The sequence below is a fragment of the Flavobacterium sp. RSB2_4_14 genome (assembly GCF_051547085.1).
Taxonomy (GTDB): Bacteria; Bacteroidota; Bacteroidia; order Flavobacteriales; family Flavobacteriaceae; genus Flavobacterium.
In genome coordinates this window covers 115,344-173,014 of sequence record NZ_JBPTTL010000004.1, presented here as the reverse complement: position 1 = coordinate 173,014, position 57,671 = coordinate 115,344, and the positions used below count along the sequence as shown (strand labels likewise).

The 57,671-nt window shown below is 31.5% G+C and carries 54 protein-coding genes (2 of these 54 cut by a window edge); 46 read left to right on the top strand and 8 right to left on the bottom strand.

Annotated elements, in window-relative coordinates:
* The 9 genes from ACSVH2_RS09850 to ACSVH2_RS09810 form a co-directional block, all read left to right on the top strand.
* Window positions 1-466: the 3' portion of an SDR family NAD(P)-dependent oxidoreductase gene (locus tag ACSVH2_RS09850; protein WP_438093000.1), read on the top strand. Its footprint begins 278 nt before the window's first position; only the last 466 of its 744 coding nucleotides appear in the window; its start codon lies off the left edge, out of view; it ends in the stop codon at window positions 464-466.
* Between the two features lie 4 nt (window positions 467-470).
* Window positions 471-1,103 (top strand): NeuD/PglB/VioB family sugar acetyltransferase, encoded by a 633-nt coding sequence (locus ACSVH2_RS09845; protein ID WP_438092999.1) that lies wholly within the window; start codon window positions 471-473, stop codon window positions 1,101-1,103.
* Window positions 1,104-1,345: 242 nt separating this feature from the next.
* Window positions 1,346-2,425, top strand: coding sequence for a 3-oxoacyl-[acyl-carrier-protein] synthase III C-terminal domain-containing protein (locus tag ACSVH2_RS09840; RefSeq protein WP_438092998.1), 1,080 nt, complete (start codon window positions 1,346-1,348; stop codon window positions 2,423-2,425).
* Between the two features lie 12 nt (window positions 2,426-2,437).
* Window positions 2,438-3,511 (top strand): 3-oxoacyl-ACP synthase III family protein, encoded by a 1,074-nt coding sequence (locus ACSVH2_RS09835; RefSeq protein WP_438092997.1) that lies wholly within the window; start codon window positions 2,438-2,440, stop codon window positions 3,509-3,511.
* A gap of 76 nt (window positions 3,512-3,587) precedes the next feature.
* Window positions 3,588-3,827 carry an acyl carrier protein gene (locus ACSVH2_RS09830; RefSeq protein WP_438092996.1) on the top strand — a complete coding sequence of 80 codons (240 nt, stop codon included), beginning with the start codon at window positions 3,588-3,590 and terminating at the stop codon, window positions 3,825-3,827.
* Between the two features lie 10 nt (window positions 3,828-3,837).
* A complete protein-coding gene (locus tag ACSVH2_RS09825; RefSeq protein WP_438092995.1) occupies window positions 3,838-4,590 on the top strand; it encodes an SDR family NAD(P)-dependent oxidoreductase in 753 nt (250 codons plus the stop codon).
* A gap of 11 nt (window positions 4,591-4,601) precedes the next feature.
* Window positions 4,602-5,993, top strand: coding sequence for an AMP-binding protein (locus tag ACSVH2_RS09820; RefSeq protein WP_438092994.1), 1,392 nt, complete (start codon window positions 4,602-4,604; stop codon window positions 5,991-5,993).
* A 35-nt stretch (window positions 5,994-6,028) separates the two neighbouring features.
* Window positions 6,029-6,649 carry an MBL fold metallo-hydrolase gene (locus ACSVH2_RS09815; RefSeq protein ID WP_438092993.1) on the top strand — a complete coding sequence of 207 codons (621 nt, stop codon included), beginning with the start codon at window positions 6,029-6,031 and terminating at the stop codon, window positions 6,647-6,649.
* A gap of 40 nt (window positions 6,650-6,689) precedes the next feature.
* Window positions 6,690-7,292 (top strand): sugar transferase, encoded by a 603-nt coding sequence (locus ACSVH2_RS09810; protein ID WP_438092992.1) that lies wholly within the window; start codon window positions 6,690-6,692, stop codon window positions 7,290-7,292.
* A 208-nt stretch (window positions 7,293-7,500) separates the two neighbouring features.
* Here the strand turns inward: ACSVH2_RS09810 and ACSVH2_RS09805 are convergent, their stop codons facing one another.
* Window positions 7,501-8,250, bottom strand: coding sequence for a hypothetical protein (locus tag ACSVH2_RS09805; RefSeq protein WP_438092991.1), 750 nt, complete (start codon window positions 8,248-8,250; stop codon window positions 7,501-7,503).
* Window positions 8,251-8,797: 547 nt separating this feature from the next.
* Here ACSVH2_RS09805 and ACSVH2_RS09800 point away from each other — a divergent pair.
* From ACSVH2_RS09800 to ACSVH2_RS09775, 6 genes are all read left to right on the top strand, one after another.
* Window positions 8,798-9,952 carry a hypothetical protein gene (locus tag ACSVH2_RS09800; RefSeq protein WP_438092990.1) on the top strand — a complete coding sequence of 385 codons (1,155 nt, stop codon included), beginning with the start codon at window positions 8,798-8,800 and terminating at the stop codon, window positions 9,950-9,952.
* Between the two features lie 83 nt (window positions 9,953-10,035).
* On the top strand, window positions 10,036-10,425 hold the full coding sequence (locus tag ACSVH2_RS09795) for a hypothetical protein (RefSeq protein WP_438092989.1): 390 nt from the start codon (window positions 10,036-10,038) through the stop codon (window positions 10,423-10,425).
* A gap of 114 nt (window positions 10,426-10,539) precedes the next feature.
* Window positions 10,540-11,682 (top strand): DegT/DnrJ/EryC1/StrS family aminotransferase, encoded by a 1,143-nt coding sequence (locus ACSVH2_RS09790; RefSeq protein WP_438092988.1) that lies wholly within the window; start codon window positions 10,540-10,542, stop codon window positions 11,680-11,682.
* Window positions 11,683-12,156: 474 nt separating this feature from the next.
* Window positions 12,157-14,112: a polysaccharide biosynthesis protein gene (locus tag ACSVH2_RS09785; RefSeq protein WP_438092987.1), complete on the top strand. Its 1,956-nt coding sequence runs from the start codon at window positions 12,157-12,159 to the stop codon at window positions 14,110-14,112.
* Window positions 14,113-14,319: 207 nt separating this feature from the next.
* Window positions 14,320-15,090 carry a polysaccharide biosynthesis/export family protein gene (locus ACSVH2_RS09780; RefSeq protein ID WP_438092986.1) on the top strand — a complete coding sequence of 257 codons (771 nt, stop codon included), beginning with the start codon at window positions 14,320-14,322 and terminating at the stop codon, window positions 15,088-15,090.
* A gap of 1 nt (window position 15,091) precedes the next feature.
* Complete coding sequence (locus ACSVH2_RS09775; RefSeq protein WP_438092985.1) at window positions 15,092-17,482, top strand: GumC family protein; 2,391 nt, start codon at window positions 15,092-15,094, stop codon at window positions 17,480-17,482.
* Here the strand turns inward: ACSVH2_RS09775 and ACSVH2_RS09770 are convergent.
* Entirely contained in the window at window positions 17,468-18,202 is a 735-nt protein-coding gene (locus ACSVH2_RS09770) for a tyrosine-protein phosphatase (protein ID WP_438092984.1), read from the bottom strand. The two genes, ACSVH2_RS09775 and ACSVH2_RS09770, sit on opposite strands and share 15 nt — an antisense overlap.
* A 271-nt stretch (window positions 18,203-18,473) precedes the next feature.
* Here ACSVH2_RS09770 and ACSVH2_RS09765 point away from each other — a divergent pair, with 271 nt between their 5' ends.
* The 29 genes from ACSVH2_RS09765 to ACSVH2_RS09625 all read left to right on the top strand — a co-directional run bounded on the left by ACSVH2_RS09765 (window position 18,474) and on the right by ACSVH2_RS09625 (window position 51,110).
* Window positions 18,474-19,343, top strand: coding sequence for an ABC transporter permease (locus ACSVH2_RS09765; RefSeq protein ID WP_438092983.1), 870 nt, complete (start codon window positions 18,474-18,476; stop codon window positions 19,341-19,343).
* A gap of 86 nt (window positions 19,344-19,429) precedes the next feature.
* The gene (locus ACSVH2_RS09760) at window positions 19,430-20,695 is read left to right on the top strand and encodes an ABC transporter ATP-binding protein (protein ID WP_438092982.1); all 1,266 of its coding nucleotides are present in this window, start codon (window positions 19,430-19,432) and stop codon (window positions 20,693-20,695) included.
* Window positions 20,692-21,765 carry a DegT/DnrJ/EryC1/StrS family aminotransferase gene (locus tag ACSVH2_RS09755; RefSeq protein WP_438092981.1) on the top strand — a complete coding sequence of 358 codons (1,074 nt, stop codon included), beginning with the start codon at window positions 20,692-20,694 and terminating at the stop codon, window positions 21,763-21,765. The genes ACSVH2_RS09760 and ACSVH2_RS09755 overlap by 4 nt, the downstream gene beginning before the upstream one ends.
* A complete protein-coding gene (locus tag ACSVH2_RS09750) occupies window positions 21,762-22,475 on the top strand; it encodes a WbqC family protein (protein ID WP_438092980.1) in 714 nt (237 codons plus the stop codon). The genes ACSVH2_RS09755 and ACSVH2_RS09750 overlap by 4 nt, the downstream gene beginning before the upstream one ends.
* Window positions 22,462-23,433, top strand: coding sequence for a hypothetical protein (locus ACSVH2_RS09745; RefSeq protein ID WP_438092979.1), 972 nt, complete (start codon window positions 22,462-22,464; stop codon window positions 23,431-23,433). Before ACSVH2_RS09750 ends, ACSVH2_RS09745 begins: the two co-directional genes overlap by 14 nt.
* On the top strand, window positions 23,426-25,912 hold the full coding sequence (locus ACSVH2_RS09740) for a GNAT family N-acetyltransferase (RefSeq protein ID WP_438092978.1): 2,487 nt from the start codon (window positions 23,426-23,428) through the stop codon (window positions 25,910-25,912). The genes ACSVH2_RS09745 and ACSVH2_RS09740 overlap by 8 nt, the downstream gene beginning before the upstream one ends.
* A 168-nt stretch (window positions 25,913-26,080) precedes the next feature.
* Complete coding sequence (locus ACSVH2_RS09735; protein WP_438092977.1) at window positions 26,081-26,929, top strand: glycosyltransferase family 2 protein; 849 nt, start codon at window positions 26,081-26,083, stop codon at window positions 26,927-26,929.
* The gene (locus ACSVH2_RS09730) at window positions 26,929-27,816 is read left to right on the top strand and encodes a glycosyltransferase (RefSeq protein WP_438092976.1); all 888 of its coding nucleotides are present in this window, start codon (window positions 26,929-26,931) and stop codon (window positions 27,814-27,816) included. Before ACSVH2_RS09735 ends, ACSVH2_RS09730 begins: the two co-directional genes overlap by 1 nt.
* Before the next feature lie 15 nt (window positions 27,817-27,831).
* The gene (locus ACSVH2_RS09725) at window positions 27,832-28,776 is read left to right on the top strand and encodes a glycosyltransferase family 2 protein (RefSeq protein ID WP_438092975.1); all 945 of its coding nucleotides are present in this window, start codon (window positions 27,832-27,834) and stop codon (window positions 28,774-28,776) included.
* Window positions 28,773-29,978 (top strand): hypothetical protein, encoded by a 1,206-nt coding sequence (locus ACSVH2_RS09720; protein ID WP_438092974.1) that lies wholly within the window; start codon window positions 28,773-28,775, stop codon window positions 29,976-29,978. The genes ACSVH2_RS09725 and ACSVH2_RS09720 overlap by 4 nt, the downstream gene beginning before the upstream one ends.
* 64 nt (window positions 29,979-30,042) lie before the next feature.
* On the top strand, window positions 30,043-31,050 hold the full coding sequence (locus tag ACSVH2_RS09715; protein WP_438092973.1) for an N-acetylneuraminate synthase family protein: 1,008 nt from the start codon (window positions 30,043-30,045) through the stop codon (window positions 31,048-31,050).
* A complete protein-coding gene (gene neuC, locus ACSVH2_RS09710; RefSeq protein WP_438092972.1) occupies window positions 31,047-32,207 on the top strand; it encodes a UDP-N-acetylglucosamine 2-epimerase in 1,161 nt (386 codons plus the stop codon). Before ACSVH2_RS09715 ends, neuC begins: the two co-directional genes overlap by 4 nt.
* Before the next feature lie 12 nt (window positions 32,208-32,219).
* Entirely contained in the window at window positions 32,220-33,026 is an 807-nt protein-coding gene (locus ACSVH2_RS09705; protein ID WP_438092971.1) for a glycosyltransferase family 2 protein, read from the top strand.
* A 5-nt stretch (window positions 33,027-33,031) separates the two neighbouring features.
* The gene (locus ACSVH2_RS09700) at window positions 33,032-33,730 is read left to right on the top strand and encodes a cytidylyltransferase domain-containing protein (protein ID WP_438092970.1); all 699 of its coding nucleotides are present in this window, start codon (window positions 33,032-33,034) and stop codon (window positions 33,728-33,730) included.
* Window position 33,731: 1 nt separating this feature from the next.
* On the top strand, window positions 33,732-35,426 hold the full coding sequence (gene asnB / locus ACSVH2_RS09695; RefSeq protein ID WP_438092969.1) for an asparagine synthase (glutamine-hydrolyzing): 1,695 nt from the start codon (window positions 33,732-33,734) through the stop codon (window positions 35,424-35,426).
* Window positions 35,426-36,835 (top strand): UDP-glycosyltransferase, encoded by a 1,410-nt coding sequence (locus ACSVH2_RS09690; protein ID WP_438092968.1) that lies wholly within the window; start codon window positions 35,426-35,428, stop codon window positions 36,833-36,835. Before asnB ends, ACSVH2_RS09690 begins: the two co-directional genes overlap by 1 nt.
* Window position 36,836: 1 nt before the next feature.
* A complete protein-coding gene (locus ACSVH2_RS09685) occupies window positions 36,837-37,400 on the top strand; it encodes a serine acetyltransferase (RefSeq protein WP_438092967.1) in 564 nt (187 codons plus the stop codon).
* A 1-nt stretch (window position 37,401) separates the two neighbouring features.
* Window positions 37,402-38,550 carry a glycosyltransferase family 4 protein gene (locus ACSVH2_RS09680; RefSeq protein ID WP_438092966.1) on the top strand — a complete coding sequence of 383 codons (1,149 nt, stop codon included), beginning with the start codon at window positions 37,402-37,404 and terminating at the stop codon, window positions 38,548-38,550.
* 11 nt (window positions 38,551-38,561) lie between these two features.
* Window positions 38,562-40,106 (top strand): glycosyltransferase family 2 protein, encoded by a 1,545-nt coding sequence (locus ACSVH2_RS09675; RefSeq protein WP_438092965.1) that lies wholly within the window; start codon window positions 38,562-38,564, stop codon window positions 40,104-40,106.
* The gene (locus tag ACSVH2_RS09670) at window positions 40,096-41,106 is read left to right on the top strand and encodes a glycosyltransferase family 2 protein (RefSeq protein ID WP_438092964.1); all 1,011 of its coding nucleotides are present in this window, start codon (window positions 40,096-40,098) and stop codon (window positions 41,104-41,106) included. The genes ACSVH2_RS09675 and ACSVH2_RS09670 overlap by 11 nt, the downstream gene beginning before the upstream one ends.
* 12 nt (window positions 41,107-41,118) lie before the next feature.
* On the top strand, window positions 41,119-42,033 hold the full coding sequence (locus tag ACSVH2_RS09665; RefSeq protein ID WP_438092963.1) for a glycosyltransferase family 2 protein: 915 nt from the start codon (window positions 41,119-41,121) through the stop codon (window positions 42,031-42,033).
* Window positions 42,030-42,719, top strand: a complete 690-nt coding sequence (locus ACSVH2_RS09660) for a GNAT family N-acetyltransferase (protein WP_438092962.1) — start codon at window positions 42,030-42,032, stop codon at window positions 42,717-42,719. Before ACSVH2_RS09665 ends, ACSVH2_RS09660 begins: the two co-directional genes overlap by 4 nt.
* Window positions 42,706-43,842 carry a dTDP-4-amino-4,6-dideoxygalactose transaminase gene (gene rffA, locus ACSVH2_RS09655; RefSeq protein WP_438092961.1) on the top strand — a complete coding sequence of 379 codons (1,137 nt, stop codon included), beginning with the start codon at window positions 42,706-42,708 and terminating at the stop codon, window positions 43,840-43,842. The genes ACSVH2_RS09660 and rffA overlap by 14 nt, the downstream gene beginning before the upstream one ends.
* A complete protein-coding gene (locus ACSVH2_RS09650) occupies window positions 43,826-45,154 on the top strand; it encodes a hypothetical protein (protein ID WP_438092960.1) in 1,329 nt (442 codons plus the stop codon). Before rffA ends, ACSVH2_RS09650 begins: the two co-directional genes overlap by 17 nt.
* A complete protein-coding gene (locus ACSVH2_RS09645; RefSeq protein WP_438092959.1) occupies window positions 45,141-46,277 on the top strand; it encodes a glycosyltransferase in 1,137 nt (378 codons plus the stop codon). Before ACSVH2_RS09650 ends, ACSVH2_RS09645 begins: the two co-directional genes overlap by 14 nt.
* A complete protein-coding gene (locus tag ACSVH2_RS09640) occupies window positions 46,274-47,347 on the top strand; it encodes a glycosyltransferase (protein ID WP_438092958.1) in 1,074 nt (357 codons plus the stop codon). Before ACSVH2_RS09645 ends, ACSVH2_RS09640 begins: the two co-directional genes overlap by 4 nt.
* Window positions 47,347-48,690: an O-antigen ligase family protein gene (locus ACSVH2_RS09635; RefSeq protein WP_438092957.1), complete on the top strand. Its 1,344-nt coding sequence runs from the start codon at window positions 47,347-47,349 to the stop codon at window positions 48,688-48,690. Before ACSVH2_RS09640 ends, ACSVH2_RS09635 begins: the two co-directional genes overlap by 1 nt.
* A complete protein-coding gene (locus ACSVH2_RS09630) occupies window positions 48,662-49,672 on the top strand; it encodes a glycosyltransferase family 4 protein (RefSeq protein ID WP_438092956.1) in 1,011 nt (336 codons plus the stop codon). Before ACSVH2_RS09635 ends, ACSVH2_RS09630 begins: the two co-directional genes overlap by 29 nt.
* Window positions 49,673-49,721: 49 nt before the next feature.
* A complete protein-coding gene (locus tag ACSVH2_RS09625) occupies window positions 49,722-51,110 on the top strand; it encodes an exopolysaccharide biosynthesis polyprenyl glycosylphosphotransferase (RefSeq protein ID WP_438092955.1) in 1,389 nt (462 codons plus the stop codon).
* Here the strand turns inward: ACSVH2_RS09625 and ACSVH2_RS09620 are convergent.
* Together ACSVH2_RS09620 and ACSVH2_RS09615 are read right to left on the bottom strand one after the other, a co-directional pair.
* Window positions 51,090-52,205 carry a lipoprotein N-acyltransferase Lnb domain-containing protein gene (locus tag ACSVH2_RS09620; RefSeq protein WP_438092954.1) on the bottom strand — a complete coding sequence of 372 codons (1,116 nt, stop codon included), beginning with the start codon at window positions 52,203-52,205 and terminating at the stop codon, window positions 51,090-51,092. The two genes, ACSVH2_RS09625 and ACSVH2_RS09620, sit on opposite strands and share 21 nt — an antisense overlap.
* Window positions 52,206-52,213: 8 nt before the next feature.
* Complete coding sequence (locus ACSVH2_RS09615; protein WP_438093027.1) at window positions 52,214-53,206, bottom strand: PorV/PorQ family protein; 993 nt, start codon at window positions 53,204-53,206, stop codon at window positions 52,214-52,216.
* A 191-nt stretch (window positions 53,207-53,397) separates the two neighbouring features.
* Here ACSVH2_RS09615 and ACSVH2_RS09610 point away from each other — a divergent pair, with 191 nt between their 5' ends.
* A complete protein-coding gene (locus tag ACSVH2_RS09610; RefSeq protein WP_438092953.1) occupies window positions 53,398-54,111 on the top strand; it encodes a CDP-alcohol phosphatidyltransferase family protein in 714 nt (237 codons plus the stop codon).
* 50 nt (window positions 54,112-54,161) lie between these two features.
* The gene (locus ACSVH2_RS09605; RefSeq protein ID WP_438092952.1) at window positions 54,162-54,902 is read left to right on the top strand and encodes a hypothetical protein; all 741 of its coding nucleotides are present in this window, start codon (window positions 54,162-54,164) and stop codon (window positions 54,900-54,902) included.
* 64 nt (window positions 54,903-54,966) lie between these two features.
* Here the strand turns inward: ACSVH2_RS09605 and lptB are convergent, their stop codons facing one another.
* From lptB to ACSVH2_RS09585, 4 genes are all read right to left on the bottom strand, one after another.
* Window positions 54,967-55,707, bottom strand: coding sequence for an LPS export ABC transporter ATP-binding protein (lptB, locus tag ACSVH2_RS09600; RefSeq protein WP_438092951.1), 741 nt, complete (start codon window positions 55,705-55,707; stop codon window positions 54,967-54,969).
* Between the two features lie 93 nt (window positions 55,708-55,800).
* Complete coding sequence (locus ACSVH2_RS09595) at window positions 55,801-56,148, bottom strand: carboxymuconolactone decarboxylase family protein (protein WP_438092950.1); 348 nt, start codon at window positions 56,146-56,148, stop codon at window positions 55,801-55,803.
* Window positions 56,132-56,956 (bottom strand): twin-arginine translocase subunit TatC, encoded by an 825-nt coding sequence (gene tatC, locus ACSVH2_RS09590; RefSeq protein ID WP_438092949.1) that lies wholly within the window; start codon window positions 56,954-56,956, stop codon window positions 56,132-56,134. Before tatC ends, ACSVH2_RS09595 begins: the two co-directional genes overlap by 17 nt.
* A protein-coding gene (locus ACSVH2_RS09585) for a KpsF/GutQ family sugar-phosphate isomerase (protein ID WP_438092948.1) crosses the window boundary here: on the bottom strand, window positions 56,956-57,671 show its 3' portion. Its footprint extends 250 nt past the window's final position; the window shows 716 of its 966 coding nt (coding positions 251-966); its start codon lies beyond the right edge, outside the window; the stop codon is at window positions 56,956-56,958. The genes tatC and ACSVH2_RS09585 overlap by 1 nt, the downstream gene beginning before the upstream one ends.

Below are 57,671 nucleotides of genomic sequence, written 5' to 3'. Positions count from 1 at the left end.
GGTTCCTGTTCCATTTATAAAAAAAGAGGATTTAGAGTATATGTTTCACTTGACCTTGCACAGTTCCGTTATGTTAATCCAACAACTTTTGAAAAGTAAAAAGATAAAAACAGAAGCCTCTATTTGTTTTATATCTTCGGTAGCTTCTCAAAAAATAACAATTGGAAATTCTATTTATAGTGCTGCCAAAGGAGCTTTGAATTCGTTTGCTAAATCGTTAGCGCTTGAATTGGCTCCAAAACAAATTCGCGTAAACGCAATCTTACCCGGAATGATAGCTACAGGTATTTTAGATTCAGGAGTCGTTTCGGAAGAACAATTACAATTACATTTAAAAAACTATCCTCTAGGACGCTTTGGTAAACCAGAGGATGTTGCCGGTTTGAGCATATATTTGATGGCTGATGTGTCCAAATGGATGACAGGAAGTTTAGTAACAATAGATGGTGGCTATACCTTGAAATAGATTTATGAGAAACTTAGTTATTATTGGTGCTAGTGGTTTTGCCCGAGAAATGTACGATTTAGCCTTGGCTTGTTATGGTAATCAATCGGATTTTAGAATTAAAGGATTTTTAAGTGATAATCCATCCAATATCGAAGACCTTGGTTATCCTCCAGTTCTCAATACAGTAACTGATTATGAACCTGTTGATGGTGACGTTTTTTTCTGTGCCATAGGAAATTTATACCATCGAAAAAAAACGGTTGAAATTATCCTATCCAAAGGAGGAAAATTTATCAATTTAATACATCCTACGGCCATCATTTCACCAAGTGTAAAATTAGGAATAGGAGTTGGGATAAAATCATTTTGTGTATTGGCTAGTGATGTGACTGTTGAAGACTTTACCTTTCTACAAAGTTCCGTAATTATGGGTCATGATGTTCATATTGGAAGGTTTTGTCAAGTAAATTCGTTTTCGTTTTTCGCAGGTTATGTCAGAGTTCATGACATGGTTTCGGTGAATGCCGGAGTCAGAATTATACAAAATATAGTAGTAGAGGAGGAATCGGTTGTTGGTATTGGTAGTGTGGTGTTGCATCGCGTGCGGAAAAATACAACGGTGTTCGGAAATCCAGCCAAACGAATAGTATTATAGGTATTATAAGTACCCAACACGTTGGGTGAAATTAATAGAATTTAGATTTATAAAAAAAAATTTAACACATAGATACATAGAAAGCAAAGTGTGAAAAGAATTTATAGAAACTTTGTTTTACATAGCTAAGATTTCTGCACTAAAGTGGAACGTCTTTGTTTATACATCAAAACTATGTTCCTATGTGGTTGAAAAATAAAAAAAATGCATTATACCAAACGGCTTAAATAATCAATTTAAATATGTCTTTTTATCATTTTAATAACGTCAAAATTGCTGGAATGGCTTCGGCAGTACCACATAACAAATGTTCTATTGAACAATTGTTGCCTGCTTTTGATGCAAACAAAGTAAAAGACTATGGTGACAAGTTTGGTTTTCATCCAGTACGTCAAAGTGTAGATTTGCAAACCGCGTCTGACCTAGGTTTTGCCGCTGCCAGTCAACTACTCGAAAGTAAAAATACAAATAGAGATGAAATAGGTTTTATAATTTTCTTGACCAAAACACCTGATTATAGAAGCCCCGCTTCTGCTATTGTTTTGCAACACCGTTTACAACTTCCTATTGATTGTTTGGCGTATGATGTGAATTTGGGTGCTATTGGATTTATTGCAGGACTGCAATTGGGATGTTCATTGTTAAATGGCTTAAATACCTCAAAAGGATTGGTAATTATTGGAGATACCAATAGCAAACAAACCGACCCAGCTGATTTGTTTTCAAAACATCTTGGTGATGCTGCTACGGCACTACTTTTGGAAAAGCAAGACGGAATGTCCTCCATTAGTACTCAAGTATTTTCTCAAGGCAACGGTTATGATTCCTATATTATTCCAGGTGGCGCTTTTAGAACCAAAATGGATAGATCCAATTATGAACTCTCAAGTGTGCCTTCTGCAACTGATTTTAATAAGTTGATCTACGATTGGAATAGGATGCATACTTTTTTTTCAGAGACTATTCCAGCTGGAATTTTGGGTTTTATGAAAGAAACAAAAAGTCAAGTTTCTGAGTATGATGTAATCGCTTTTCAACAGTCAAATAATGACACGAATAAAAAAATAACCAATACTCTTGGAATGGAACGGAATATAGTACCATCAATTTTTAATAGTTTCGGAGATGTATCTGGTTCTTCAATTCCATTATTACTTGCACAAACAAAAATAGAAACAGGTAGTAAAAGAGTTTTATCTTGTGCATATGGAGAAGGCTATTCTTGGGGTTTTGCCGATTTTTTTATAGACAAAAATACTGTTCTCCCTTCAATTGAAACCGATGACTATTTTACAGAGGGCACTATAACACATGAAATTTAATCACTACAAACGATGTTAACAGGATTATTTCAAGATATTAAAATTTCAGGTTTATCAGTAGCAGTGCCTACAGAAAAAGTTCCTGTAGAAAACTTTAACGATGTATTTGGAGAAGAAAATGTATTCAAGTTTAAAGAAATGACGGGAGTACAATCTGTTTCAAGAGCAAAGCCAAATCAAACAGCATCCGATTTGGGTTATGAAGCAGCTGTTGATGTTTTTAAAAACTCAACTATAAGTAAAGACTCTATAGGAATACTAATTTTTGTGACCCAAAAGCCAGATTATAGAGTTCCTTCAACCGCTTTCGTACTTCATAAGCGTCTGGGGCTTTCTGAAAATTGCTTGTGTTTTGACTTGAACTTAGCTTGTTCTGGATTTATTTTTGGATTGCAAACCCTACTTTCATTATTGAAAAGTTCCACTTCAAATGCTGCTTTACTCATAACTGGGGATACTTCCGTAAAAACGTTATCGCCTCACGATAGAACCATGATTATGCTTTTTGGGGACAGTGGTTCAGCAACTTTAGTGGAAAAAGCCAAAACCAATTCAGAAATAAGACTTTCTTTCAGGACAGATGGTACCCGTTTCAAAAGTATAGTTACCCCTTCGGGAGGGTATAGAAATAGATATGCCCCAAAAGATAGAGTAGCATGGAGTGATGGAATTTTGCGTTCTGATTATGATACGCACATGAAAGGTATGGACGTTTTTGGGTTTTCTATTACCGATGTACCATTATTAATGAAGGATTTCATGGCAGCACAGCAAACCACACCAGAATATTATGATTTTTTTATTTTGCATCAAGCCAATAATTATATCCTAAAGCAATTAGCTAGAAAATTAAAAATCCCAATCGAAAAAATCCCTGTATCCTTGGATCGTTTTGGTAATAACAGCAGTAACTCCATTCCACTTGTATTGTCAGATCATTTTGGAAATGGAAATCATGGTTTTATAAAGATATTTATTTGCGGATTTGGAGCAGGGTTGTCTTTTGCTTGTGGTGATTTACTACTTGATACTGCGGTTATCAATCCATTAGTTGAAACCGATGCTTATTATAGTGAAGCCTATTAAGCAGGTTAGTTTGTTTTATAGTCCAAAAGAAGCTACTTTTGTCTAAAAGAAACTGTTAATACAATAAGAACTAATAATGAGTACCATAGAAAAATACAATGCAGTTTTCGCTTCTGTTTTTAATGTTAGTGAAACTATTTTGAATGATGATTTTAGTTCCGAATCGGTTGATAATTGGGATTCTATAACCCAATTAAGTTTAGTAACCGCCATGGAAGATACTTTTGATATCATGCTGGATCCAGAGGATATTTTAAATTTTAAATCCTATGCTGTGGGTAAGGAGATAGTAGCAAAATATGGTATAAATTTCTAATTCTTCGGGAATGAGTAGCAGACTTTTAGAAGGAAAAATTTGTTTAGTAACAGGCACCAGTCGAGGCATCGGAAAAGCTATTGTTGAAAGATATGCCGAAGAGGGTGCTATTGTTTTTGCCAATGCTCGAGAAGAATCTTCACTAGAGGAGTGGGCTGCTGCCTGTTCTGAAAAAAACAATACTACTGTCATTCCTATATATTTTGATATTACTAATGCATCGGCGTGCAAGGAGGCAATCTTAAAAATTAAGTCAGATTACGGAAGAATTGATGTTTTGGTCAATAATGCAGGAATGGTCACTTATGAATTATTGCCCATGATTGATTTTGACAAATTGAGAACTATGTTTGAAATCAATGTTATGGCTATGATTCAATTAGTTCAACTAGCGTCTCGTATGATGTCTCGTCAAAAAAGTGGTTCTATTATCAATATGGCAAGTATTGTAGGGGTTCAAGGTGTTAAAGGACAATTGGGGTATTCTGCTACTAAAGGTGCTGTGATTGCTTTAACAAAATCGGCTGCCAAGGAGTTAATAGAACACAATATTCGCGTCAATGCTATTGCACCAGGAATGGTGGGGACAGATCGATTTACCGCTGTTTTTGAAAAGAGTTTTAAAGAAAAAATGGCCAATATAGGGATAGGTCGATTAGCTTCCCCTAATGAAATTGCCGATGTTTGTGTGTTTTTAGGTTCCGATCTTTCCACTTATGTGACGGGTCAAATAATAGGAGTTGATGGTTCAACTTCATTTTAAATTAAATGCTAATGCTTCTTAAAGCAGAATTTATAGAAAAAAACACTAGTGCCTTTATAGATGTTGATGGGAACTTGTTGACTTATAAAGATTTATTTGAATTTTCAAAAGTATTCGCCCAAAAAATAAATAAGCGTACCCTAATTTTTATTCTATCCGAAAATACTTTTGGAGCTGTTGCAGGATATATAGCCTCTCTAGAAAATAAAATAGTTCCCTTATTGTTGAATTGCGCTACTGAAAAACAATTACGAGAAAATCTCATTGTGGTGTATCAACCCGAGTTTCTTTGGGTTCCAGAGCATATGACTTCATCCTTTGATTATGAAGTGGTATTCAAAGCTTATGGCTATGTACTTTTAAAAACGAATTTGCAATCTCCAGTTTTACACGATTCATTGTCGCTCTTATTGCCTACATCAGGCTCAACGGGGAGTCCCAAATTAGTGCGTCATAGTTATACCAATATTGAAGAAAATGCTAAAAATGTAGGTCAAGTTTTTGAAATAAAAGAAACAGATAGAGCTTTAGCCCTATTGCCTATGTATTATACCATGGGACTTTCAGTAATAACAAGTTATCTTGCTGCTGGTGCTACCGTTTTACTTTTTAATGGTAGTTTGACGGATGCTGTTTTTTGGAAATTTTTAAAAGAACAAAAAGCTACTGTTTTCACTGGGGTTCCTTATAGTTTTGAGATTATCTCTAAACTCCGTTTTACAAGAATGGAGTTACCCGATTTAAAAATCATATCACAAGGTGGTGGAAAATTAAGTCCTACAGTATTCAACGAATTTGCTGAATATGCTGAACGAACAGGTAAAAAATTTATTGCTACCTATGGACAAACAGAAGGAACAGCTCGAATGGCTTACCTGCCACCTGAGTTGGCTAAAACAAAAATTGGAAGCATTGGAAAAGCGATTCCGAACGGAAAACTATTTTTGATAGACGATCATGGAAATGAAATTCTAGATTCTGAAGTTGCGGGTGAAATGGTGTATAGTGGACCTAATGTTACTTTGGGTTATGCTAATATTGGAGATGATTTACAAAAAGGAGATGAACGAAATGGGGTATTACCAACAGGAGATATTGCCGTTAAAGACAAAGACGGATTTTTTTATATTGTAGGTAGAATTAGTCGTTTTTTAAAATTATATGGGGTTCGAATAGGATTAGATGAGCTAGAGCATCTAATTGTTCAAAATTTTGGTGTGGAGGCGGTCTGTACTGGTGATGATGAAAAAATGAAAATTTATGTCACTAATAAAGATATTCTAGAAGAGGTTGCCTCTTTTGTAATACACAAAACGAGTTTATACCATCAAGCTTTTGAAGTACGCTATATTTCAACTATTCCAAGAAATGATGTAGGTAAAATTAGTTATAATTTTGAATAACAAATCAATCCATTCTTTGTTGAATTTTTTATTTTATGATAGTACATCAGTTTGTTAATCCGCATCGTCTTTCCAATACCTATGTTTTAGAATTAGACTCTAATGAAGTAGTTTTAGTGGATGTTGGCAATTTTGACACTACCGATTTTATGAAATGGTTAGCCGAAAACAACAAAATGGTGACAAATGTTTTACTTACTCACGAACATGCCGATCATTGTTGCGGATTGGATGCTTTATATAAATCACATCCTTTTCAACTGCTTTGTACTTTGAAATGTGCAGAGAATATTAAAAGTAGTAGGCAAAATTTTTCCTATTATTTAGAGGATATTCCAACATTTGAAGTGGCATTAACTACCATTTCAACCATCCATGATTATGACACTAAAATTATTGGGGGACAACGGTTTACATTTATAGAAACGCCCGGCCACAGTCCGGGTGGAATGTGCATTTTAGCAGATGATTTTTTGTTTACAGGAGACACCATATTAAATGGAATTAAAGCTCCATTGACATTTCCTCATAGCAATAGAAAAGACTATCAAGTTTCTATTGAAAAGATTAAAGCTGTTTTAAAAAAAGGAATGACGATATTTCCCGGGCATGATAACTCTTTTAGCTTTCAAAAATTCGACAATCTTTTTGTGTAAATTGCATCCAATTAAAATAGTAAAGTAGTTATTTAAAAACATGTATAAAACCATCGTAAAACCAATAGTAGATTTTTTATTATCCCTAATGGGACTAGTCGTTCTTTTCCCGATACTATTAGTAATAACCCTTTTACTTTTTTTGGCTAACCATGGAAAGCCTTTTTTCTTCCAATCTCGACCGGGTAAAAACGGAAAGATTTTTAAAATAGTAAAGTTCAAAACCATGAATGACAAAAAAGATGGTGATGGAAAACTACTTCCTGATGCTCAGCGATTGACAGCTGTCGGTAAATTTGTTCGTAAGACATCATTAGATGAATTGCCTCAATTGATTAATGTAGTAAAAGGTGATATGAGTTTGATTGGACCAAGGCCATTGTTGACTCATTATTTACATTTGTATAGTGCATTTCAAAATCGCCGTCACGAAATAAAACCTGGTATTACAGGTTGGGCGCAAGTAAATGGTAGGAATGCCATTTCGTGGGATAAAAAATTTGAATACGATGTTTGGTATGTAGACCATATGTCTTTAGGGTTAGACATTAAAATACTATTCAAAACAATTATTAAAGTTTTTAAAAGTGATGGGATTACAGCTGCTAATGTGGCTACTACTGAACCATTTAGTGGGGAATGAGAATTTTGGTCTTTAGTAAGTTTTAAAGAGAAAGTGTAAGGAGTAATTTGTTTTTTACATCCCAGTTCTTTTTCACAAGTATAAAATCAGTAGTAATAAAGCACTACTCAAGCGCCTCTTTTTATACACTACTTGACGAAGAGTTAATCTTAAACGCAAACAACCCCGCCAAATAAAGTAGCAGGGTTGATTTACTAAGAATAAAGATTTAAACTACATCCAAAAGATGCAACACATTAAAAGAATTGTTCTTTAAAGGATACTGTTCTCCATTTATCTCTTGAAAGAACTCAATCAAAATAAAAAACAATTGACTGCCCGCTCCAACAGGAATTTCCTCTGGAGTTAATGTTAAGGTGGTCACGCCAGTGCCAATTGGAAAATTTTCCTTGTTGCTATACCGCGTCTGATACGATAAATCATCAAAATCAACTACACTCATGGCACCGCTGATGCTAACATGAGTAGCGCCTTCGGGTAGCGACAAATGGATGCTAGGATTAAAATTAACCAATGTCACAATGCCAGTTGCCGTATCCAAAGATACTTCTCCACGAAAAACCGTTCTGAACCGTGAACCATTGTTAAAATCAAATCCCTTTAGGGCTTTTTTCCCTTCCAAACTTTGAATACCAATACTTACATTCCGTTCCCCACGTGGAGAAACTAAATCCAAGTTTTTAATAATACTCATAGTTTGTGACAAGCGACTGCTGACCCTATAATCCTTAGCCAACTGTAACATTCCAACTGCCGAATTCCGAATCAACTGACTCATTTTCGCGTTGTGACCAAACTCAACCCCATTTTCACGAGTACGCTGAAAAGCGGGGTCAGTTTTCATTCTTTTTTTGGAGATACCTCCCTTAGCACGAACAAGCTGTCCGTCTTTACTGCGATAAAAGGTCATTCCTTTTACCGTTCCTTGAATCTCTACGACTCCGTCTACTTTAGCCATTGCTTATAGTATTTAAAATTAATATTGACCAAATGTAGCGGAGTTTTCAAAGCCATATTTTTTTTGGTGCAGCCAATACTCTTATATACAAGTATTTACATAAAAATACCTGCAAATAGTAGTGATTGCAACAACGGACAGATTTGGACATAAAAGTGCATAAAAATGCAGTGGAATAGTTAAAAAATAGTACAAAAACCAACAGCAATCCCAGCAATAGTCTAAGAATAATAGACCCATCCTAGGGGATACTTACGGGATACTTACGGGGCAATGATGCCATTCAAGATTGTATGATACTTATTTACAATAACTATCAAACGCCAAAGCCAGCAAAAAAATCAAAGAAATAAGAATTCAACCATGTAAGTTATTATTAATCCCTATAAACTATTGCATCTAGTAGGGTTAAAATCTATCCCTTTTACATTTCTATACAAAAAAAGCACAACAGATACACTGCCAATTACTTACGTCTTTATAAAGAAATCTATTCATTTGTTTTCTCAATATTTTGTAATATATTGCTCTCTTAAATTCACCACCAATGGCAAAACTAACTGAGGAAGATAAAGCGTTAAAACAAAAATGGCTTGATCAGATAGCAATACAAACCGTTGAAGATAGATTAGAGCAAATAAACTTAGAAACAGACAATACACAAGAATGCTTTAATTTATTTTTAAGAAATAAATTGTTTGTCAAGTACATCGATAAATCCCTGTTTTATGATTTTTCAATGTACATTGATAGCATACAAAGAGCTATAGCTAATGCTCGTTATTTATTCATTGATACTAAAATTGTTCATATAGATTGGAGTGGTTTTGTAATAGAAGAAATCAATGAAGTGTATAGTTTTATTGATTACGAGGTTGAAGGTAGCATCATACATAGTAAAGGAAAAAAATACTTATCTTTTTTAAAAGCTAACGAAGCTAGATATTTAACATTAGATAGGCTACAAACTATTTTACACTCTAAGAGTAAAAATAGTTTAAAAGACTTTTTTTCGAACAAACTAAAAAAGGGTTTTATCAATTTAGTTGAATTAGATAAACAACATGGATCATTATTTAATTACTTAGACAGTATTTATAACTATAATCTTGTCAATAATCGTACTATAAATATATTAGACAAACATAGAGAAGCAATTGAATCTGCCTTTGATTTTGAAGGGTATAAAAACCCAATTAGGTTACTAGAGTTTCCAGCTGAGAAATTGAAATTCCAAAAACTATTAAAAACATGGTTCTTGGAACAATTAGAGTATAGAACAAAAGTGTTGGAATGGAAAACAATTCCTGTTGAATACCAATTTCTATATGATTATGCATTAAGTCTAGTCCCAACAATAGAGGAACGCAAACCAAAACAAATCAAGCAAGAAGTACTGTTGCAACATCCAGAGCCAGAGTATCCCAAACACATTTTTAAAGACGCACAGAGTTTCGAACTCTTCAACTTCTTAATGCAATACTACAAAACACCAAATACTATTAGTTTTTTATACAGAATAATGGCTGAAATAGAAAACCCCAATCGCATACTGGTAAAAGACACTCCTTTCAGAGAATGGTTTAACAAACAAAACTTTGAAATTACATTAGAAACTCATACCAAAACCTACTTGGGAGCTAAAAATCAAGATAGAATTATAACGTATGCTATTGCTAAAAAGTTAATAATCAAGGAGTAATAAATCAAGAGAGTAAACTCTTCAAAAACTGAGAGCAAACTCTTCAATTTCAAAAACAAAAATATGTGTTCCTTGTTATAATTTTGAACCATAAAATCGCCAGTATAGAGCTTTATAAAGGCAGAAAGAAATTCAAAATGAGTATAGCAAGAAGAGTAATTAAAGCAAAAGATATTCAATACTTCTTTGGAAAAGGAGAGCGGATGAGTTTCAAGATGCTACAACAAATGAGATTCGATTTGAGTAAAAAAAAGCACCAACCCATAACAATAAGTGATTTTTGTAGCTATTACAAGGTAAACGAAATAGAAGTAATCCAATCAATTGAGGTGGCACAAGAAATAGAGAAAAAAGAGAACGTAAAAATAAAAATAAACCAAAATAAAGGAATAAGTAATCCAATGCCAACACCATCAAGTACTCCAGAAAATATTAAACAAGAGACCTATTTTTTTGGCAAAAAGACCAATTGATAACGCTAAAGGAAAATAATTTAGTAAATTGAACGGTAATAATTTACATTTGTGATTAAAATAACGAATACAACGGGTTAATAAAACTTACGTTTATATTTTTTAAAATTAAGAATGACACAATCAAAAATATGGTTATCCTCCCCTCACATGGGTGGAACCGAACAAAAGTATGTTAAAGAGGCCTTTGATACCAATTGGGTAGCACCTCTAGGACCTAATGTCACTGGGTTTGAACACGATTTAGAAAACTATCTCAATAACAATGTATCTGTAGCGGCCCTGAGTTCTGGAACAGCGGCAATACATTTAGGGTTAGTGTTATTAGGCGTTCAGCAAGGTGACGAAGTGATTTGTCAAAGTTTTACTTTTTCAGCTTCAGCCAATCCGATACTTTATCTTGGTGCCACACCTATTTTTATTGATAGTGAGTTGGATACTTGGAATATGTGCCCTATGGCCCTTGAAGAGGCCATCTTGGATTGCATTTCAAAAGGAAAGAAACCCAAAGCCATTATAGGTGTTCATCTCTACGGAATGCCGTTTAAGGTGGATGAAATTAAAGCGGTCGCTCATCGGTATGAAATCCCTTTATTGGAAGATAGTGCTGAGGCACTTGGAAGTAGCTATAAAGGACAAAAGTGCGGGACATTTGGCGATATTAGCGTTTTATCCTTCAATGGGAATAAAATAATCACTACTTCGGGTGGTGGCGCTTTAGTAACTCATGATCAAGCCGTGAAAGAGAAAGCCGTTTTTTTGGCTACCCAAGCCAGAGATACTGCTCCTCATTATCAGCATTCTGAAATAGGGTATAATTACCGGTTGAGTAATATTTGTGCGGGTATAGGAAGAGGGCAAATGGAAGTTTTGGATGCTCATGTTGGGTTGAGAAGAGACATGCATCAGTTTTATGTTGACTTCTTTACCAAAATAGACGGAATCACTGTTTTTAGCGAACCTACTGCTGATTATTTCTCCAACCATTGGTTGACTGCTATTATCATACATCCCGATGCTTTGGGAGGAAAGACTAGAGAAGATTTGAGATTGTTTTTGGAGCATGAAAATATTGAATCTCGACCCTTATGGAAACCAATGCATTTACAGCCTGTTTTTGAATCCTATCCTTATTATGGTGGTACGATAGCAGAACATCTTTTTGACAATGGATTGTGTTTGCCTTCGGGGTCTAATATGACTGCGTTGGAAAAAACTAGAATAGCAGATGCACTTGAGCGATTTATAAATGGCTAAACACAGATTTCACTGATTGTCACATATTGGTTAAATTGTATTGTTTTTCACCATATAAGGCATGTAAGTTCATTTATGGTTGAACACAGATTTTTCTGATTGTTACAGGTTAGTTAATTAGTATTGTTTTCACCATATAAGGCATATAAGTTCATTTAAGGTTGAACGCAGATTTTACTTATTTTCACAGATTGGTTAAGTATTATTTTTTACCATATAAGGCATGTAAGTTCATTTCAGTTTAACCCGATTGTCGTAATTAGTTTTTAAAAATTACTTCAACGGGTTAATTTACATATTCAAAAATACTTATTTGGTGTTTTTATTTATATAATAAATCCTATTTCTGTTTTATTATGTATTTATTTTGTTGTTGTTTATCGTAATAATTTAAAATACTAATTGATTTATATTATTTTAGCTTAAATTTACCCGTTATAATATTATCGCCTGCGTATGTCTGTTTTTAAGAGTATGAAATGGTTCTTGCTCAGCAAAAGGTTCCAGAATATTGGCTATTTGCCACGTTGGATTATTTTTGCTATTGATGTTTTCATTGTTAGTACAGCTTGTTTAGTTACTTACATTATTCTTAGTAGCTTAAATGTAATTATACATGATGTTTTAAGTTTACCTGCTCAACTGGGTATTATCATACTTATAAACGCTTTATTCTTCATTTTTTTTAGAACCTATAGTGGAATCATTAGGCACTCTACTTTTATAGATGGCGTGAAGTTGTTAATAGCCACATCGGCCTCTTATGTTACTTTAATGGGGATTAATTATGCTTTTTTAATTGCCTTTAATTTAAAGTTATTTCTATCTACGGGATTGTTTATCACCTATGTTATTTCTTTTCTCCAATTATTTTTATTTCGAATTTTAGTAAAAAATATTTTTGAGCGCTACTTGCAAGTTAGCGATACCAAAAAATTAGTTAGAGCTGTAATTTATGGTGCTGACTCCAATGCCATTTCTGTAGCGAATGCGCTAAAAACAGAGAAGCCTTCCCGATTTTTAGTAGTGGCTTTTGTGGATAAATTTCAATCTGTAAAGACCTCTAAGAGTATATTGGATTTACCTATAATTAATAAAACTAAGGATATTCATGTTATCATGAGATCAGTCAATGCGGAAGCATTGATTATCGCTGAAAAAAGTTTAACGAAAGAGGAAACCATTACTTTGGTAGAGGAATGTTTGGAGTATAATTTCAAGGTTTTTACTGTTCCTTTAATCACCGACTGGGAGGATAAAAAGGAAATTTCCAATCGTTTACAGCATTTTGCTATAGAAGATTTGTTGCATAGAAAACCAATAGTATTGGATACAAAATCCATATCTTCTCAATTACAAAATAAAACCATCTTAATTACCGGTGGCGCTGGTTCTATTGGGAGTGAAATTGTAAGACAAATTATTGCCTTTAATCCCTATAAAATTGTTATACTGGATCAAGCCGAGTCACCCTTACATAGTTTACAACTTGAGATTTTGGATGTTCTCCGTCAATCTGAAGAGTCGGAAAAAGAGAGTAGTAGTAAGGTTAAAATTAAAACCATTCTAGCTGATATTAAAGATTTCAATACACTTGAAAGCGTTTTTAATCGTTACAAACCTCATTTTGTATTTCATGCTGCTGCTTACAAGCATGTTCCTATTATGGAAGAATATCCGTCTCAAGCCATTTTCACTAATGTTATAGGAACCAAGAATTTGGCTGATTTGTCACATAAATATTTAGTTGAAAAGTTTGTATTGATTTCTACGGATAAAGCTGTTAATCCGAGTAGTATCATGGGTGCTAGTAAGCGTATAGCTGAAAAATATGTTCAATCCTTGAATTTCCATTTGGCACAAACCAAAAAGAGTGTGCCTACCAAATATATCACTACACGATTTGGTAATGTTTTAGGTTCCAATGGTTCTATAGTTCCTTTGTTTACTAAGCAAATACAAGAAGGAGGACCTATAACTATAACTCACCCTGAGATTATTCGGTATTTTATGACCATACCAGAAGCTTGTCAACTAGTGTTAGAAGCGGGTGCAATGGGTGCAGGAGGAGAAATTTTTATTTTTGATATGGGTGATCCTGTTAAAATTATCGATTTGGCTAAGAAAATGATTCGATTGGCTGGTTTTACTCCCGACAATGAAATTAAAATAAAAATTATTGGACTGCGACCTGGTGAAAAACTATATGAAGAGTTGTTGCACGACACCTCTAAGACATTGCCGACACATAATACTAAGATTATGATTGCTCAGGATCGTTTTGAGCATTATCATGATTTAGTTGACTCCGTTTCTGAATTGATTGAAACAGCACTTCACCATTCCAATGAAGAAGTAGTCGAAAAAATGAAAAAAATAGTCCCTGAATTTAAAAGTATGAATTCGGTTTTTGAGTCTCTTGATCGATAGTGTTAATTGTTAAGTTCTTAAGTTTCGGGATAGTTTTTAAGTTTTACAGAAAAAATACTATATTTAACTAAGCACACGTTTTAAAAAATTGTTTTTGAATATAATAATTTCGAACGGTTATATAATTAAGGGTCTGTTTTATAAATTTCTTTTTCAACTTATTATTTCTCCAAAAATATTCTACATTTGCTATTCTAAATAAATTATATGAGTTTCAGAGTTTTTACTAAAATCGGTTTTCTTCTTGTAGTACTGTTTTTTACCTCTTGTGCTTCCAAAAAAAATGTTGTTTATCTTCAAAACATTGATACTATAGGAAATTCTAATGCGACAGTAAATTACGAAACTCGTTTACAAAATGACGATTTGTTAAGTATTATTGTTTCCGCTGACCAGCCAGAAGCAACTTTACCTTTTAATATGCCTCAAATTCAAGGTAATTATCAAATTAATGAAAATCAAGATGGAATAAAAACCTATCTAATTGATGCGGAAGGGAATATTGATTTTCCTGTAGTTGGTAAAGTAAAGTTAGGTGGTCTCACAAGAGCTGAAGCTATCAACAAATTAACCAGTATGATTAAAGAATACATCACTAATCCTCAGATTAATTTAAGGATTCTAAATTATAAAATATCAGTTTTAGGCGAAGTGGTTAGGCCTGGTAGTTTTAAAATTACTGGTGAACGAATTACATTGCTGGAGGCCATTAGTATGGCGGGTGATTTAACCATATACGGAAATCGCGGAAATATTCTTGTGATAAGAGAAGTAAATGGGACTAAAACATACACTCGTATTGATGTTACCAAAGCTGATTTTATGAATTCTTCTTTTTATTATCTAACACAAAACGATATTGTTGTTGTTGAACCTAATCAGACCAAAGTCAATTCCTCTGTCATTGGTCCTGATGTAGCAACGGCTCTTACTGCTTTAACACTATTAACTACAGTATTATTACTCTTTATTAAATAAAATGCAAGAACATCCCTCAATAAAAAACAAAATACAAGACGACACCATCTATCTTAGAGAGCAAATTGACAAATATTTAAAGCATTGGGTTTGGTTTGTTATTTCTCTTTTTCTTTGTTTAGCTATTGCTTTTATGTATTTGCGTTATGCTATACCTCAATACCAAGCCAGTACTACTATTTTAGTAAAAGATGAGAAAAAAGGGTCTCTAGAGTCTGAATTATCCGCTTTTTCAGATTTAGGATTGACAAAAGGTATAAAGAGTAATGTTGATAATGAGATTGAAATTATTAAATCAAGAAACATTATTCAAACTGCAATAAAAAAATTGAACTTTAATGTTTCGTATTATACAGAAGGAAGAGTAAAGCGTATTGAATTGTATGATAATAATCCCATTGATGTTTCTTTTTATGAAGTAGATGATATTTTTTACAAAAAAAATCAATCTTATATTATCAATTCAAAATCGGATACTACATTTGAATTGGCTACTGTTGAGGGAAATGTTATTAGTGAATTTAAATATGGTGCTTTACTAAGATTAGGAAATTGTAAAATGGTAGTTACCAAGAATTTGAAATCATATAGAAATGTTAAAGATTTTACTATCACCGTTAGTATTTCTAATATAGAAAATGTTGTACAAAGTTATAAAAACAGATTAAAAGTTAATCCATTAAGCGATAAATCAAGTGTTGTAGAATTAACACTTAAAGACCCTGTAGCCAAGAAAGCGGAGGATTTGTTAAATACGATTATTGAAATATACAATCAAGACGCTATTGATGATAAAAATTTCATTTCTAAAAATACTCAAAAGTTTATAGATGAAAGATTGCGTTTCATTTCTCAAGAATTGGGTGAAGTCGAGAAAAAAGGTGAAAACTATATGGCCTCTAATAGGTTAACCGATGTTGCGGAAGATGCCAATTTGTATATTCAAAATTCAGTAGCTTTTGAAAAATCGTTAATAGAAACTGAAACACAGATTAAAGTTGTTAGCTCCATGTTAGATTATTTAAATACGGCTCCTAAGAACGATGTCATTCCGAGTAATATCTTACCTGCTTTAAATGGTACTTCTAACAATAACACTTCAGAATTAATCAATCAATACAATGGTTATATAATCGATAAAAGCAGGATTTTGAGTGGTGGTGCTACGCAAAAGAATTCGGTTGTCATGAATTTAAATAATAGAATTGATGACATGAGAAGAAGTATTAAAGAGAGCTTAAATCGCTTGATAGCTTCTCTAAAGATACAACGTGATGATTTGCAAAGACAAAATAATATTATTAATGGTAAAATCGCTGAAATCCCTAGACAGTCTAGAGAAATAAAAGTGATTGGAAGGCAACAAGCCATTAAAGAAACACTTTATCTTTATTTACTTCAAAAGCGTGAAGAAATTGGGATTACTTTAGCTGTAACTGCGCCCAATGCAAAACTAATTGATGCTGCCAAAGCACAACCTTCTCCAATATCACCCAATAGAAATATTATCTTATTAGTTGGTTTTTCTTTAGGTTTATTAATCCCATTTTTAATATTATATCTTTCTGATTTATTTGATACCAAAGTAAAGAATAGAAAAGATATTGAAGATTCTATATCCGTTCCTTTTCTTGGAGATATTCCAAAATCAGAATCTGAAGATGAAATAATAGCTGCTTCAAGTCGCTCTAGTTCTGCTGAAGCCATTAGAATAGTTAGGACTAATTTAGAATTCCTGCTCAGTGGTGTTTCTGAAAACACCGCCAAGACTATTTTCATAACCTCAACAGTCCCGAAAGAGGGAAAGACTTTTATTGCAGTTAATTTAGCGAGTACTATTGCTTTATCGGGTAGAAAAGTTTTATTAGTGGGGCTAGATATTAGAAATCCTAAAATTGATAATTATTTAGATTTACCTCCCAAAGGAATTACCAATTATATTGTAAAACCCAATGAGAATATTGAAGATTATATTGTCAAAGCCAATAGTCTAGACAATTTGTTTGTGTTGCCCTCTGGTGTTATTCCACCTAATCCTGCTGATTTATTGATGAGTCCTAAAATAGACACCCTGTTTGCTACTCTAAAAAAACAATTTGATTATATCATTGTAGATACTGCTCCAGTTAGCTTGGTTACTGATACTTTGTTAGTTGCAAAACACGCCGATGCTTTTGTATATGTAGTAAGAGCCAATTATTTAGACAAACGAATGCTTGCTATTGCGGAGTCTTTTTATGTAGAGAAAAAATTGCCTAATATGTCTATACTTTTGAATGATACTGTTTGGCGAAAAACATATGGCTACGGCTATGGCTACGGCTATGGCTACGGCTATGGAGTTGAGAAAGAAAAAAAATCTTTGAAAGACCGATTTTTAAAGAAAAAATAAGTTTTTAGCCATTACATTTTCTAAAGAATTTAATTGTTTTATTTTTAGCTTTCTGTTAAAAGCATCAATATGGTTCTGATGGTGAATATCACTTCCAACAAAGTCAAAGTAATTGTTAGCAAGTAGTTTGTCTGCTATGTTGCTGACGTTTTTCCCATAGTATTCTACTGTAGATAATAGATTTAATTGAAAGAGACAGCCCGTTGTTTTCAACTTTTTATACTCTTTGAAATTGTTGTGAAAAAACAAATACCTTTCTGGATGTGCTAAAATAGGCTTGTAACCTGCTAATTGAATTTCGAATAGTATTTCATACAATTGGAATGGAGGACTTATATATGACATTTCTACTAAAAGATAATTGTCTTTTATAGTCAATAGTTTTTCAGTTTCTAATCTTTTTAGAAAATATGAATCTATCATGTATTCACATCCTACTTTAAAAGTGTCAATATCACATTTCTCATGAATTACCTCTGCTGTTTCTTGGTGTTTTTTCCTAATTGATTCTTCATTGTTATCCCAGATATTTGTTATTATATGTGGTGTAGTAATTATATTTTTGAAACCCAAGGCACTCATTTGAGAAACTAGTGAAATGCTATCTTCTATCGTAGTTGCTCCATCGTCAATCCCAGGAAGTAAATGGGAATGGATGTCTACATGATTTTTGGGAATCAAATCACGTAAAAGGGGTTTCTGTTTGAAGAAGTGTATCAAAGTTGTCCATTTAGGGGTATAAAAATACTCAAATAAAAATTGATTTATAACTAATTTAGTTATCTACTAAATAAAATAGGTCTGTTTCTTTTCAAAGGGCTATTCGAATTTATATATTTGCAATTGGTGGTTAGTGTTCTTTGTTTTGATTTTGTGTTCTGTATGTATGTTTGGTTCACGCAAAGAACGCCAAGATTTAATCACAAAGCGCACTAAGGAATAAGAATTAGAAAGCATTCATAACTAATGAATTTTATAGTTTACTAAATACGTGAAAAACGAAATATTAAATAATAATCCACAAACAGACGATTGGGATTTGGTTATCAAAGGTCATACTTCCCTTTTTGACTTGCGTCTTAAGGAAGTTTGGCATTATAGAGACTTGTTGTTTTTGTTTGTAAAGAGGGATTTTGTAACGGTTTACAAACAAACCATTTTAGGTCCTTTGTGGTTTTTTATACAACCTTTGTTGACTACCATAACCTTTACTATTATTTTTGGAAACATTGCTCAATTGTCTACTGATGGTGCTCCAAAAATTATTTTTTATATGGCAGGTATCACCTTATGGAGTTATTTCTCCAATTGTTTGACATCTGTTGCAGGTGTTTTTAATGCTAATGCTAGTATTTTTGGTAAAGTTTATTTTCCTAGATTAATTATGCCTCTTACCGTTGTTATTTCTAATTTGATGAAATTTGGGGTTCAATTTCTATTGTTTGTTTGTTTTGTCACCTATTTTGTTTTGAATGGACAAATTCATCCTAATTTATACATACTAATATTACCACTCATTATTTTTTTGATGGCATTATTTGCTATGGGTATTGGATTAATTTTAACGGCTATGACTGCTAAATATAAAGATTTGAATCAGCTGATTTCTTTTGGCATACAGTTGTTTATGTATGTAACCCCTGTAATTTATCCTAGTTCTTCTGTTCCCGAAAATTATCAATGGCTGGTAGCATTAAATCCTTTAGTACCTTTGTTTGATTATATGCGTTATGCTTTTTTGGGCATTGGTGCGTTTTCATTTTTTGTTTTGCTTTATCCGGTTGTTTTTTCATTCGTGATTTTAGCCTTTGGCGTGTTGGTTTTTAATAAAGCACAAAAAACGTTTATTGATACTGTTTAGTTGGGAGTTGTTGGAGTTGCGGGTTTCGAGTTGCGGGTTTTGGGTTGGGAGTTATTCAGGGTAAATTTTTTAGTTGCCAAAAAAATATGAGTAGAGTAGTTATAAAAGCAGAGGATATATCTAAACAATACCGATTGGGACTTGTGGGTACAGGCACCCTGCGCGATGATTTTAAGCGCTGGTGGTACCAAGTGCAAGGCAAGGAAGATCCATTTTTGAAAATAGGAGAAGCCAATGATCGTTCCACCAAAGGGGATAGCGATTATGTGTGGTCGTTGCAGGATATTAATTTTGAAATTAATCAAGGAGACTCTGTTGGGATTATTGGTCGGAATGGTGCTGGTAAAAGCACGCTGTTAAAAATACTAAGTCAGGTGACCCAACCTACCAAAGGGAAAATTTATACTAAAGGGCGTATTGCCTCCTTATTGGAAGTAGGTACTGGTTTTCATCCTGAAATGACAGGAAGAGAAAATATCTATTTGAATGGTGCTATCTTAGGGATGCGCAGGTATGAAATTACCCGAAAGTTGGATGAGATTATTGCTTTTTCAGGTGTGGAACGTTATGTAGATACCCCTGTGAAAAGGTATTCTTCTGGAATGTATGTGCGCTTGGCTTTTGCTGTGGCTGCTCACTTAGAATCTGAGATTTTAATAGTTGATGAGGTTTTAGCAGTTGGCGATGCCGATTTTCAGAAGAAATGTTTGGGCAAGATGAATGATGTTAGTAAGGGTGATGGTCGAACTGTTTTGTTTGTGAGTCATAATATGGCTGCGGTAAAGAGTTTGTGTACTAAAGGTATAGTTTTGGAACATGGATTATTAACTTATAGTGGACTTTCAGAACAAGCCGTAAGTTATTATTTGAAAGATGGTGGAAGTGTAACTTCTAACATATACACTTTTGACAAAATTTTTGACACTTCTATTTTTAAACTGAATTCTATTTTAGTAAAAAACAAGAATAGAAAATTAGAAGATCCAATTTTAGAGAATGAAACCATCACGCTGTTAACTGACATCGATTTTAAAACCGAAGTAAGTCGTTATTCTATAACCTATCATTTGTATAATGAATTAGGAGAAGCAATGTTTTCTATATATGACAAAGACTCTAAATCAAACATACAACTCGGTAATAACAAATTGTGTTTTGAAATTCCTCCTTATTTTTTCCAATCAGGAAACTATGCATTGTCACTTTTTATTGTTGAAGATAGAAGAACTGCCATTTTTGTAGAAAAAGATATATTTAGATTTACTGTTGTAGATGGTGGAAGGGATTTAGGCGTATATATGGGAAGAGAACCAGGATATATTCGTCCCCAATTTAGATGGTCAAGATTATGATAACAGTTACCAAAACTTTTTTTCCTCCAATTGAAGACTATCAGTTTCAACTGCAACGCATATGGAACAATCAATGGTTGACCAATCGAGGTGCATTAGTACTAGAATTGGAAGAAAAGCTTAAAAAGCATCTGTCAGTTTCTAATATCATTATTACCAATAATGGAACCATTCCATTGCAAATAGCCTTAAAATTATTAGGGAATTGTGGTGAAATTATTACCACGCCATTTTCTTATGTTGCCACTACAGCAGCCATAGTTTGGGAGAACTGTACCCCAATTTTTGTAGATATTCATCCAGAATATTTAACTATTGATGAAACTAAAATTGAGGCTGCTATTTCAGATAAAACAACGGCTATTTTAGCGACACATGTTTTTGGCAATCCTTGCAACGTGGAAGCGATTGAAGCGATTGCTAAGAAACACAATTTAAAAGTAATCTACGATGCTGCTCATGCTTTTGGGGTGACGTATAACAATCAATCTATATTTGACTATGGCGATGTGAGTACCTGTAGTTTTCATGCAACTAAGTTGTTTCATACTGGAGAAGGAGGAGCTTTGTTTTGTAGAGATGCTTCATTACAACACCAACTTTTTTACAGTCACAACTTTGGGCATAACGGACCGTTGGATTTTTATGGTTTGGGTATTAATGGTAAGATTTCGGAGTTGCAAGCCGCTATGGGTTTGACAGTACTACCGTACATGGATATTATCTTAAAAGGTAGGGAAGAGGTTTTTAATTATTACAACACAAATCTTAATTTTTCTAAATTGAAAACTATTAAGATAAGAGAAAATACAATGTGGAACTACAGTTATTATCCCCTAATTTTACAGAGCGAAGAAGTATTATTGGGAGTTCAAAAAGCACTCAACGAACAACAGATTTTTCCACGACGTTATTTTTATCCCTCTTTGAATACGATTAATTATGTTTTTGGAACTTTAATGCCAATGTCGGAGAGCATTTCTTCAAGAGTTTTGTGTTTGCCTTTGTATGAGAATTTATCTATTGAACATTTAAACAAAATAGTGGTCATCATAAATAAAGCATTATGAAATTAGCTATAATGCAACCTTATTTTTTTCCATATATTGGCTATTTTAGTCTTATAAAACATACTGATAGATTTATACTCTTTGATCCAGTTCAGTATATCAGACATGGATGGATTGATAGAAATAGAATTTTAAAACAAAATGAAAGTTGGTTGTACATACAGGTTCCATTACTAAATAAAAATAGAGATTCTATAATCAAAGATTTATTGATAGACAATAATCAAAATTGGAAAGAAAAAATAATTGCTCAATTACAGATTTATAAAAAAAAGAAAGCTCCTAATTTTTTTAAAGTTATTGGTTTAGTTAAAACTATTTTTAGTAAAGATTACACTAATGTAGTAGTGCTAAACCAAACAATTTTGCAAACCATATGTGAGTATTTGGGAATTAAAGCTGACATCCTTATTTTTTCTGAAATGAATTTAGAAATTGATGAAGTGAAAGCACCCGATGAGTGGGCCTTAAACATTTGTAAAGCTTTGGGGAATGTAGATGAGTATTGGAACCCACCTGGCGGTCAATTATTTTTTAATAAAGATAAATATGATGTTTCAGGAATTACATTGTATTTTCAAAATGTTCGCTTATCACAGTACAATCAAAATGATTATATATTTGAATCCGGTCTATCAATTTTGGATGTATTAATGTTCAATAGTGTAGAACAGATTAATAACATGTTAGATGATTATGAATTACTATAAGGATAATACTAATTCTATTGGAGGATATTTTGAGTTAGAAACTAATCTAATTTCAGAATATCACTCAAATGGAATAGCAATAAATACTGCAAGAAATGCTTTGGAATATATTCTTAGAGCAAAAAAAGTTCAAAAGATTTATTTACCTTATTATACTTGTGATGTTTTATTAGAGCCATTAAAAAAACTACAATTACAATACGAGTTCTATACAATAGATGTAAATTTTGAACCAGTTTTTGATTATTCAAAATTATGTGATCATGAATATTTCTTGTATACAAATTATTTTGGGCTTAAAGATGATTACATTGATACATTAATGAAAAAATGTAAAAATCTTATAATTGATAATGCACAAGCTTTTTTTTCAAAACCAATTGAGGGTATTTCAACATTATATTCTGCAAGAAAATTTTTTGGAGTTTCTGATGGAGCTTATTTATATTGTAACGATAGATTGAATGCAGTTTTTGATACAGATTGTTCGGTTGAGAGAATGTCACATTTGTTAATTAGAAAAGATATTTCAGCAGAGGTTGGCTATTCAGATTTTATAAATAACGATCAATTATTAGAAAATCAGCCAATAAAGTTAATGTCTAAGCTCACTAAATCAATTTTACAAAGTATTGATTATGATAGAATTGCTAGGGTAAGGATAGATAATTTCAATATACTTCATAAATCTCTTGGAAGCAAAAACAAATTGAAATTGTCTTTGTTTAAGAATAGTGTCCCGATGGTTTATCCTTTTTGGTCTGAGGACTTAGGTTTAAGAAAAAAACTCTTAGTAAATAAAGTTTACACCGCAACCTATTGGCCTAATGTAAAAGAGTGGTGTGGAATAAATTCATTAGAATATTCACTAACAAATGAAGTAATTCATTTGCCAATAGATCAACGATATTCAAAGAAAGAAATGGAATTAATTATAAATACCATTTTAAATGTATAAAGTTTTAATAAGACCATTAGAAATTGCTGATGCTGAGGTTTCATGGAAATGGAGAAATAATTACAAAATATGGGAGCTGACTGGTTCTAAGCCCTCATCAGAAATTACATTTGAAATTGAAAAGCATTGGATTGAAAAAGTAGTTCAGGATGAAACTTCTAAACGATTTGCTATTTTAGTTGATGATATCTATGTCGGAAATATTCAGTTAACTGATATTATAAAAAACGATATTGCAGAATATCATATTTTTATTGGAGATACAGACTATTGGAATAAAGGGATTGCAAGATTAGCATCATTACAAATAATTAGATATGCAAAGAATGTTTTAAAACTTAAAAAATTAGTTTTACACGTAAATCCTAATCATATAAAAGCAATCAAGCTCTATCAAAGTATTCATTTTAAAATTACTTCTGATGCTATTAAAATGGAATTAGAATTAGAAAAAACGCCTTTGCCAATTGTAAGTGTTTTTGTAATGGTTTATAATCATGAAAAATATTTAACCTATACAATTGATAGTATTTTAATGCAGAAGTCTAATTTTGATTTTGAGATTGTTGTTGGAGAAGATTGTTCAACAGATGCTTCACGTGAAATTTTAATTCAATATCATAATAGATTTCCTGGTAAGTTTAATTTATTACTTCATGAAGAAAATATTGGTGCTCAAAAGAATCAAATAGAAATACTTAATAATTGCAAAGGCAAATATATTGCCCTTTGCGAAGGTGATGATTATTGGACCGATACTTTAAAATTACAAAAGCAGGTTGATTTTTTGGAAGCTAATTCAGAATATAGTTTAGTAGGAGGAAAAGCTCAAATTACTGAAAACAATGATCTTAAAGAAATTATTGGTGGTAGTTTAAATAAAGAGTTCTACAAAATTGAAGATTTAATTTCTTATAATGATTTTATTACTTGTACTGTATTGTTTAGGAATAAGAAAATAGATTTATCTAAATTAAAAAATATTGTTTTTGGAGATTGGCTATTGTATTGTTTGATTTTAAGTGATGGAAGTAAAGGGAAAATTATCAATGAAGTTTTTTCAGTTTACAGAGTACATAATAATGGTGTCATGAAGTCTTTAGGTATTGAAAATATTGAAAAGAATTTAATTGCTCAATATTTGTTATACAAAAGAGAATACAAATTTAACTTTTCTTCACTTGGTCAAAATGAAATTAATAGAATTTCAAAAAATATATTATTAAGGGAATTTTCTAGAAAGAACTTTTTGAAAGTGATTAAAATGATTTATTTAAACTTTTTTTTAACCAATAATTTTATGTTAATAAAATGGTTACTGTTTAAAATATTTAGTTATGTAAAAAAGAGGTTTCGTTCATTTATTTTATATTTTTCACTATTAAAACATGTTATTATGTTTTATTTGAGTTCAAAATCTAAAAAAAACATTTTTATTTTCCCATTTTATCATACTGGTGGAGCTGAGAAGGTTCATTTAGATATAATAAAATCATTATGTAAAAAAAAAAATTTAGTATTATTCACTAATTTTTCGCACAATAATCATTTTTTAAATGATTTTGAAAAAAATTCAAAAGTATTTCATTATTACAAGTTCAAGCATTTCCCTATTTATCGAAAATTAGTAAATAAAATATTTAAGAATTTAAAAAACAGTTCAAGTATAACAATTTTTGGAAGTAATAGTACTTTTTTTTATGATATTTTAGTTCATTTGCCTAAAACGACTAAAAAAATTGATTTAATACATTCATTTTCCTTTCCAGACGAAGGTTTAGAGCAATATAGTTTGAGCAAAGTCAATTATTTGGATAAAAGAATGGTCATTAATACTAAAACTAAAAATGATTTTATTCAACAATATAATGAAAATGGTATTTCAGATGAGTTTATTGACCGAATAGAAATAATAAATATAGCCGTAGATTTACCTGAAGCTAAAACATCGAAAAGGAGGGATAGAGAAAAATTAGAAATAATTTACTGTGGAAGGATAGCTAAAGAAAAAAGGGTCAATATAGTTGTTGAAATCGCAAAAAAAACGCACGAATTTGCCAATATAAAAATATACGGGCACAAAGAGATAGAAGTCAAAGATATTGATGATTATTATCAAAAAAACATAACAAAACCAGAAGACCTAAAAAAAATATATGAAAATGCAGATATTTTGCTAATTACATCTTACAGGGAAGGTTTTCCTGTAGTAATAAAAGAAGCTATGGCAAATGGAGTTGTTTGTTTATCGACTGATGTAGGCAGTATTTCTGAACATATCAGCAATAATATCACAGGTTACATTGTTCCTAATGAAGATGAACAAGAGATAATTAATAAATTTTCAGATTTAATTAAAAAACTGTCACTTGATAAAAATTTACTCAATCAATTATCGGATAATGCTTTTCGTCATGCTAATGAAAACTTTAAAATGAAAACTTTTCAAAATAAAATAAAAAATCTGATTAGAGAATAATTGGATTTATTATGAAAGCAACAATGAAATAAATCTTAGTAATTTCTAAAATCAATACACTATTTAAAATTTTTCTTATAAAAATAAAATTTATAATTAGAGCTACTTAAAAATAAATGAAATTACTTTAGTTAAAGAGAAGTATTAAAGAAATATATTAAAAAAAGTATGCAAAATACAAAGATTTCTATAATCGTCCCTTGTTATAATCAAGCTATGTATCTTGTTGATTGTATGCAATCTATATTGAATCAAACCCATACTCATTGGGAATGCATTATTGTCAATGACGGAAGTTCTGATGATACAGAGGCTAGAGCACAAGAATGGTGTAAAAAAGACGATAGGTTTACCTACTACTTTAAAGAGAATGGAGGATTAAGTAGTGCTCGAAATTATGGTATTCAAAACGCTATTGGAACATTTATATTGCCATTAGATGCAGACGATATGATAGCTCCAAATTATATAGCATTGGCTTTAGAAAAATTTAACGTTCAACCAGATTTAAAACTTGTTTATTGCAAAGCCAAGAAGTTTGGAGAAGTCAATGGAATGTGGCAATTGCCTGATTTTTCACCTTCCCTTTTGGCCAGAAGAAACATGATTTTTTGTTCTGCTATTTATAGAAAACAAGATTGGGAATGCGTTAATGGCTATGATGAAAATATGATTTATGGTTGGGAAGATTGGGAATTTTGGGTTGCTATTCTAAAAGATGGTGGAAACGTCTTTTGTTTGGATGAAGTTGGATTTTATTACAGAACAAGCAAAAAATCTATGGTAAATCAAATGTCTGACGAGCATAAAAAATATTTACAATCCTTTATGTGTCAAAAGCATCCATCATTTTTTATTCAACACCTAGGTTCACCCATCCAGCTTAGTGAAACCATAGAAAGCATAACGAAAGAAAATAAAAATAAGCTAAAAAGCGAAAAATTTGTAATTGATTTATTTTGTAAAACCTTTTTAGGGTTCACTATATTTGGATTATATAAATCAAAAAAAGACTAATGTTAGCCATTGTAATTCCGTATTATAAACTCACTTTTTTTGAGGAAACCCTACAGTCCTTGGCTGATCAAACCGATCAACGATTCACGATTTACATTGGCGATGATGCTAGCCCTGAAAATCCAATCGATTTACTAGAAAAATATAAAGACAACTTTAAATTTGTTTATCATCGATTTGAAAATAATATTGGAGGAACCGCTCTAGTTCAACAGTGGGAACGATGTATCTCATTAACAAAAGATGAACAATGGATAATGATATTGGGAGATGATGATTATTTAACACCTAACGTAGTTGAGCAATTTTATAAACACTTGCCCCAATTTATCTCTAAAAGCAACTTGGTTAGATTTGCATCTCGAACCATTGTCCAAAAACAAAATTACAAAGCCGCTATTTCTTACCATCCAGTATGGGAAAACGCTACTGATGCCTATTATAGAAAGTTTCAAAAATTGACCAGAAGTTCACTTTCTGAGTATGTCTTTTTGAAAGCATCTTATGAAAGACATCATTTTTATAACTATCCACTTGCTTGGAATAGTGATGACAGAGCTTGGTTAGATTTTTCAGAAGACAAACCCATTTATTCAATAAATGACAGTGTTGTTTGTGTGCGATTGTCTGATTTAAATATTACTGGAAAAAAAGATAATCTAGCATTAAAAAGCCAATCGCTTATTGAATTTTACACTTTTTTGATTACGAAAAAGTCAACATATTATACCAAACAACAGCGCATAAAAATATTACGAAAATACCAATCGGAGCTGAAAAATCTGAAATCATTCGATTTCAACAAAGGGTTATTTCTCTTATGGCATTTTGCAATTAATATGAACATTGGTTCAATAAAAGAATTCATAAGAGTTAGAGTAAAATAGTTTTATTTATCAAAAATGAAGAACAATAATAATCCTAAAGTATCCATAATAATGGCGACCTACAATAGGGCGCATTTTATAGTTGAAACCTTAGTGTCTATACAAAATCAGACTTTTTTAGATTGGGAATGTATTATTATTGATGATGGCGGAACCGATAATACGAAAGAAGTTATCAAGCCCATTATTGATGAAGATAAAAGATTTGTATTTGTAAAAAGAGATGATAACTACCAAAAAGGATTACCCGGTTGTAGAAATAATGGACTTGATTTAGCCAAAGGTGATTACATTATCTTTTTTGATGATGATGATATTCCGCATCCGCAAAATCTAGAATTATGTGTTCAAGAACTTAGTGATTCATCGATTTCTTTTTGTAGGTATATAAGGAATGTGTTTTTTGGAGACTTTAACTATCAATTTGATTATTCAAAAAACTATACTTCTTTTTTTATTGATAAGACGGATATTGAACAAATGATAAATAATGAACTGCAATTTAATTCTTGTGCAGTGATGTGGAAATCTGCTTGTTTTGAAAAAAATAAATTCATTGAAACATTAATGTATGCTGAAGAATGGGAATTATATTCAAGAATTGTTTCTTCAGGATTTAGAGGTATTTCCATTGATAAATGCCTGTTTTACGGAAGAAAACACGAAAATTCTAATACAGGAGAATTTTATAAGAACGATCCGATTAGAAGAGAATCCTATGTTAATGCCATTTTATTAGTGATTAATAATTTAAAGGAAAAGCAGTTGTTGACCTATTCCTTAAAGCGGTATTTTATAGCCATATCAATTAATTATAGAGAGTATGGCTTATTTGAAAAAATTTTAACTATTCTTGAACTTTCTAAGATTGAATACTTCAAGTGGCAATTTTTTTATTTTATTTTGCCAGCAAGGTTATCTTTGCATAGGATAAGAAAATCTTTAAAATACAGCGAATGAAATTTTTAGTAATAGCTCAAGACCTTAGGATTTCTGGTAGTAGTGAAGGAATTGTTTCACGTTCTTTTTTGTCAAAATTGAGAGAAGTTCATCCTAATTCTATTATTGATGTTGTTTATCTTCAACAGTATGAAATCGATGATCACTTACATTTATTACCTGTTAATTCTATTGAAACTCATGTTTTAAATTTAAAAATCCCATTTTTCACTAAACTAATCAATAGATTTTACTGGAGATTAACTGGAGTTTCTTTGGTTGTAAATCACATCAACAACGTGTATCGTTCTCACATCAGTAAGATTGAATATATTAGTTATGATCATATTTTCATTAGAAGTGCAGGTTTAGCTCATGAAACTATTTTAAGTATTAAAGATTTGCCCATACTAAAAAGAGGTATAGTTAATTTTCATGATCCCTATCCATTATTTTGGTATGTAGGTTCTATCGTTAAATTATCTAAACTGGAACTTTTTAAATTAAGAGCAATGTTTAAGGTGGTTGAACAATCCAAAAAGTGTATGAGTTCCGCGCGTCATATGTCCAATGATTTGGAGTTTCTTTACGGAACAAGAAAAAAATTCCACACGCTACCACATCAATATGCTGATGACGTTTTTGATTTGAGCGATTCTAAGGATGTTGTTCCTAAGAATAAGAAAGTTACCATTTCGTATCATGGTGCTATTCAATTTGGTAGAAATATTGAAATTCTATTAGATGCCTACAAAGAATTAATAGAAAGCAATATTATATTTCAAGAAAATACTGAATTTGTACTTCGATTAAAGTGGAGTGAACAACATACTTTAGCCATTAAATACGAAAGTATTTCCAATATAATGTTTTTAGACTATTTAAATTTTTCTAACTCCTGTAATGAGCAAAAGCAAATTGCTGATATTAATATTATTTTAGAAAATGGTCCATTGTATTGCAATATTTTAGTGGGTAAAGCACCTTTTTTGGCAGAATTAAAAAAACCTATACTTTCACTTTCCCCAGCCCGAAGTGAGTTGAGAAATATTATTACAGATGATCGGTTTATTGCCAATAGTAATGACAAACATGAAATAAAAATAAAACTGGAAAATTTAATCATCGATAGATTGCATTCCAATGAGCCAGTTTATCCCTTTGGGGACTATTTTAGTATAGAAAACTTTGAAAAATCGCTAAACGAAATTTTATCAAATTAAATTGAATAAATGTCATTTTCAATTTTCATTTTTGTTATTTTTACTTCCTTTTCAATGTATCTCAATGAACCAGAAACCTTATTTAATAGCCGAAATTGCTCAAGCCCATGATGGAAGTCTAGGAATACTTCATTCCTATATTGATGCTGTGGCGAAAACAGGCGTTCAAGCTATTAAATTTCAAATGCATATCGCTGCTGCAGAAAGCAGTGTCCACGAACCGTTTCGAGTGCCATTTTCTAGAGAAGATGCTACTCGTTATGATTATTGGAAACGGATGGAATTCACTTTGGAACAATGGAAGGAAATCAAGCAACATTGTAATGAAGTAAATCTAGATTTTATTTGTTCTCCCTTTAGTAATTTGGCCGTTGATTGGCTGGAAGAAGTTGGTGCTTATTCCTACAAAGTTGGTTCAGGCGAAGTGACAAACTTTCTTTTATTAGAAAAGATTGTTAGAACAGGAAAACCTATTATCCTCTCTTCTGGTATGAGTAGTTTTGCCGAATTGGACAAAACCGTTACTTTTTTGAAAAGCAAAAATGCTATTTTTTCTATCTTGCAATGCACAACATCGTATCCTACAAAACCTGAAGATTATGGCTTAAACGTCCTGTCAGAATTGAAAGGAAGATACAAAGTTCCTGTCGGTTTTTCAGACCATTCAGCCAAAATAGCTACTGGCATTGCAGCTGTGGCTCTTGGCGCCGAAATCTTAGAATTTCATGTTGTTTTCCATCGTGACTTATTTGGACCCGATGCTATTGCCTCGCTAACCATGGAAGAAACGAAACAATTGGTAGAAGCCGTTCATGCTATTTATTTGGCACAAAATAATCCAATCAATAAAAATAATAACGAAAGTTTTACTGCGTTAAAAGCTATCTTTGAAAAGTCATTGGCTGTCAATAAAGATTTACCTCAAGGGCATCTTATTACCTTTGATGATTTAGAAAGTAAAAAGCCAAAAGGATACGGTATTTCCGCGACCGATTTTGAAAAAGTAATTGGACGGACATTGAAAACCCAAAAGTCCCAATGGGATTTTTTGAATGAAGAAGATTTAGCATGAGTAGTATCAGAAAAATAGCTGTCGTCATTACAGCCAGGCCGTCCTATAGTCGTGTTAAAACCGTTTTAACTGCTATAAAAAAGCATCCCAAATTAGAGCTGCAATTGATTGTTGCTGCTTCTGCCTTATTGGATAGGTATGGAAGTGCCGTGAATTATATTGAAAAAGATGGTTTTGAAATTGCCGCTAAAGTTTTTAATGTATTGGAAGGCGAAAATCTTACTGCTGCTGCTAAAACAACGGGAATTGGAATTTTAGAATTATCTACCGTTTTTGATAATCTTCGCCCTGATATTGTCGTTACTGTTGCCGATCGATTTGAAACTATGGCTACGGCTATTTCCGCTTCGTATATGAATATTCCGTTGGCACACATTCAAGGTGGAGAAGTAACGGGAAACATTGACGAAAAGGTTAGGCATGCTATAACCAAACTGGCAGATTATCATTTTGTTGCTTCTGAAAATGCCAAACAAAGGGTCATTCAACTGGGCGAAAATCCAGCTATGGTTTTTAATACCGGTTGTCCCTCTATAGATATTGCACAAGCAGTGGTCAAGAATACAAAATTGACATTCAATCCCTATGACAAATATGGCGGTGTAGGTTCACAACCCGATTTGAGTAATGGTTACATTGTTGTGATGCAACATCCTGTGACCAATGAATATCAAGATTCTAGAAAACATATTGAATCTACTTTACGAGCTATACAAAAAATTAATAAACCTACCTTGTGGTTTTGGCCTAATGTTGATGCTGGTGCTGATGGAACTTCAACCGGAATTAGATCTTTCCGTGAAAAATATACCATGGAAAACATCCATTTTTTTAAAAACATGGAAGGAGGTGATTTCTTAAATTTATTGCATAATTCTCAATGTTTAATTGGTAATTCCAGTGTTGGAATTCGAGAATGCGCTTATCTTGGTGTTCCTGTTGTTAATATTGGTTCGCGCCAAAATCGCCGAGATAGAGGGAATAATGTGGTTGATGTTGGCTATGACGAAAATGAAATTGTTGCCGCTGTTGAGTCTTTATTGATTTCTAAAAATAGAAGCAGTTCCAATATTTATGGTAGTGGAACTGCAGGCGAACAAATTGCGACCTTATTAAAAGAATTGCCTTTACAGTTTCATAAAACTATAACTTATTAATTTAAATAGTATATGATTTCAATATTAATAAGAAATAAAAACGAAGAAGTGGCATTAGAAAGAGCTTTGCTAAGTATAAAAAAGCAAAACTTCAATGTTCCTTATGAAATTGTTATAGTAGATGACAATTCATCTGATAATTCTGTTGCTATTGCTCAAAAGCATGGTTGCAAAGTAGTTCAATTGGATAAACAATTCACATATGGTTATGCAATCAATTTTGGTGTTAAACATTGTCAATATGAAATTATTGTATTATTGAGTTCACACAATATACTTTTATCTAATGATTTTCCCGAAAAATTGGTGAGTTACTTTTCAGATAAAAATGTAGCTGCTGTTCGTTGTACTCCAATTACAAATACCAAACAAATAGAGCAATCATTAAAAAGCAACCTGTTAATAACTAAAGAAAATTATAACCATAAAAAAGATTGGCAAAATTTGATTATTGCCAATTGCTCTGCCATAAGGAAATCGGTTGCTTCAGCTATTTTATTTAATGAAACGATTCGTTCAAATGAAGAAAAACTATGGTCGTTAGATGTCATCGAAAAAGGGTTCGTAATTATTTCTAATGTTCCTTGTTATTTTTTTTACAACAAAAAAAAGAGTTATAATGCTGAGGTATGTGATATAATCGGTAAATATCAAATAGATGGAATTAAACCAATAAGCGTGAGTTATTATTTTTTAAATATAATCAAGTCTTTTCCATGGTCAATCAAAATAGCTTTTTCAAATTGGTATACTAACCTTAAAATGAAAACACAAATACTTATTGCAACTTTCAAATATAATAAAGGTCAATACAAATAATTTAAATGATTTCAATATTAGGATTAATACCAGCACGTGGAGGTTCCAAAGGTGTTCCCAAAAAAAATATCAAACTTCTTGGTAAAAAACCTTTGATAGAATATACTATTGATGATGCCAAAAATTCAAAATATATTACCGAAATCGTTGTCTCCACAGATGATGATGAAATTGCCATTGCAGCCGAAATTTATGGCTGTAAACCACCGTTTATTCGTCCTGCAGCATTGGCTCAAGATTCGTCCACTTCGCTTGAAGTGGTTCAACATGCTATTGCTTTTTTTGAAAATCAAAATATTTTTTTTGATGCTGTTTGCTTGTTACAACCTACCACTCCTTTCCGAGAAAAAGGTTTTATAGATAAAGCTATAGAAAAATTTATTACTACTAATGCGGATTGTTTAGTTAGTGTTTTGCCTATTCCACATGAATACAATCCACACTGGGCTTTTGAAGAAAACGAGAATGGACTATTGAAAATTGCCACAGGCGAGGAAACTATTATTCCCAGAAGACAAGAATTACCCAAAGCTTTTCATCGTGATGGTGCTATTTATATTTCTAAAACAGCTGTGATTAAAAAGGGCAGCTTTTATGGGAAATCCATCGCCTATATAGAAAGCAATCCCCAATATTATGTAAATATTGATACCCTTAAAGATTGGGAAAAGGCAGAAAAAATACTCACTCAAATTCACTTTTAAGATGTGTGGTATTGCTGGAATTATTGGTCGAAATGCCAACAAGGAAACAATTTCCAGAATGTTGGAAGCCCAAAAACATCGTGGTCCTGATTTCACCGCTTATTATTTTCATGACAATAAAGTGGCTTTAGGACATAACCGTTTGAGTATTATCGATTTGTCTAGTAATGCTAATCAGCCTTTTACCAGTGCATGTGGTAATTTCGTTCTTGTTTTCAATGGCGAAATTTATAATTACATTGAATTAAAAGCAGCACTACAATATAAGTATCATTTTTGCACGCAATCGGATACTGAAGTTTTATTGTATGCTTATTTAGAGTGGGGAGAACGATGTTTGGATCAATGTAATGGGATGTTTTCTTTTGCCATTTGGAATAAGAAAGAACAAACTCTTTTTGCAGCTCGTGATCGATTTGGCGTGAAGCCATTCTACTATTTTTTTGACCATTCCACTTTTTATTTTGCTTCCGAAATTAATACGCTTTTTGCTGCCGGAATTCCTAAAATTGCTAATGATAACGTTTGGCTGAATTATTTTGCAGAAGGCAGTTATGGTTTGCCTAATGAAACTTTTTGGCAAACTATAGAGCAATTGCCTGGCGGACATTTTTTGACTTTAAAAAAAAATAATTTACAACTTAAGCAATGGTATTCTTTTGAAAATAGAGTCCATTCTTTGTTTCAGCATTTTGAAAATAATGAAGAGGAATATATTACCAATTTATTGCTAAAAGCTATCAACTTGCGTTTTCGAGCTGATGTTCCTATTGGTTTTAACCTTAGTGGTGGATTGGATTCCAGTACGCTTTTGGCTTTGATTGACCAACAAGAAATTGACAAATCTGCTGTGGAAGCCTTTACTTTTATAACTAATGACTCCCGATATGACGAAATTACATGGGTAAAAGCGATGTTGGAAAACAGACCCTATCCTTTAACTATTTGTCCACTTTCAGCAAATGAAATTCCCGAGCTTTCTTTAAAAATGGCATTGCATCAAGCGGAACCTTATGGTGGTATTCCAACATTAGCTTATTCAAAAGTATTTCAAGCTGCTAGTCAAAAAGGAGTGAAGGTTTTACTAGACGGGCAAGGTTCGGATGAGGCATGGGCAGGATATGATTATTATTTAAACAATAACCAAAATATTATACAGGGAGTTTCAAAATCACCTTTTAGAATAAATATACTTGATGCCGATTTTGCAAAAGACTTTCAAAAAACAATTTATCCAAAACATTTTGGAGACGATTTGTTAAACCTTCAATATCGGGATTTATTTTATACTAAAATTCCACGTGCTTTGCGTTTTAACGATAGAGTCTCTATGCTGTATGGAACAGAATTACGTGAGCCTTTTTTGGATTATGAATTGGTGGAATATGTTTTTAGTCGCCCAACGGATTTTAAAATAAAAGATGGTGTGCAAAAATGGATGTTACGTAAAATAGCAGAAAAATTTCTTCAAAAGGAAGTAGTTTTGGCTCCGAAAAGACCTTTGCAAACGCCACAAAGAGAATGGCTTTCTACAGCTTTAAAAGATTGGGTTATAGGCGAAGTGACACCATTAAAAAATCACCATTGGTTTAATTCCAAATCATTGCAAAGCGAATTGGATTTGTTTTATAAAGGCGATACTCAAAGTAGTTTTCATATTTGGCAATGGATTAATGCGGCACAATTATTAAAATAATGACAAATCATAGAAAAAATAAAATATTTATTTTACTTCCTGATGGCATCGGATTAAAGAATTTTGCTTTCACAAATTTCCATAAAATCGGATTAGAAAAAGGATTTGACATTACTTTTTGGAATGCAACACCATTTAATTTGGAAACTTTAGGTTATAAAGAGATAAAGATTGTCAAACCTAAAACTCACCCGTTTACAGATTTTTACAAAAAAGCTCAAATTCAAATTGAATTAAGTTTGAATATTAAAAGAGCTAAAAATAAAATATACGATTCGTATCGATTTCCTTTTTCAAAAAAAAATCTAAAAGAAATTATGAAAACAGGAATTGTTCATTGGATAATATTTTGGAACAATTCTCCAAAAGGAGTTAATAGAATTAAAAATAAAATTAAGTTGCACGAAAGAAAAACTAAACTATACTATGATAGTTTGGCAACACTTCAAAAGGAAAAACCAACCGTAGTATTTTGTACCAATCAGAGAATTACTTCAGCGGTTTCCTCCATTCTTGCGGCTCAAGATTTAGGAATTCCAACGGCAACATTTATCTTTTCTTGGGATAATTTACCAAAAGGAACTAAGATTATTGAAACCGATTTTTATTTTGTTTGGAGTGTACATATGAAGAATGAACTTCAATATTATTATCCATATATAAAAGAAAATCAAATTTTCATAACTGGAACACCGCAATTTGAACCACATTTTGATGAGCAGTTTATAGTTTCAAAGGAAACTTTTTTCAAAGAATATAATTTAGATTTATCAAAAAAATATATTTGCTTTTCTGGTGACGATGTTACTACTTCACCCAATGATCCTCAATATTTATTTGATGTCGCAAATGCAGTTGAAAAACTAAATTCAAAATGTGAAAATCTTGGTGTTATTTTCCGTCGTTGTCCTGTTGATTTCTCAAATAGATATGATACTGTATTGGAAGAATTCAAAGATATCATTGTCAGTATAAATCCAATATGGAAAAATATTGGAGATTCTTGGAATGCTATTTTGCCAACAAAGGAAGACTTGATACTTCAAATGAATACTATTTTTCATTCAGAATTTGTCATTAATTTAGGTTCTTCTATGGTTTTTGATTTTGTTTCCTTTAAGAAACCTTGTGCATTTATAAATTATGATGTTGTCAATAAAGAGTTTCCAAATTGGTCTGTAAAAAAAATATATAATTTTATTCATTTCAGGTCAATGCCCTCTAAAGACTCTGTAATTTGGTTAAATTCGCCCCAAGAAATGAAAAGCAAGTTTGAAAGTATATTGAATTCAAATTCCAATTCAACTGTTCAAAATGCCCAAACTTGGTTCGAAGTCATTAATCAACATCCTCCAGAAAAAGCATCTGAGAGAATTTGGGATGCCATTGAAATAATACTAAATAAATAGTATGATTAAAAACACACTATTAGCGGATTATAAAAGATATAACCTTTCTAAAATAAATTTTAGAACGCTTTTCTTTGTCTTTATTTCACATCCTATTCCAGGATTAAAATTCATGACTATTTTTAGATTGACCCAACATTATAGAAGAAAAAATAGGTTATTATTCTATTTTTGTTTCTTATGGCTTCGTAAATTAAAAGTAAAATATGGTTTCGATATTTCCTATAGAACACAAATAGGGAAAGGTTTTTATATTGGTCATTTCGGTAATATAGTTATACATGGTGATGTCATAATTGGTGAAAATTGCAATATTTCTCAAGGAATCACAATTGGTGTGGGTAATTATGGTGAAAAGAAAGGTATTCCAACTATTGGTAATCGAGTTTTCATTGGTCCTAATGCATGTATTTTTGGTGCTATTTCTGTAGGTAATAATGTTACCATTGGAGCCAATACTGTAGTAACAGATAGTATAGCTGATGGAAAAACTGTACTTCCCTCAAAAATGATCATCTTAGATAAAGATTTGTCTCCCTATTACATTCACGAATATACAAATTAAGATGAAAATTGCTTTTCTAACACCCGAATTTCCACACCCAAAAATGGGTTCGTCTGGAGGAATCGGGACAAGTGTTTTAAATCTATCCAAAGGATTAACCCAAGCTGGACATCAAGTCTTAGTATTGGTTTATGGACAAAAAGAGGATGAAATTTTCGTTGAAAATGAAATCACTTATTATAAAGTTAAGAATATCAAACTAAAAGGGTTTTCAAGACTTTTGACCCAAAAAAAAATAGAAAAACTAATTAATAATTTAATTGAAAATCATCAACTTGATATTGTTGAAGCTCCAGACTGGACAGGAATTACTTCAAATATAAAACCCAAATGTCCAGTGGTTATTCGGTTAAATGGATCTGATACTTATTTTTGTCATTTAGATAATAGACCAGTTAAGTTTTTGAATAAGTTTCAAGAAAAGCTAGCCTTACAAAATGCCACTGCTTTGCTTTCTGTCAGTCAATATACTGCGGATGTTACAAAACAATTATTCTCATTAAAAAGAAATTTTGAAATAATTCCAAATAGTATTGATATCGATAAATTTTCTAATGATAATTCCCTTGCTGTAAAGGAAAATACGATACTTTATTTTGGAACATTAATCAGAAAAAAAGGCTCACTTGAGTTACCCTTAATTTTTAACGAAGTATATAAACACAATAAACAAGCAAAATTAATTATGATAGGGAGAGATGCTTCAGATATTATAACTAAAAATGGTTCCACTTGGAAGATGATGCAGCCGTTGTTTGACCCTGAAGCAATTGAAAATGTAACTTATTTAGGAAGTGTTTCTTATGAAAAAATTAAAGAATTTATTAGTGCTTCTACAGTTTGTGTTTTCCCTACATTTGCCGAAGCTTTGCCTGTTTCTTGGATAGAAGCAATGGCCATGCAAAAAGCTATTGTAGCTTCTAATATAGGGTGGGCAACCGAAGTAATTGATGATACTGTTAATGGATTTTTAGTAAATCCGAAAGACCATGAAGACTATGCTCAAAAGATAGTTCAATTACTTGAAAATGAAACATTACGAAATCAATTTGGTATTGAAGCAAGAAATAAAGTAGTACAAAAATTTAGTATTGAAGTTGTTGCCAAGAAAAGTACTGATTTTTATAGAAATATAATAAATAAAAATTAGTTTAGTTTGATATGATAATTTTATACCACAACCAATCAAAAATCACCAGTATAGTTTCCTCAGAAACTATTGATTTCCCTAATGAAATAGGTCAAAATGTTGTGACTGTATTACTTGATTTTGCTGATAAATTCCAAAACGAGCTATTGGTTTGGTGTCATGAAAGTCATAAAGAAAATTTAAACACAAATGAAATCGAAGGTTTATTTCACCACAAGAAATTTCTATTTTCTTTCAATCCTTCAACTTCAAATTATTTTAATAGAGAACTTGGTTATATTGAAGATTCTCCTTTTGTTAAGGTAAATAAAGAAGTTCGTTATGTAACGTGGCAAATGAGTAGTCATGTTGGAGCAGTTCATGCTTCAGTGTTAAAGGCTTGTAGCAATGATTTAAAAATTGAAAGTAATTTTGATTATTTTCTCAATTCATTTGCCAAAAGAGCCATAGTTTTTGGATTATTATGTTATTCTGAACCTAAGTTGTTCATTCATCAAAATAAAATTAGTAGTTATGAAGAATCAAACCTTTTTGAGCTTTTTAAATTCAACAAACAACATTATAAAACACGTTGGATTTTTCTATTGTTTTTCAATTTGTTTTTGTTTGAAAAACGATTACCATTATTTCCGTTTTTAGTTTCTATTTTTTATAAAAAGAGAACTATAAATCCAGAAGGATTAGATAAAATTGAAATTAATTCCACCAAAAAAATAATTGAAAAAGGAACTATTGATGTTTTAATTCCAACAATTGGTAGAAAAGAGTATTTGTTGGATGTACTTCAAAATTTAGCTTCACAAACCTATTTACCAACCAATGTTATAATTATTGAACAGAATCCAAGTGAAAATAGTGGTTCTGAATTAGATTACGTTGAAAATAATGAATGGCCTTTCCGCATAAAACATCATTTCACACAACAAGCAGGAGTTTGTAATGCTCGAAATATTGGATTAGCATTGATAGAAAGTGAATTTTGTTTTTTGGCAGATGATGACATTGTTTTTAATAAGTATTTAATCGAGAATGTGATGAATTCTTTTCAATCCACAGGAAATGAAGTTTTGCTGGTTTCTTGCCATTTGAAAACGCAAAGTATAATTAAACAGCAACCAAAACAATTTCCTATTTTTGGTGGAGGACATGCTTTTGTAAAAACGTCTTGTTTAAAAGGGTTAAAGTTCAATATGGCATATGAATTTGGTTTTGGAGAAGATGGTGATTTTGGAATGCAATTGCTGAATAAAGGATATGATATTCTATTCATTTCAACTTCTGAAATCATTCATTTAAAAGCGCCAATAGGTGGTTTTAGAACCAAACCTGTTTTAAAATGGAGCCATGAGCAAATCCAACCGAAACCTTCACCAACCGTGATGTTATATCGATTAAAACATGACACAAAAGAGCAATTGTTATTGTATAAGGTAACTTTATTTTTGAAAAATTTAAATGGTAATTTTTTGAAAAATCCTTTCAATTATATTGCAGTTTTCAAATCTAAATGGAACAAAAGCGTCTATTGGGCCAACAAATTAAACAATGAATACTAAGAATTTCACGCTGATAGTTTGCACGTATATGCGACCAAATCCTTTATTGAATTTATTAAATTCTGTGAAGTCGCAGACACTTTATCCTAATGAAATTTTAATTATTGATGGTTCAACTAATGAAGAAACAGCTCAAATCATAGCTCAAAACTCATTTCAAAATTTAACTTATTTTCAGGTTTCAGCAGCAGATAGAGGATTGACAAAGCAACGAAATTTTGGAATTTCTAAAGTATCGCGTGATTCCGAGGTGATTTGTTTTCTTGACGATGACACCATTTTAGAACCAACATATTTTGAAGAAATCATAAATGCATTTCAAAGTGATACTAACATAGTTGGTGTTGCTGGAGTTGCTATAAATGAAATTCAATGGTTTGAAAAACAATCTGATAAAAAATATAATAAATACAAATTTTATGAGTTTGAAAGATACGTTTATCCAGAAGGCTCAAGAAATGTATTAAGAAATATTTTAGGATTACAATCTAATTTAGCTCCGGGAAGAATGCCTGAGTTTTCACATGGAAGAACTTGTGGGTTTCCATTAAATGATCAAATTTATGAAGTTGATTTATTAATAGGAATGTCTTTTTCTTTTCGAAAAATTGTTTTTGACAGCATCAAGTTTTCACATTATTTTGAAGGCTACGGACTATATGAAGATGCCGATTTCAGTATTAGAGCACAACGATTTGGCAAAAATGTTATAACCACAAAAGCCAAATTATCACACTTTCATGACCCATCCGGTAGGCCAAATAAATATCAATATGGTAAAATGGTCACCAGAAATGGATGGTATGTTTGGAGAGTAAAATATCCAAATCCATCATTTGAGGCTAGATTTAAATGGAATGCGATTTCATTATTGTTGATACTAATAAGATTTAGCAATATATTTACCACAAGTAAACGACAAGAGGCATTGACCGAAACTATTGGGAGAATTGTTGGTTTATTTAGTTTACCCTTTGATCAACCTAAAATTAAGCTTTAAAAAAAATATGTCATGAAATTATCGATTGTATCGCCAGTTTATAAAGCTGAAAAAATCATCCCAAAACTAGTAGAAAGGATTGAAAATACCGTTTCTAAAATTTCGGATGATTATGAAATTTTGTTAGTTGAAGATTGTGGACCAGATAATTCTTGGGAAGTAATAGAGATGATAGCATCGAAAAATCCTAAAGTTAAAGGAGTTAAGTTAAGCAAGAATTTTGGCCAACATCCAGCAATAATGGCAGGATTAAGTCAAGCAAAAGGAGATTGGATTGTTGTTATGGATTGTGATTTGCAAGATCAACCCAAGGAAATTATAAAATTATATCAAAAAGCTCAAGAAGGTTTTGAGGTCGTTTTAGCCAGAAGAGTTTATCGATCAGATACTTTTTTGAAAAAACTATCTTCAAAAATTTTCTCAAAAATTTATAGTTTTTTTACCGAAACTAAATATGACAATGAAATTGCCAATTTCGGAATTTATCATAGAAAAGTGATTAATTCAATTTTAGAAATTTCAGACTACATTAAGTTTTTTCCATTATTTGTCAGCTTTGTTGGCTATAAATCTACTTCAATTACTGTTGAACATGCTTTACGCGAAGAAGGAAAATCTAGTTATAGTTTTTCTAAACTAATTAGTTTAGCATTTAATAGCATTATTTCCTTTTCAAACAAGCCATTAAAATTGTTTGTAAAATTTGGAATGATAATATCGTTGCTTTCGTTTTGTGTAGGGATTTATTACATATATCAAGCTTTACACCACGAAATTGCAGTTTTAGGATTTACATCTTTAATTGTATCAATCTGGTTTTTATCTGGAATAATAATCACAACGATTGGCGTTACTGGAATTTACATTGGAAAGATTTTCGACCAAACAAAAAATCGCCCTGTTTTTATAATTGACAAAATAGTATGATAGTAGAAAAAAAATGGGATTCAGATTTTTTTAATCTTAAAATAGGCGAAGTAAATTTTACTGATGTTAAAGACTGTATAAATTTTGCTGATTATGATTTACTGTATATTGTTTCAGATTATGATTTTGATTTAAAAATAGATGGTTTTACAAATTCATTTTCTGAACAAAAAGTCAAGTTTAATAAAAAACTGGGTGAAGTTTTTCAAACCAATGAACACGTTTTTTCACATTCAAAAATAAAATATAACATTCAAGATATATATCAATTAGCTTTTGAAAGCGGAATACACAGTAGATTTTTACTTGATAGAAATTTTGGAACAAAAAAATTCGAAGAATTATATCGTCTTTGGATTGATAATTCCATTTCAAAAACTTTTGCTGAGGATGTTCTTTTTTATAAAAGAAACGAAGAAATTGCGGGTTTATTAACTTATAAAATTACTGATGACAAAGCTACTGTTGGATTAATTGCCGTTTCTAAACAATATCACGGAAAAGGAATTGGAGGTGATTTATTGATGTATTTAGAAACTATTTTATATCAAAAAGGAATAACTAGTTTAATGATACCTACGCAATTTAAAAATAAAAAAGCGAGTAATTTTTATAATAAGCATGGATATTCTATTTTTGAAAACACCTTTATAAAACATTATTGGAAAATTAATGATACCATTTAACAAACCCTATCTAACGGGAAAAGAGTTGTTTTATATAGAAGATGCTGTAAAGAAAGGCAAGATTTCTGGAAATGGACATTATACACAACTATGTCAGCAGTATTTTGAAAACAAATATGGATTTTATAAGTGTTTGTTAACCACTTCTTGTACTGATGCCTTAGAAATGGCAGCTATTTTAATAGATATAAAAGAAGGAGACGAAGTTATAATGCCTTCCTATACTTTTGTGTCAACTGCAAATGCTTTTGTATTGCGTGGTGCTAAAATTGTTTTTGCAGACAGTAGATTGGATCATCCAGGAATAGATGAAGACCAATTAGAATCTCTAATTACTTCAAAAACAAAAGCCATAGTGCCAGTACATTATGCTGGAGTTGCCTGTGATATGGATAAAATCATGAGTTTGGCAAAGCAATATAATCTGTATGTTATAGAAGATGCGGCTCAAGCAATTGATAGTTTTTATACTGGGCAAGATGGAATTAAAAGACCATTGGGTTCCATAGGTCATTTGGGTGCTTTTTCCTTTCATGAAACTAAAAACATTATTTCGGGTGAAGGCGGAATGTTGACCATCAATGATAAAAAATTTGCTGAAAGAGCAGAAATTATCTGGGAAAAAGGGACAAATCGTTCTGCATTTTTTAGAGGTGAAATTGATAAATACGGTTGGGTTGATATTGGTTCCAGTTTTCTGCCTTCAGAAATCATTGCAGCTTTTCTTTGGGCACAATTGGAAAACTTAGAAGATATTCAACAAGTGAGAATATCGCATTGGGAAACCTATTATCAAAAACTCCAAAATTGGGCTCATAAAAACGAAATTCAACTACCGATTATTCCATCATATGCTACAAATAATGGCCATATGTTTTATATTGTTTGTAAAAATATAGAACAAAGAAGTACTATTATCAATGCATTAAAGAGGAAAGGTATATTATCTGTATTTCACTATATCAGTTTGCATCGCAGCCAATTTTACAAAGACAATATTTCTATACCGGAACTTCAACAAACAGATAATTATTCGGATTGTTTACTACGTTTACCTATGTATTATGAATTACAAATTGATGAAGTGATTACTAAACTAACTGACAATGAATATGATAAATAAATTAAAGAAGGGATTAGATTTCGTTTTTGGAAAGAATCTGAGTATTCTTCTTTTCTTTGGGTTTTTAGTGATTAACTTATACTACTTTGTGAGTAGGTTTTTCTTGTTTTTCCTAAATAAAGGAAACAATGCCGATGAGTATTATCAATATAATTTATATACTGTTACCTCATTTTCTGTCAAAAATATTTTTTACACTCCGTCACAACCCTTTATTTTTCTGAGTTCTTGTGTGGATTATTTTTTGAGAAAACCAATAATTTCAACGCGAATTGTTTCATTGATAGTTTGTATTGGATTAATTTTATTTTTCATCAAAAAAATTAAAGCGATACAAAGCGATTCTTCTATTGAAAGAGTATATAAAATCACCTTATTCATTTGTGCCATTTTTATTACCAATCAAATGTATCATGGAACTTCAGACTTTCTATCTTTTGTTTTTTTAGTGCCACCTTTTTTAATTATTCTAGATAGTATAAGTTTTAAGAAAATAAATTTAAGTAATTTTTTATCTATTCTTATTGGGATTTTATTTGCATTTTCAATTGCGACTAGGCCAACTGCTATCATTTTAATCGGTTTATTTTATTGTTCAATATTCTTGATTTTAGGATTTAAATCGATTTTTTGTAAAGAGAATTTCATTATTTTATTAACAGGAATGTTTTTTTTATTTCTTATCAATTTTATCCCTATAATTCAAGAGCAAAATATTATTTTAGACGTTAAAGAAGTTCCCAAAGAAACTGGCGTAAATTGGTTTCAAAGAAATTATTTAATGGCAAAATTTTGGGATTCAAACCAAATACCAAATACGCAATGGGTATCTACAAATGAAGTAATTGAATTCAAAAAACAAAATCCAAATTATGATTTTCCAAAAAATCAAATAGACTTGCTTTTAAAAGAACCTGGTTTATATTTTAGACAGATGATGAGAATGTTTGTTAAAGCTATGTACACAAGTTATAGATTTATGTACTTACTTTTTCCCATATTGCTTTTGTCTTTCGTCAATACTAAGAAATTAAAAACCATAAGTGATATTAATCGAAATGACACCAATGGTGTTATTAAAAATAAAATTATAATTCTATTTCATTTTATAAGTATAATAGCTTTTTCGTTTATTGCAGTTAAATTATTTGAATTCAGATGGGTAATTCCAATCATGATTTTATATACTTATTATGCCATTCATTACATTTCTAGATTTCCAGAAAAAGCTAGATTTTTAATTTATAATTTTAGTTTTTTAAGTGGAATTATATTGTTTGTTTTATTCTTTTTAAAAAATGGATTACTATAACAATATGACATTTTGCATCATTACACATGTTTCTCACGGTTATCAAGACGGCAACTATTTTGCCTATTCACCTTATGTGAGAGAAATGAATATTTGGTCGAAGTATGTTGATAAAATTGTACTTGTAGCCCCTTTAAATCTCAAAAATAACACTTCTATAGATATTGATTATTCCCATAAGGCTATTGATTTTAGAAATGTGCCCAACTTTAATTTTTTAACATTAAAGTCAACTTTTTCAACCCTTTTGAAATTGCCTAAAATCACTTTTGAAATTTACAAAGCGATGCAGAATTCAGATCATATCCATCTGCGTTGTCCCGGAAATATGGGTTTATTGGGTTGTTTAGTTCAAATGCTTTTTCCTTCAAAACCAAAAACAGCAAAATATGCTGGAAATTGGGATTTACAATCGAAACAACCTTTGAGTTATCGTTTGCAAAAATGGATTTTGAGTAATACCTTTTTTACCAGAAACATGCAGGTCTTAGTTTATGGAGAGTGGGAGCATAGTTCTAATAATATCAAACCCTTTTTTACTGCGAGTTATTTTGAAAAGGATAAAATTGACGTTATTCCGAGAGATTTAAATTCTAAGATATCCTTTGTTTTTGTTGGCACACTTTCTAACGGTAAGCAACCTTTGTATGCTATTCAATTAGTAGAGCAACTTTATAAAAAGGGTCATGATGTCTGTTTACATGTTTATGGAGAAGGCATTGAAAAGGAACTATTAGAAAACTATATTTTAGACCATAATCTTGAAAACATAGTTTTCTTGAAAGGCAATCAAAATCAAGAAGTCATTAAAAAGGCTTATTTAGAAAATCATTTTGTAGTTTTACCCTCTTTGAGTGAAGGTTGGCCAAAAGTAATAGCAGAAGGTATGTTTTGGGGTTGCTTACCCATTGCCACAAAAGTTTCATGTGTTCCAAATATGCTAGAACATGGCAATAGAGGAATACTTTTGGAACTTACATTACAAGAAGATGTAGCTAAAATTCAATTGCATATTACTACTAACAATTTGTATAAAGATAAAGTTAACAAAGCTATTGCTTGGTCAAGACACTACACTTTGGATGTTTTTGAAGAAGAAATAAAACAGCTTATACAATCATGAGAATAGTACAAGTTATAGATTCCTTGGAAATTGGTGGTGCTGAAAAAATGGCTGTTAATTATGCCAATGCGCTTTCAAAGAAAATTGAATTCTCGGGTTTGGTTGCTACCAGAGCGGAAGGAAATTTAAAAAGTCAATTGTATGAAGAGGTTTCTTATCTTTTTTTGTACAGAAAGAAAATTATTGATTTCAGCGCTATTTTCAGATTAAGAAACTACTGTAAAGAGCATAAGGTTGACTATCTACAACCACATAGTAGTTCCTATTTTATGGCATTACTAGTTAAACTAATCTATCCTAAAATTAAACTAATTTGGCATGATCATAATGGTTTAAGTGAGTTTATTGGTGCTCAAAAATCTTTCATTCTCAAAATTGCGTCTTATTTTTTCAAGGGTATTATTGTTGTTAATTTCAAATTGAAAAATTGGGCAGAAAAAGAGTTGTATTGCCAAAAGGTTATTTATCTTCCCAACTTTACGAGTCAGAATTTCGAAGTGCAATCTGAAACCACTTTAAAAGGTGTTAAAGGTAAACGCATTTTATGTTTGGCTAATTTAAGGGATCAAAAAAATCATTTTTTATTGCTAGAAGTTGCTGAAAAACTTAAGGAAACTAAACCTGATTGGACATTTCATTTAGTAGGAAAAGATTTTGAAGATGATTACTCTACAAAAATTAAAGGATTGATACAAAGTAAAAAATTAGTCGATACTGTTTTTGTTTATGGTTCAAAAAATGATGTGAACAATATCATAGATCAGGTAGATATTGCTATATTGACTTCAAAATCCGAAGGTTTGCCAGTTGCCTTAATTGAGTATGGATTACAAAAGAAACCAGTCGTTTCTACCAATGTTGGAGAAATTCCACTTATTATTCAAGATGGTGTCAATGGTTTTATCGTTGGGGTGAATGAAGTAGAAGCGTTTTATGAAAGATTATTACAATTAATTGATGATTCTACTTTAAGACACAGTTTTGGTAACTATTTACATCAAACTATTTTAGAAAATCATTCAGAAGAGGGTGTTATTATTAACTATTTAAATTGGGTTAAAAAGTTATAATGGACAAAAATGAGAAAAAATATATAACTTTAGTCTTATTGCATGTAGCAATTGGAATATTAATTTATTTATTCCGACCCTTTTCTAAATTTTATGGATTTTCCATATTACTTTATGGATTGTATTATGTTATTAAATCAAAAAATAAAAATAATGAGGTATTATTTGTAGCCGCCTATATTGTTGGTAGTGAGGTTTTTTTGAGAATGACAGGCGGAAATTTGCTTTATGAGTTCTCAAAATATGGAGTGATGATTTTTTTGGCTTTGGGCATGTATTATAGTGGATTTTCAAAAAATGCTATTCCTTTTTGGATTTATCTGATATTGCTTTTGCCAGGCGTTATAGTGGCTACAGAAACTTTAAATTTAGAGTCTGATTTACGAACTTCACTAGCTTTTAATATTTCTGGTCCTGCGTGTTTGGGTATTGCTTCTATTTATACATACAACAGGAAAATATTATTTTCTCAACTCAACAATTTATTACTCACATTAGGATTGCCCATTATTTCTACAACAGTCTATTTAATATTATTTACACCAGAATTAAAAACTATTTTGGTTGGTACAGGTTCAAATTTAGCCACATCAGGTGGCTTTGGTCCCAATCAGGTAGCAACAGTACTTGGTATTGGGATGTTTATTTTCTTTACAAGATTGATTTTAGCTTCTAAAACGAAATTACTTTTTATTATTAATCTTATTATTTTATTTAATATTGTATACAGAGGATTGGTAACTTTCTCCCGTGGTGGTATTTTGACGGGATTTGTTATGATGGCTTTGTTTTTATTGATGTTGTACAAAAATATAAGTAGTTATGCTAGATCACGGCTTTATATTTTATTTGTATTTATGTTTTTTGCATTTGCTTTAACATGGATATATACTTCTAGTCAGACAGGTGGTTTAATAGATAAAAGATATGCAAATCAAGATGCAAAAGGAAGAGTGAAGGAAAGTCAATTTACTGGGAGAGAAGAGATTTTCCAAAGTGAAATAGATGCTTTTATGGATAGTCCCGTATTTGGAATAGGAGTAGCTAAAGGATTAGAAATTAGAAAAGAAAAGACTGGTGAAATTGTAACTTCTCACAATGAAATTTCAAGAACATTGGCCGAACATGGCACTATGGGTATCATTGCCTTGTTAATTGTTTTTATAACACCAATATTTTTATATTTAGACAATAAACAAAATATTTATATTTTTTGTTTTTTAATTTTTTGGCTAATGACTATAAATCATGCTGCTATGAGAATTGCGGCATCGGCTTTTGTATATTCGTTATCACTATTAAAAGTTTATATGGATGAAGAAACTCCTATACATAGGGAATAAACTATCCGAGCACGGTTACACTTCCACTTCGATAGAAACACTTGGTCTGTTTTTAGAAAGAGAGGGCTATACTGTATACTATGCTTCTTCCAAAAAAAATAAATTTTTGAGAATGATGGAAATGATTAGCAAGACTATAAGCTACTCAAAAAAAGTTGATTATGTTTTGATTGATACTTATAGCACTACTAATTTTTGGTATGCCTTTATTATTTCTCAGTTATGCCGATTTTTAAAGTTAAAATATATTCCTAAACTGCATGGCGGCGATTTGCCCAATAGAATTATTAGAACAGAATACTTCTCTAGGTTAATTTTTAATAACGCTTATGTCAATATTGCTCCTTCTTTTTATTCCTTAGATGCTTTTAAAAAGAGTGGATACAGCAATCTTTTATACATCCCAAATACCATAGACTTAAATATATATACATCATTTGACAAACAATATAAATCTCCAAAAATGCTTTGGGTTAGGTCTTTTTCTGTAATATACAATCCATTAATGGCCATTAAAGTATTTATTAATTTAAAAATGATGTATCCTGATGCTGAGCTATGCATGGTGGGACCTAAAAAGGATAGTAGCCTAGAAAAAGCAATTCGTTTTGCAAAAAATAATAATGTAGAAGTTAAATTTACGGGTAAATTATCAAAAGAAAAATGGATTGAATTATCAGCCGATTATAATGTTTTTATAAATACCACACATTATGATAACACACCCATTAGTGTTATTGAGGCTATGGCACTAGGATTACCAGTGGTATCAACGAATGTTGGTGGAATTCCCTATTTGTTAGAACATGATACTAATGCTTTGTTAGTTTCTGATGATAATGTTGAAGCCATGACACTACAAATTAACAGAATTTTCATTGAACCTAATTTAGCTAATAAACTGACAGAAAATGCTAAAAAGTCAATTAAAAATTTTGATTGGGATGTAGTCAAAAAGCAGTGGATAGATTTACTTAGATAATTAGTATTATTTAGTAACTTGCAACATCTAAAAATACTTTTTTCATAAGATGAACAAATACAAGGATATACATTTTGAAGTTTCAGAACGAAAAATTCTTTTACGAATTTTTGATGTAGTTTCTGTACTGCTTTCTTTGTACTTGGTTGGAATAGTTTTTAAATTTAATTATTTTAATATCTCTGCGACCAATTTTTATTGGACAATTGTATTAGGTCTCTATTTAAACATTATAGGTTCAATTTTTGAAATGTATAACTTGCAAGTCGCAAGTAGTCAATTTCAAGTTATTAAAAGTATTATACTGACTACTTCCACTACTGTATTGGTATATTTATTGACACCTGTTTATACCCCTATTTTACCCACCAATCGTATTCAAATACTCATCTTTTTTATCTCGATTTTTATTGCTTTATTTACCTGGCGAATGGTATATGTTCGTTTTTTTGCTTCCAATAGATTTTCAAAAAAAGTCATATTAATTTGTGATAATGATCAAGTAAAGGAGCTTGTCTATGGATTAGAAAGTGCTGACCCACATTATAAAGTACTTGGATTTGTTAATTCCGATAGTTCGAATGAAACCAAATTAAATAATGTCGAGAATATTGGTATTAATGACTTAGAAAAATTTGTCAAAGAAAACTCTATTTCAGAGATAGTTATTGCTTCCCAAAAAACGGATGGCATAAGTGTAACATTATACAATCAGTTAATACATTTATTGGAGAATGGCTATATCATTAGAGAGTATACCCAGGTTTATGAGAGTATCACTTACCGTATTCCTGTTCAATATGTATCCCGTGATTTTTATCGCTATTTCCCATTTAGTAGAAGTAATCAAAATCATTTTTATATACTTTTTGTTCGGCTTTTGGAAATTATTATTTCCTTATTAGGATTGTTAATTGGTGCCTTTTTATTGCCATTAGTAGCTATAGGTAATCTCATTGGAAACAGAGGAAAACTATTTTATACACAAGAAAGAGTAGGAAAGAACGGCGAGGTTTTTACTATTGTTAAATTTAGAACCATGATTAAAAATGCAGAGAATGAAGGAGCTGTTTTTGCCACTCTTAATGACTCTCGCGTTACTCCTTTTGGTAAAATATTACGAAAATCTAGAATTGATGAGTTTCCTCAATTTTACAACATATTAAAAGGTGATATGGCCGTTATTGGACCAAGACCAGAACGTCCTGTTTTTGTGAATGAAATTGCAGCGGTAATGCCTTTTTATGAAACTCGACATGTTATTAAACCTGGATTAACAGGTTGGGCACAAGTCAACTATTCTTATGGAGAAACTATAGATGATAGCTTAATTAAGCTTCAATATGACTTATATTATATCAAGCACCGAAGTCTTTTTCTTGATTTTAATATTATGTTTAAAACATTGAGTACTATATTATTTTATAGAGGTCAATAGTCCCAATGGATTTTTACCACTAATTTTTAATAGTATATAAATAGCGGTTATCATAAAAGGCAACATGATTAACAAATGAGGTTTGTTTATCATAATAATGGCATAAATGAATACAATTGCTATTGAAAGATTACAAATCTTGTTTAAAAAAGTTTTCTTAACAAAAGGTAATGCCATAAATAAAGGGTTAAAAAGCAGTGCATTATAATTCCAGAGTACTTCTTGATGTTCCGAATACAAACCTACCAAGCACAAGAAAATCCCTAAAATTCCGCTGAAGAACAAATAGCCATAAAATAGAACCCTTTTATTGATTAGTATTAGCATTAGCAACACTATAATTATGAAGTAGATGCTGTTGAAAAATTCAAATTTAACCTCTTTTTCATCGCTGTTGATGATGGTTTTCTTTTCGGCAACTACTGGTATATCGTCTATAGTAGCTTTGTCTAAACTATGCATTAGTTCAACAGGAAGAAACACTTTTTCTGCTTTGGCATCAGTTTTTGCTCCAAAAATGATATTGATACCAAGCTTGTACCAAAAATAATTTTCAAAATAGGGATACAATACTTCACGATACGAAATGCTTTTGTCATCTATTTTTTCAAGCTCTTTTTGTCCTATTAAAGCACTGATTTTTTCTGCTACCATAGTAGTACAGTTTCTATCAATAAATTTGTAGGTATAATATCTTTCGGGTGAATATAAAACAGCACTTAATGATTCAAAAAGTTGTTGTTTTTTTGCTGCTGATAGATTTAAAGTTTGTTCTATTACTTCTCTACCATCCGTTTGATATTCAAGGATAAAATCTTCGTATGAAGTGACCACCATGAAATATTGTAAATCGCCTTTAACAAATTTTGTATAAAAATTTTCAGTTCTAAAGTCAAATGCGCCATAGTTAAAAACTACATCCAATTGGTTTTCATCATCCTTTATTCTTAGCGCAGTATGACCAAATGTGGAGTATAATTCTTCTCCTCTTCCGCAGGTGAAAATACTAACTTGGGTATTTTCAGAAAGTTTTGGATTTTGTGAAAACGCATTTAAGGAACAAAAGAGCAGGAGTAACAGGATTTTTTTTAACATACCAATTTTTATCTAAAAATACTCAAATCCACTTTGATAGAAAAGATGTTGGAATATAAAGCGGCGCTTTGATCACCTAAATCAGTTAAAGCATAGTCAATTTGTATTCCCTTGTATTTAAAACCCAACCCAATGTTAGGTTGAAAATTAACTTGTTGCGTGCCGTCAAGTTGCATCACATTTTGAAAATTACCCACACCAGCTCTTAGAAAAACCAAATCGGTGTAACCAAATTCAAATCCCAATGCTGGGTCAATACTCACAATGTCACTAGAAATCACGTCATTGGTTCTTGCAAATTGCATGTTCAAGTTTACTGCTGCTAATAGCGTGTAATCATAATGAAACTCAAATTTTTTGGCAATTCCAAGTTGTGCTTTTGGTAACGTTATCTCGCTACTTTCTGGTAATTCTTGATTTTGACCAGGTGTAACGGTAATGGCATCTCTTATTTCGTTGTATTTATCTTCGTCAATGGCCCAAACATTATAGGTTGTAGTAATATCTCTCAGCATTAAACCATAATGCCAATCGTTTCGGTCAAATTGTAAACCAAAATCAAAACCAAAACCCCAAGAATTGGCAAATTCCCCAATTATTCTACGGATTACTTTTGCATTAACACCATATTGAAAACCTTCAACTTTCATTTTTCGGGCATACGAAAAAGTCAATCCATAATCGGCAGTAGAGAACAGACTTATTCGGTTGTAATCAATATTACCTTCGCTATCAATTAGTTGTGTAGTGTTTAAAATATCATCAACACCAAATCGTATTAATGAAAATCCCCATGCGCTTTGGTCGTCAATTTTTTTGGCATACCCTGCATAATCGTATTGTGCAATATTGGCAAAATAACTCGCGTGCATGAAAGATGCTTCGCTATCTTCAATTTTTAACAAACCTGCCGGGTTCCAATATCCTGAATTTACATCGCCCGAAAAAGCTGTTACCGCATTGGACATTCCCAAAGCTGCAGCATCAACGCCAATATTCATGAATTCGTTAGAATATTTCCTAACGGATTGAGCATAAGATATTAAGCTAATAAAAAATAGCGCAATAGCAATTCTTTTTTTCAAGGCAATTTTTCTTTTTACAAATATCAAACAAAAATCTCTAATATGAAACGTGGAAGGCTTCAACTTATTGTGTTAAATTTGTAAATCTTTACTAAAAAATAGAAATTATGAAGCTAAAAGCTCAGATTCCCAATTTATTTACTATGCTTAACTTGTTTTCAGGTTGTGTTGCTTTGGTTTTTGTCGCTGATTTTAAATTTGATTTGGCTTTTTATTTTGTTTGTCTTGGGATTTTCTTTGATTTTTTTGATGGTTTCTTTGCCCGAAAGTTTGGTGTAGCTGGACCATTGGGAGTTCAACTGGACTCATTAGCTGACATGGTTACTAGTGGTGTTGTTCCTGGATTTGTTATGTTTAAACTTATGCTAAGTGAGGATGTTTTTGGAACTGAAAGTTATTTGCCTTATTTAGGATTTATCATCACACTTGGCGCTTGTTATCGCTTGGCTAATTTTAATATAGACACACGACAATCCGATAGTTTTATTGGTTTGCCAACTCCAGCTAATGCTTTATTTTTTTGTAGTTTGCCAATTATCAATAGTGCTTTTTATGACGATAATTTTTCAGGAGTTGTATATAATAAATGGGTTTTAGTAACAATAACAATATTAAGCGCTTACATCATGAATGCTGAAATTCCGTTATTTTCTTTAAAGATTAAAAACTTCAGTTTTTCCAAATACAAGTTGCAACTTTTCTTTTTAGCGCTTTCAGTTTTGATGTTACTTTTTCTACAGATATTGGCCGTTCCGTTGATTATTCTAGTTTATGTTTTATTATCGATTTTAGATAATCAATTAAAAATTACTGAGAAATAATTTTTTTATCAATCTAATTCTTAGTTTTACAAAAATCTAAAATTATACAAATGAAAAAAATCTTATGTTTATTTGCCTTTTCCACACTGTTTTTAGGCAGTTGTTCTTCTAATGATTCTCCGAGTAGTTCTTCTTCAGATCCTTTGGTTAAAACAATGATCATTGATAATGTTAATCCCGCTGACGATGACTTTAATTTACTTTTTACCTATTCTGGTAATAAATTAGTAAACGTTAAAGATTCAGGTGTTTTGATTGAACAATATGTTTATACTGGAGATAAGTTGACTAGAGTAAATCATCCAGAAGATAATACGTATATTGTTATTGAATATACAGGAAATGAAGTTACTAAATTTACGGAATATGATCCTGATTTTGATTCAGCTACCAAAACTTTAGTTACTTACTCGGGAAATACATTTACTAGAACAGTTTATGAAGGAGATTTGACAACTCAAACCACTTTGATTTTTACAGAAGTTTGTACGGTTCAAAACGGAAATGTGACACAATATACGAGAACATCATTTGGAACCTCAAATACGGAAACTGTTAATTATGATACAAAAAATAATCCGTTTAAAAATATAAGTAATTATGCTGTATTTCAAGTTTTAGATTTAGATATAGAAGGAAATATGAATAATGAAACATCATCATCTACAAATTCTTCTGGAATAATTTATACTGTCAGCATGATCTATAATGCAGATGATTATCCGGTAACTGAAGTTACACGAAATGTATCAAATGTTATACAAGAGTCAGTTAGTTATACTTACTACTAATCTTCAAAATAGTTTCCATAAAAAAGCTTCCGATTAGGAAGCTTTTTTTATTAAATCAGTATTTCTAAAAGTGTAATTTCTTTTTACGCAATTCAAAATTTTGTCCGAGGTATACTTTTCGTACCATTTCGTCTGCGGCTAATTCTTCTGGAATTCCTGCTTTTAGAATTCCTCCTTCAAACATTAGGTAGGTTTTATCTGTTATGGCTAAGGTTTCTTGTACGTTATGATCGGTAATTAAAATTCCGATGTTTTTGTTTTTCAATTGGGCAACAATACGTTGGATATCTTCCACTGCTACTGGATCAACTCCGGCAAAAGGTTCATCTAGTAAAATAAATTTTGGGTCAGTAGCTAAAGCTCTTGCAATTTCAGTACGTCGTCTTTCCCCACCCGAAAGTAAATCACCACGATTAGTTCGGATATGTTCTAAACTAAATTCAGCAATCAAACTCTCCATTTTTGCCACTTGTTCTTCTTTGGAAAGTTTGGTTAATTGGAGTACACTCAAAATATTATCTTCAATACTTAATTTTCTGAAAACAGAAGCTTCTTGTGCCAAATAACCAATTCCGTTTTGAGCACGTTTGTACATTGGAAAATCGGTGATATCCATATCATCCAGAAAAATTTTCCCTGAATTAGGTTTTACCAATCCTACAATCATGTAAAATGAAGTTGTTTTTCCAGCACCATTTGGACCTAATAATCCAACGATTTCTCCTTGGTTTACTTCAACCGATATTCCTTTTACAACACTTCGGCCTTTGTAGGTTTTGACTAAATTTTCTGCTCTTAATTTCATTTTTGAGTGGCTAAGTAACTAAGTTGCTGAGTAACTAAGTTTTATTGATGCAAATAAACAAATTATCAAATAAACAAATCAACCATTTAACAATTATTTGGTTTCTTCTAATGCTTCCCAAAATTCGTAAGCTCTTCTTAAATGAGGAATAACTATAGTTCCGCCCACTAAGGTAGCAATTCCCATGGCTTCCATCATTTCTTCTTTGGTAATGCCTTCTTTATAGCTGGTTTCTAGATGGTATTTAATGCAATCGTCGCAGCGCAATACGGTTGAAGCTACTAAACCCAAAAGTTCCTTGGTTTTAACATCCAAAGCACCTTCAGCATAAGCATTGGTATCTAAATTAAAAATTCGTTTTACAATTTTATTATTGTCAGCCAATAATTTTTCGTTCATTTTAGAACGATAGTCGTTAAATTCTTCAACTAATTTGCTCATTTTGTTTTTCTTTTTTGACTACAACTGCAGCGATTAAAATACTAACTTCATATAATATCAATATAGGTATAGAAACCACCACTTGACTAGGAATGTCTGGAGGAGTAACGATTGCCGCTATAATCAGTATAATTACGATAGCCGCTCTTCTGTATTTTCTTAAAAAATCAGGGGTAACTAATCCTAGTTTTGTTAAAAAGTAAATTATAATGGGTAATTCAAAAACTAATCCACTAACAATAACAGCAGTTTTTATCATGCTTATGTATGAGTCGACGGTAAATTGGTTGACGATTGTCTTGCTTACATTGAAAGTACCAAAGAAATTTATCGACAAAGGCACAATTATAAAGTAGCCAAAAAGTACACCGATAAAGAACAGTATAGACGAAACTACTATAAAAACACCTGCTTTTTTGCGTTCATTTTCATACAGTGCTGGACTTATAAATCGCCAAACTTCCCAGAGTATATAAGGGAAACCTAATATGAATCCCGCAGTTATTAATATCCAGAGATAGATTGAAAATTGACCGCCAACTTCTGTGTTTTGGATTATAAAAGAAAATTCAGTGGCACAAGCATAAGCGTCATCCACTCCAAAAAAACGAGTTAATTCACAAAAAAAACGGTAGGTAACAAAGTTCGGATCTTTTGGTCCAAAAATAATGGTATCAAAAATATAATCGTCTATGAAATAACAAGAACACGCAATAACAATAATTGCAATGGTACTTCTTACCAATAGCCATCTTAATTCTTCAAGATGATCTAAAAACGACATTTCTGCAAGTGCCTTTTTTGCCATTATATAATGCCTTCTTTTAGAATATCATGTAAATGAATGATACCTTTATATTCGTCATCATCAACCACTACAAGTTGTGTTATTGAAAAATCCTCTAAAATATTCAGTGCATCGCTTACTAAATCGGTTGATTTAATCCTCTTTGGATTTTTGGTCATGATGTCTTGTGCTGTCAAACCAGAAATAGTATCTGTTTTGTTTAGCATACGTCTTATGTCACCATCAGTAATTATTCCAATAACTTTGTCGTTATCAATAACGGCTGTAACTCCTAATCGTTTTTCTGATATTTCAACAATAACCGTTTTAATATTAGCGTCAGGCACAACAAGAGGTTTGTGTGTAGTATCGAGCATGTCACGAACACGAAGTAATAATTTTTTGCCCAATGCTCCACCAGGATGGTATTTGGCAAAATCTTCGGCGGTGAAATTTTTCATTTCCATAAGACAAACCGCGATAGCATCGCCTATGACTAGTTGAGCCGTTGTACTGTTTGTTGGTGCCAAATTATTAGGACATGCTTCTGTTTCAACATAGGTATTCAAAACAAAATCGGCTTCTTTACCCAAGAAAGAAGTTGTATTTCCTGTTATGGCTACTAGTTTGTTTCCAAATCTTTTTAAAAGTGGCACTAAAACTTTTATTTCGGGACTGTTGCCGCTTTTTGAAATACAGATGACAACATCTCCAGATTGTACCATACCCAAGTCAC

Bases quoted from the DNA above. Each gene is read 5' to 3' on its own strand.
- ACSVH2_RS09845 (WP_438092999.1), top strand. From the start codon at position 471: ATGAGAAACTTAGTTATTATTGGTGCTAGTGGTTTTGCCCGAGAAATG.
- ACSVH2_RS09840 (WP_438092998.1), top strand. From the start codon at position 1,346: ATGTCTTTTTATCATTTTAATAACGTCAAAATTGCTGGAATGGCTTCG.
- ACSVH2_RS09835 (WP_438092997.1), top strand. From the start codon at position 2,438: ATGTTAACAGGATTATTTCAAGATATTAAAATTTCAGGTTTATCAGTA.
- ACSVH2_RS09830 (WP_438092996.1), top strand. From the start codon at position 3,588: ATGAGTACCATAGAAAAATACAATGCAGTTTTCGCTTCTGTTTTTAAT.
- ACSVH2_RS09825 (WP_438092995.1), top strand. From the start codon at position 3,838: ATGAGTAGCAGACTTTTAGAAGGAAAAATTTGTTTAGTAACAGGCACC.
- ACSVH2_RS09820 (WP_438092994.1), top strand. From the start codon at position 4,602: ATGCTTCTTAAAGCAGAATTTATAGAAAAAAACACTAGTGCCTTTATA.
- ACSVH2_RS09815 (WP_438092993.1), top strand. From the start codon at position 6,029: ATGATAGTACATCAGTTTGTTAATCCGCATCGTCTTTCCAATACCTAT.
- ACSVH2_RS09810 (WP_438092992.1), top strand. From the start codon at position 6,690: ATGTATAAAACCATCGTAAAACCAATAGTAGATTTTTTATTATCCCTA.
- ACSVH2_RS09805 (WP_438092991.1), bottom strand. From the start codon at position 8,250: ATGGCTAAAGTAGACGGAGTCGTAGAGATTCAAGGAACGGTAAAAGGA.
- ACSVH2_RS09800 (WP_438092990.1), top strand. From the start codon at position 8,798: ATGGCAAAACTAACTGAGGAAGATAAAGCGTTAAAACAAAAATGGCTT.
- ACSVH2_RS09790 (WP_438092988.1), top strand. From the start codon at position 10,540: ATGACACAATCAAAAATATGGTTATCCTCCCCTCACATGGGTGGAACC.
- ACSVH2_RS09785 (WP_438092987.1), top strand. From the start codon at position 12,157: ATGAAATGGTTCTTGCTCAGCAAAAGGTTCCAGAATATTGGCTATTTG.
- ACSVH2_RS09780 (WP_438092986.1), top strand. From the start codon at position 14,320: ATGAGTTTCAGAGTTTTTACTAAAATCGGTTTTCTTCTTGTAGTACTG.
- ACSVH2_RS09775 (WP_438092985.1), top strand. From the start codon at position 15,092: ATGCAAGAACATCCCTCAATAAAAAACAAAATACAAGACGACACCATC.
- ACSVH2_RS09760 (WP_438092982.1), top strand. From the start codon at position 19,430: ATGAGTAGAGTAGTTATAAAAGCAGAGGATATATCTAAACAATACCGA.
- ACSVH2_RS09755 (WP_438092981.1), top strand. From the start codon at position 20,692: ATGATAACAGTTACCAAAACTTTTTTTCCTCCAATTGAAGACTATCAG.
- ACSVH2_RS09750 (WP_438092980.1), top strand. From the start codon at position 21,762: ATGAAATTAGCTATAATGCAACCTTATTTTTTTCCATATATTGGCTAT.
- ACSVH2_RS09745 (WP_438092979.1), top strand. From the start codon at position 22,462: ATGAATTACTATAAGGATAATACTAATTCTATTGGAGGATATTTTGAG.
- ACSVH2_RS09740 (WP_438092978.1), top strand. From the start codon at position 23,426: ATGTATAAAGTTTTAATAAGACCATTAGAAATTGCTGATGCTGAGGTT.
- ACSVH2_RS09735 (WP_438092977.1), top strand. From the start codon at position 26,081: ATGCAAAATACAAAGATTTCTATAATCGTCCCTTGTTATAATCAAGCT.
- ACSVH2_RS09730 (WP_438092976.1), top strand. From the start codon at position 26,929: ATGTTAGCCATTGTAATTCCGTATTATAAACTCACTTTTTTTGAGGAA.
- ACSVH2_RS09725 (WP_438092975.1), top strand. From the start codon at position 27,832: ATGAAGAACAATAATAATCCTAAAGTATCCATAATAATGGCGACCTAC.
- ACSVH2_RS09720 (WP_438092974.1), top strand. From the start codon at position 28,773: ATGAAATTTTTAGTAATAGCTCAAGACCTTAGGATTTCTGGTAGTAGT.
- ACSVH2_RS09715 (WP_438092973.1), top strand. From the start codon at position 30,043: ATGAACCAGAAACCTTATTTAATAGCCGAAATTGCTCAAGCCCATGAT.
- neuC (WP_438092972.1), top strand. From the start codon at position 31,047: ATGAGTAGTATCAGAAAAATAGCTGTCGTCATTACAGCCAGGCCGTCC.
- ACSVH2_RS09705 (WP_438092971.1), top strand. From the start codon at position 32,220: ATGATTTCAATATTAATAAGAAATAAAAACGAAGAAGTGGCATTAGAA.
- ACSVH2_RS09700 (WP_438092970.1), top strand. From the start codon at position 33,032: ATGATTTCAATATTAGGATTAATACCAGCACGTGGAGGTTCCAAAGGT.
- asnB (WP_438092969.1), top strand. From the start codon at position 33,732: ATGTGTGGTATTGCTGGAATTATTGGTCGAAATGCCAACAAGGAAACA.
- ACSVH2_RS09690 (WP_438092968.1), top strand. From the start codon at position 35,426: ATGACAAATCATAGAAAAAATAAAATATTTATTTTACTTCCTGATGGC.
- ACSVH2_RS09685 (WP_438092967.1), top strand. From the start codon at position 36,837: ATGATTAAAAACACACTATTAGCGGATTATAAAAGATATAACCTTTCT.
- ACSVH2_RS09680 (WP_438092966.1), top strand. From the start codon at position 37,402: ATGAAAATTGCTTTTCTAACACCCGAATTTCCACACCCAAAAATGGGT.
- ACSVH2_RS09675 (WP_438092965.1), top strand. From the start codon at position 38,562: ATGATAATTTTATACCACAACCAATCAAAAATCACCAGTATAGTTTCC.
- ACSVH2_RS09670 (WP_438092964.1), top strand. From the start codon at position 40,096: ATGAATACTAAGAATTTCACGCTGATAGTTTGCACGTATATGCGACCA.
- ACSVH2_RS09665 (WP_438092963.1), top strand. From the start codon at position 41,119: ATGAAATTATCGATTGTATCGCCAGTTTATAAAGCTGAAAAAATCATC.
- ACSVH2_RS09660 (WP_438092962.1), top strand. From the start codon at position 42,030: ATGATAGTAGAAAAAAAATGGGATTCAGATTTTTTTAATCTTAAAATA.
- rffA (WP_438092961.1), top strand. From the start codon at position 42,706: ATGATACCATTTAACAAACCCTATCTAACGGGAAAAGAGTTGTTTTAT.
- ACSVH2_RS09650 (WP_438092960.1), top strand. From the start codon at position 43,826: ATGAATATGATAAATAAATTAAAGAAGGGATTAGATTTCGTTTTTGGA.
- ACSVH2_RS09645 (WP_438092959.1), top strand. From the start codon at position 45,141: ATGGATTACTATAACAATATGACATTTTGCATCATTACACATGTTTCT.
- ACSVH2_RS09640 (WP_438092958.1), top strand. From the start codon at position 46,274: ATGAGAATAGTACAAGTTATAGATTCCTTGGAAATTGGTGGTGCTGAA.
- ACSVH2_RS09635 (WP_438092957.1), top strand. From the start codon at position 47,347: ATGGACAAAAATGAGAAAAAATATATAACTTTAGTCTTATTGCATGTA.
- ACSVH2_RS09630 (WP_438092956.1), top strand. From the start codon at position 48,662: ATGAAGAAACTCCTATACATAGGGAATAAACTATCCGAGCACGGTTAC.
- ACSVH2_RS09625 (WP_438092955.1), top strand. From the start codon at position 49,722: ATGAACAAATACAAGGATATACATTTTGAAGTTTCAGAACGAAAAATT.
- ACSVH2_RS09620 (WP_438092954.1), bottom strand. From the start codon at position 52,205: ATGTTAAAAAAAATCCTGTTACTCCTGCTCTTTTGTTCCTTAAATGCG.
- ACSVH2_RS09615 (WP_438093027.1), bottom strand. From the start codon at position 53,206: ATGAATATTGGCGTTGATGCTGCAGCTTTGGGAATGTCCAATGCGGTA.
- ACSVH2_RS09610 (WP_438092953.1), top strand. From the start codon at position 53,398: ATGAAGCTAAAAGCTCAGATTCCCAATTTATTTACTATGCTTAACTTG.
- ACSVH2_RS09605 (WP_438092952.1), top strand. From the start codon at position 54,162: ATGAAAAAAATCTTATGTTTATTTGCCTTTTCCACACTGTTTTTAGGC.
- lptB (WP_438092951.1), bottom strand. From the start codon at position 55,707: ATGAAATTAAGAGCAGAAAATTTAGTCAAAACCTACAAAGGCCGAAGT.
- ACSVH2_RS09595 (WP_438092950.1), bottom strand. From the start codon at position 56,148: ATGAGCAAATTAGTTGAAGAATTTAACGACTATCGTTCTAAAATGAAC.
- tatC (WP_438092949.1), bottom strand. From the start codon at position 56,956: ATGGCAAAAAAGGCACTTGCAGAAATGTCGTTTTTAGATCATCTTGAA.